58 protein-coding genes, 1 tRNA gene and 1 pseudogene (1 of these 60 cut by a window edge) are annotated in these 54,823 nt (G+C 65.9%); 9 read left to right on the top strand and 51 right to left on the bottom strand.

Features of this window, described 5'->3' with window-relative positions; translation table 11 throughout:
* The 3 genes and pseudogenes from NU688_RS30845 to NU688_RS30855 all read right to left on the bottom strand — a co-directional run.
* Positions 1-193: pseudogene (locus tag NU688_RS30845) on the bottom strand (ABC transporter permease); the annotation flags it as partial.
* Positions 193-1,449 (bottom strand): lactonase family protein, encoded by a 1,257-nt coding sequence (locus NU688_RS30850; protein WP_257864682.1) that lies wholly within the window; start codon positions 1,447-1,449, stop codon positions 193-195. The pseudogene NU688_RS30845 and the gene NU688_RS30850, both read right to left, overlap by 1 nt.
* A 19-nt stretch (positions 1,450-1,468) precedes the next feature.
* Positions 1,469-3,061 carry an ABC transporter substrate-binding protein gene (locus tag NU688_RS30855; RefSeq protein ID WP_257864683.1) on the bottom strand — a complete coding sequence of 531 codons (1,593 nt, stop codon included), beginning with the start codon at positions 3,059-3,061 and terminating at the stop codon, positions 1,469-1,471.
* 193 nt (positions 3,062-3,254) lie between these two features.
* Between NU688_RS30855 and NU688_RS30860 the strand changes: the two genes are divergently transcribed.
* A complete protein-coding gene (locus tag NU688_RS30860; RefSeq protein WP_257864684.1) occupies positions 3,255-3,644 on the top strand; it encodes a RidA family protein in 390 nt (129 codons plus the stop codon).
* Here NU688_RS30860 and NU688_RS30865 read toward each other — a convergent pair whose 3' ends face one another.
* Positions 3,645-4,010, bottom strand: coding sequence for an ankyrin repeat domain-containing protein (locus NU688_RS30865; RefSeq protein ID WP_257864685.1), 366 nt, complete (start codon positions 4,008-4,010; stop codon positions 3,645-3,647).
* 142 nt (positions 4,011-4,152) lie between these two features.
* Here NU688_RS30865 and NU688_RS30870 point away from each other — a divergent pair, with 142 nt between their 5' ends.
* Positions 4,153-5,988, top strand: coding sequence for an amidase (locus tag NU688_RS30870; protein WP_257864686.1), 1,836 nt, complete (start codon positions 4,153-4,155; stop codon positions 5,986-5,988).
* Positions 5,989-6,000: 12 nt separating this feature from the next.
* Here NU688_RS30870 and NU688_RS30875 read toward each other — a convergent pair whose 3' ends face one another.
* Positions 6,001-6,594 carry an ATP-dependent Clp protease proteolytic subunit gene (locus tag NU688_RS30875; RefSeq protein WP_257864828.1) on the bottom strand — a complete coding sequence of 198 codons (594 nt, stop codon included), beginning with the start codon at positions 6,592-6,594 and terminating at the stop codon, positions 6,001-6,003.
* Positions 6,595-6,648: 54 nt separating this feature from the next.
* Here NU688_RS30875 and NU688_RS30880 point away from each other — a divergent pair, with 54 nt between their 5' ends.
* A complete protein-coding gene (locus NU688_RS30880; protein ID WP_257864687.1) occupies positions 6,649-7,455 on the top strand; it encodes a sigma-70 family RNA polymerase sigma factor in 807 nt (268 codons plus the stop codon).
* Positions 7,456-7,579: 124 nt separating this feature from the next.
* Here NU688_RS30880 and lolD read toward each other — a convergent pair whose 3' ends face one another.
* Together lolD and NU688_RS30890 are read right to left on the bottom strand one after the other, a co-directional pair.
* Positions 7,580-8,257 (bottom strand): lipoprotein-releasing ABC transporter ATP-binding protein LolD, encoded by a 678-nt coding sequence (gene lolD, locus NU688_RS30885; protein ID WP_257864688.1) that lies wholly within the window; start codon positions 8,255-8,257, stop codon positions 7,580-7,582.
* Positions 8,250-9,506 carry a lipoprotein-releasing ABC transporter permease subunit gene (locus NU688_RS30890; protein ID WP_257864690.1) on the bottom strand — a complete coding sequence of 419 codons (1,257 nt, stop codon included), beginning with the start codon at positions 9,504-9,506 and terminating at the stop codon, positions 8,250-8,252. Before NU688_RS30890 ends, lolD begins: the two co-directional genes overlap by 8 nt.
* 169 nt (positions 9,507-9,675) lie before the next feature.
* On the opposite strand from NU688_RS30890, the gene NU688_RS30895 reads away from it, so the two are divergent.
* Positions 9,676-10,617 carry a hypothetical protein gene (locus NU688_RS30895; protein ID WP_374684712.1) on the top strand — a complete coding sequence of 314 codons (942 nt, stop codon included), beginning with the start codon at positions 9,676-9,678 and terminating at the stop codon, positions 10,615-10,617.
* Positions 10,614-12,335, top strand: coding sequence for a single-stranded-DNA-specific exonuclease RecJ (gene recJ / locus NU688_RS30900; protein WP_257864693.1), 1,722 nt, complete (start codon positions 10,614-10,616; stop codon positions 12,333-12,335). The genes NU688_RS30895 and recJ overlap by 4 nt, the downstream gene beginning before the upstream one ends.
* An 811-nt stretch (positions 12,336-13,146) precedes the next feature.
* Here the strand turns inward: recJ and NU688_RS30905 are convergent.
* The 10 genes from NU688_RS30905 to NU688_RS30950 form a co-directional block, all read right to left on the bottom strand.
* On the bottom strand, positions 13,147-14,598 hold the full coding sequence (locus NU688_RS30905) for a sensor histidine kinase KdpD (RefSeq protein WP_257864694.1): 1,452 nt from the start codon (positions 14,596-14,598) through the stop codon (positions 13,147-13,149).
* On the bottom strand, positions 14,585-15,229 hold the full coding sequence (locus NU688_RS30910) for a response regulator transcription factor (protein WP_257864696.1): 645 nt from the start codon (positions 15,227-15,229) through the stop codon (positions 14,585-14,587). The genes NU688_RS30905 and NU688_RS30910 overlap by 14 nt, the downstream gene beginning before the upstream one ends.
* Complete coding sequence (locus tag NU688_RS30915; RefSeq protein ID WP_257864697.1) at positions 15,226-15,396, bottom strand: hypothetical protein; 171 nt, start codon at positions 15,394-15,396, stop codon at positions 15,226-15,228. Before NU688_RS30915 ends, NU688_RS30910 begins: the two co-directional genes overlap by 4 nt.
* Positions 15,397-15,610: 214 nt before the next feature.
* Positions 15,611-15,686 (bottom strand) — tRNA-Thr (locus NU688_RS30920).
* Between the two features lie 45 nt (positions 15,687-15,731).
* Complete coding sequence (locus NU688_RS30925; RefSeq protein WP_257864698.1) at positions 15,732-16,295, bottom strand: ClpXP protease specificity-enhancing factor; 564 nt, start codon at positions 16,293-16,295, stop codon at positions 15,732-15,734.
* A 31-nt stretch (positions 16,296-16,326) separates the two neighbouring features.
* Positions 16,327-16,938, bottom strand: coding sequence for a glutathione S-transferase N-terminal domain-containing protein (locus NU688_RS30930; RefSeq protein ID WP_042579119.1), 612 nt, complete (start codon positions 16,936-16,938; stop codon positions 16,327-16,329).
* A 97-nt stretch (positions 16,939-17,035) separates the two neighbouring features.
* Complete coding sequence (locus NU688_RS30935; protein WP_257864699.1) at positions 17,036-17,821, bottom strand: cytochrome c1; 786 nt, start codon at positions 17,819-17,821, stop codon at positions 17,036-17,038.
* Positions 17,822-17,860: 39 nt separating this feature from the next.
* On the bottom strand, positions 17,861-19,297 hold the full coding sequence (locus NU688_RS30940) for a cytochrome bc complex cytochrome b subunit (protein ID WP_257864700.1): 1,437 nt from the start codon (positions 19,295-19,297) through the stop codon (positions 17,861-17,863).
* A 14-nt stretch (positions 19,298-19,311) separates the two neighbouring features.
* Positions 19,312-19,929 (bottom strand): ubiquinol-cytochrome c reductase iron-sulfur subunit, encoded by a 618-nt coding sequence (gene petA / locus NU688_RS30945; protein WP_257864701.1) that lies wholly within the window; start codon positions 19,927-19,929, stop codon positions 19,312-19,314.
* Positions 19,930-20,107: 178 nt separating this feature from the next.
* Positions 20,108-20,827, bottom strand: a complete 720-nt coding sequence (locus tag NU688_RS30950) for a response regulator transcription factor (RefSeq protein ID WP_374684715.1) — start codon at positions 20,825-20,827, stop codon at positions 20,108-20,110.
* A gap of 693 nt (positions 20,828-21,520) precedes the next feature.
* Between NU688_RS30950 and mscL the strand changes: the two genes are divergently transcribed.
* Positions 21,521-21,952: a large conductance mechanosensitive channel protein MscL gene (mscL, locus tag NU688_RS30955; RefSeq protein WP_257864703.1), complete on the top strand. Its 432-nt coding sequence runs from the start codon at positions 21,521-21,523 to the stop codon at positions 21,950-21,952.
* Positions 21,953-21,957: 5 nt separating this feature from the next.
* On the opposite strand, the gene pdxA is transcribed toward mscL, so the two are convergent.
* The 3 genes from pdxA to NU688_RS30970 all read right to left on the bottom strand — a co-directional run bounded on the left by pdxA (position 21,958) and on the right by NU688_RS30970 (position 25,182).
* Positions 21,958-22,998: a 4-hydroxythreonine-4-phosphate dehydrogenase PdxA gene (pdxA, locus tag NU688_RS30960; RefSeq protein ID WP_257864704.1), complete on the bottom strand. Its 1,041-nt coding sequence runs from the start codon at positions 22,996-22,998 to the stop codon at positions 21,958-21,960.
* Between the two features lie 61 nt (positions 22,999-23,059).
* Positions 23,060-23,833 (bottom strand): Nif3-like dinuclear metal center hexameric protein, encoded by a 774-nt coding sequence (locus NU688_RS30965; RefSeq protein ID WP_257864705.1) that lies wholly within the window; start codon positions 23,831-23,833, stop codon positions 23,060-23,062.
* Positions 23,830-25,182 (bottom strand): MFS transporter, encoded by a 1,353-nt coding sequence (locus NU688_RS30970; protein WP_257864706.1) that lies wholly within the window; start codon positions 25,180-25,182, stop codon positions 23,830-23,832. Before NU688_RS30970 ends, NU688_RS30965 begins: the two co-directional genes overlap by 4 nt.
* 294 nt (positions 25,183-25,476) lie before the next feature.
* Between NU688_RS30970 and NU688_RS30975 the strand changes: the two genes are divergently transcribed.
* Complete coding sequence (locus NU688_RS30975) at positions 25,477-26,637, top strand: S1C family serine protease (RefSeq protein ID WP_176660413.1); 1,161 nt, start codon at positions 25,477-25,479, stop codon at positions 26,635-26,637.
* A 116-nt stretch (positions 26,638-26,753) separates the two neighbouring features.
* On the opposite strand, the gene tatC is transcribed toward NU688_RS30975, so the two are convergent.
* The 9 genes from tatC to NU688_RS31020 all read right to left on the bottom strand — a co-directional run bounded on the left by tatC (position 26,754) and on the right by NU688_RS31020 (position 31,626).
* Positions 26,754-27,557: a twin-arginine translocase subunit TatC gene (gene tatC, locus NU688_RS30980; RefSeq protein WP_257864707.1), complete on the bottom strand. Its 804-nt coding sequence runs from the start codon at positions 27,555-27,557 to the stop codon at positions 26,754-26,756.
* A gap of 76 nt (positions 27,558-27,633) precedes the next feature.
* The gene (tatB, locus tag NU688_RS30985) at positions 27,634-28,092 is read right to left on the bottom strand and encodes a Sec-independent protein translocase protein TatB (RefSeq protein ID WP_257864708.1); all 459 of its coding nucleotides are present in this window, start codon (positions 28,090-28,092) and stop codon (positions 27,634-27,636) included.
* 13 nt (positions 28,093-28,105) lie between these two features.
* Entirely contained in the window at positions 28,106-28,357 is a 252-nt protein-coding gene (tatA, locus tag NU688_RS30990) for a Sec-independent protein translocase subunit TatA (RefSeq protein ID WP_042579106.1), read from the bottom strand.
* Positions 28,358-28,422: 65 nt separating this feature from the next.
* Positions 28,423-28,782, bottom strand: a complete 360-nt coding sequence (locus NU688_RS30995) for a histidine triad nucleotide-binding protein (protein ID WP_013539728.1) — start codon at positions 28,780-28,782, stop codon at positions 28,423-28,425.
* Positions 28,772-29,161, bottom strand: coding sequence for a hypothetical protein (locus NU688_RS31000; RefSeq protein WP_176660408.1), 390 nt, complete (start codon positions 29,159-29,161; stop codon positions 28,772-28,774). The genes NU688_RS30995 and NU688_RS31000 overlap by 11 nt, the downstream gene beginning before the upstream one ends.
* Before the next feature lie 11 nt (positions 29,162-29,172).
* The gene (locus NU688_RS31005) at positions 29,173-29,553 is read right to left on the bottom strand and encodes a phosphoribosyl-ATP diphosphatase (protein WP_257864830.1); all 381 of its coding nucleotides are present in this window, start codon (positions 29,551-29,553) and stop codon (positions 29,173-29,175) included.
* A gap of 8 nt (positions 29,554-29,561) precedes the next feature.
* Positions 29,562-29,951, bottom strand: coding sequence for a phosphoribosyl-AMP cyclohydrolase (gene hisI / locus NU688_RS31010; RefSeq protein ID WP_013539725.1), 390 nt, complete (start codon positions 29,949-29,951; stop codon positions 29,562-29,564).
* Between the two features lie 32 nt (positions 29,952-29,983).
* Entirely contained in the window at positions 29,984-30,769 is a 786-nt protein-coding gene (gene hisF / locus NU688_RS31015) for an imidazole glycerol phosphate synthase subunit HisF (protein WP_257864711.1), read from the bottom strand.
* Between the two features lie 20 nt (positions 30,770-30,789).
* On the bottom strand, positions 30,790-31,626 hold the full coding sequence (locus NU688_RS31020) for a D-hexose-6-phosphate mutarotase (RefSeq protein ID WP_257864712.1): 837 nt from the start codon (positions 31,624-31,626) through the stop codon (positions 30,790-30,792).
* A 129-nt stretch (positions 31,627-31,755) separates the two neighbouring features.
* On the opposite strand from NU688_RS31020, the gene NU688_RS31025 reads away from it, so the two are divergent.
* Together NU688_RS31025 and NU688_RS31030 are read left to right on the top strand one after the other, a co-directional pair.
* Positions 31,756-33,063, top strand: a complete 1,308-nt coding sequence (locus tag NU688_RS31025; protein WP_257864713.1) for a dicarboxylate/amino acid:cation symporter — start codon at positions 31,756-31,758, stop codon at positions 33,061-33,063.
* An 8-nt stretch (positions 33,064-33,071) separates the two neighbouring features.
* On the top strand, positions 33,072-33,977 hold the full coding sequence (locus NU688_RS31030) for an amino acid ABC transporter substrate-binding protein (RefSeq protein WP_257864714.1): 906 nt from the start codon (positions 33,072-33,074) through the stop codon (positions 33,975-33,977).
* Between the two features lie 13 nt (positions 33,978-33,990).
* Here the strand turns inward: NU688_RS31030 and NU688_RS31035 are convergent, their stop codons facing one another.
* The 22 genes from NU688_RS31035 to NU688_RS31140 form a co-directional block, all read right to left on the bottom strand.
* Entirely contained in the window at positions 33,991-35,163 is a 1,173-nt protein-coding gene (locus tag NU688_RS31035; RefSeq protein WP_257864715.1) for an AAA family ATPase, read from the bottom strand.
* Positions 35,164-35,182: 19 nt separating this feature from the next.
* Positions 35,183-35,926 (bottom strand): 1-(5-phosphoribosyl)-5-[(5-phosphoribosylamino)methylideneamino]imidazole-4-carboxamide isomerase, encoded by a 744-nt coding sequence (gene hisA, locus NU688_RS31040; protein WP_257864716.1) that lies wholly within the window; start codon positions 35,924-35,926, stop codon positions 35,183-35,185.
* A gap of 63 nt (positions 35,927-35,989) precedes the next feature.
* Complete coding sequence (gene hisH, locus NU688_RS31045; protein WP_198788819.1) at positions 35,990-36,649, bottom strand: imidazole glycerol phosphate synthase subunit HisH; 660 nt, start codon at positions 36,647-36,649, stop codon at positions 35,990-35,992.
* Between the two features lie 19 nt (positions 36,650-36,668).
* Positions 36,669-37,277 (bottom strand): imidazoleglycerol-phosphate dehydratase HisB, encoded by a 609-nt coding sequence (hisB, locus tag NU688_RS31050; protein WP_257864717.1) that lies wholly within the window; start codon positions 37,275-37,277, stop codon positions 36,669-36,671.
* Positions 37,274-38,356: a histidinol-phosphate transaminase gene (hisC, locus tag NU688_RS31055; protein ID WP_257864718.1), complete on the bottom strand. Its 1,083-nt coding sequence runs from the start codon at positions 38,354-38,356 to the stop codon at positions 37,274-37,276. Before hisC ends, hisB begins: the two co-directional genes overlap by 4 nt.
* Entirely contained in the window at positions 38,349-39,014 is a 666-nt protein-coding gene (locus NU688_RS31060; protein ID WP_257864719.1) for a suppressor of fused domain protein, read from the bottom strand. The genes hisC and NU688_RS31060 overlap by 8 nt, the downstream gene beginning before the upstream one ends.
* A gap of 7 nt (positions 39,015-39,021) precedes the next feature.
* On the bottom strand, positions 39,022-39,393 hold the full coding sequence (locus tag NU688_RS31065; protein ID WP_257864720.1) for a hypothetical protein: 372 nt from the start codon (positions 39,391-39,393) through the stop codon (positions 39,022-39,024).
* Positions 39,394-39,398: 5 nt separating this feature from the next.
* A complete protein-coding gene (locus tag NU688_RS31070; protein ID WP_257864721.1) occupies positions 39,399-40,229 on the bottom strand; it encodes a hypothetical protein in 831 nt (276 codons plus the stop codon).
* A 38-nt stretch (positions 40,230-40,267) separates the two neighbouring features.
* Positions 40,268-41,590: a histidinol dehydrogenase gene (gene hisD / locus NU688_RS31075; protein WP_257864722.1), complete on the bottom strand. Its 1,323-nt coding sequence runs from the start codon at positions 41,588-41,590 to the stop codon at positions 40,268-40,270.
* A complete protein-coding gene (hisG, locus tag NU688_RS31080; protein ID WP_257864723.1) occupies positions 41,587-42,231 on the bottom strand; it encodes an ATP phosphoribosyltransferase in 645 nt (214 codons plus the stop codon). The genes hisD and hisG overlap by 4 nt, the downstream gene beginning before the upstream one ends.
* Entirely contained in the window at positions 42,228-43,517 is a 1,290-nt protein-coding gene (gene murA, locus NU688_RS31085; RefSeq protein WP_257864724.1) for a UDP-N-acetylglucosamine 1-carboxyvinyltransferase, read from the bottom strand. The genes hisG and murA overlap by 4 nt, the downstream gene beginning before the upstream one ends.
* A 39-nt stretch (positions 43,518-43,556) precedes the next feature.
* Positions 43,557-43,799: a BolA family protein gene (locus NU688_RS31090; RefSeq protein WP_257864725.1), complete on the bottom strand. Its 243-nt coding sequence runs from the start codon at positions 43,797-43,799 to the stop codon at positions 43,557-43,559.
* A 21-nt stretch (positions 43,800-43,820) separates the two neighbouring features.
* Positions 43,821-44,585 carry an ABC transporter permease gene (locus tag NU688_RS31095; protein WP_257864726.1) on the bottom strand — a complete coding sequence of 255 codons (765 nt, stop codon included), beginning with the start codon at positions 44,583-44,585 and terminating at the stop codon, positions 43,821-43,823.
* The gene (locus tag NU688_RS31100; RefSeq protein WP_257864727.1) at positions 44,582-45,529 is read right to left on the bottom strand and encodes an ABC transporter ATP-binding protein; all 948 of its coding nucleotides are present in this window, start codon (positions 45,527-45,529) and stop codon (positions 44,582-44,584) included. Before NU688_RS31100 ends, NU688_RS31095 begins: the two co-directional genes overlap by 4 nt.
* Before the next feature lie 33 nt (positions 45,530-45,562).
* Positions 45,563-45,838, bottom strand: a complete 276-nt coding sequence (locus tag NU688_RS31105; protein WP_206177511.1) for a lipid asymmetry maintenance protein MlaB — start codon at positions 45,836-45,838, stop codon at positions 45,563-45,565.
* 15 nt (positions 45,839-45,853) lie between these two features.
* A complete protein-coding gene (locus NU688_RS31110) occupies positions 45,854-46,513 on the bottom strand; it encodes a phospholipid-binding protein MlaC (RefSeq protein ID WP_257864728.1) in 660 nt (219 codons plus the stop codon).
* Positions 46,514-46,694: 181 nt separating this feature from the next.
* Positions 46,695-47,438 carry a VacJ family lipoprotein gene (locus NU688_RS31115; protein ID WP_257864729.1) on the bottom strand — a complete coding sequence of 248 codons (744 nt, stop codon included), beginning with the start codon at positions 47,436-47,438 and terminating at the stop codon, positions 46,695-46,697.
* A 26-nt stretch (positions 47,439-47,464) separates the two neighbouring features.
* Positions 47,465-47,959 carry an outer membrane lipid asymmetry maintenance protein MlaD gene (mlaD, locus tag NU688_RS31120; RefSeq protein WP_257864730.1) on the bottom strand — a complete coding sequence of 165 codons (495 nt, stop codon included), beginning with the start codon at positions 47,957-47,959 and terminating at the stop codon, positions 47,465-47,467.
* Between the two features lie 37 nt (positions 47,960-47,996).
* Positions 47,997-48,779: a lipid asymmetry maintenance ABC transporter permease subunit MlaE gene (gene mlaE, locus NU688_RS31125; RefSeq protein ID WP_257864731.1), complete on the bottom strand. Its 783-nt coding sequence runs from the start codon at positions 48,777-48,779 to the stop codon at positions 47,997-47,999.
* Positions 48,776-49,603: an ABC transporter ATP-binding protein gene (locus NU688_RS31130; protein ID WP_374684713.1), complete on the bottom strand. Its 828-nt coding sequence runs from the start codon at positions 49,601-49,603 to the stop codon at positions 48,776-48,778. Before NU688_RS31130 ends, mlaE begins: the two co-directional genes overlap by 4 nt.
* Before the next feature lie 99 nt (positions 49,604-49,702).
* Positions 49,703-51,181, bottom strand: coding sequence for a glutamate synthase subunit beta (locus tag NU688_RS31135; protein WP_257864734.1), 1,479 nt, complete (start codon positions 51,179-51,181; stop codon positions 49,703-49,705).
* A gap of 35 nt (positions 51,182-51,216) precedes the next feature.
* Positions 51,217-54,823, bottom strand: partial view of a glutamate synthase-related protein gene (locus NU688_RS31140; protein WP_257864735.1) — the 3' portion only. It continues 1,142 nt past the right edge of the window; the window shows 3,607 of its 4,749 coding nt (coding positions 1,143-4,749); the start codon falls outside the window, past its right edge — the gene reads right to left on this strand; its stop codon occupies positions 51,217-51,219.

Consider the following 54,823-nt stretch of genomic DNA (forward strand, 5'->3'; position numbering starts at 1 on the left):
TGTCGAGGCCGTAGTCCTTCTGCACGCGCGCGATGTCGGCGGCCGTGGCCTGGTCGCCCAGCAGCACCGAGACCGGGTCGCCCGATGCGGCGCGTGTGAGCACGAAGACCAGCACCGCCACGATGGCGAGCACGATGAGCATGCCGCCTGCGCGGGAGGCGATGTAGCGAAGCGAAGCGCTTTTTATCTTCATCACGACGAGAACTCGATGGCGGCGGCACTGCCGACGGCCACGTACTGGCCGGTGAACTGGATGTCGCCCTTCTTCACGCGGAAGACCGTGACGTTGTCGCCTTGCTTGTTGTGGCACACATAAAGAAAGCGCCCGCTCGGATCGAGCGTGCAGCTGCGCGGGTAGTTGCCGCGCGTCCATTCTTCGCGCACGAGCGTGGGGGCGCCGGTGCGGGCATCGATCTTGAACAGCGAGATCGAATCGTGCAGGCGGTTGAGCGACACGAAGTGCTGGCCGTCCGGCAGCATGCGGATGCCCGAGGCGTAGCTGGTGCCCTTGAAGCCCTGCGGCAGTGCCGAGGTTTCGCTCACCAGCGTGAGCGCGCCGGTGGCACTGTCGTAGCGCATGAAGGCGATGGTCGAAGCCTCTTCGTTCACGAGGTAGAGCCACTTGCCGTTCGGATGAAAGACGAAGTGGCGCGCGCCCGAGCTTTCGGACACGGCGACGGTGCTCGGCTGGCTCAACGCGCCGCTCTTGCGGTCGAAGCGGTACGAGATCACGCGGTCCAGGCCGAGGTCCGCGACCAGCACGAAGTTGCCGGTCGGGTCGCTGTGCACCATGTGCGCGTGCGGGCCGTCGTGGTCGCTGGTGGCAAAACCTTCGTGCGAACGGGCCGCGGCCGGCACCACGTCAGCGCCGGGCTTGCAGGGCGTGGCGCCGCAGGCGGCCGCGTCCTTGTAGACAACGGCGGCAACGTCCGAATCGAAGCCGCCATCGGCGCGCAGCGCGATCACGCTGACATCCCCGCTCGCGTAGTTCGCGGTGAACAGAAAGCGGCCATCGGGATGCACGCTGACATACGCCGGGTCCTTGCCGCCGCAGGCCATCTCGGCCACGAACGACAGCGCGCCATTGGCGCCGATGCGGAAGGCAGAGACCGAGCCGGCCTCGAACTCGTTGGCCGCATAGAGCATCGGCAGCTTCGGATGCCGAGCGAGCGATGCGGGGTTGCGCAGCTTGGCATCGCTGCCCGTGCTGGCCACGGCCGGCGGCGCGCCGGGGATGGGCTTGAGCGCGCCGGTCGCGCCGTCCACCACGAACTGGTGGACGCCGAGGCCGCGCCCGCCGCGCCACGGCTTGCCGCCGTCGCTGTAGGTGCCGACATAGGCGTAGACGGGGCCGGAGGTCGCGGCCTGAACGGTAGAGGCCGTGAGGCCCAGGGCTCCGAGACCGGAGGCCAATGCGCTGGCTTGCAGAAGTTGGCGACGCGATGGCATGGCGGTTTTCCTTCTGGCCTTACTTGATCTTCGCGTTCCAGAAGAACGGCCAGGTCGCGGGCGTGTAGTTGTCCAGCGCCGGGCTCTTGGCCGAGAGGCCGTTGAACTTGCCGACGTTGATGTACGGCACCTCGTCGTAGACGACCTGCTGCACCTTGCCCCACAGCGCGCCGCGCTTGGCGGGATCGCTCTCGACGTTGAAGGCCTGCAGTGCCGACTTCTTGGCGGGCGTGTCCCACCAGCCGGGTGCGCCGTCGCCCAGTTGCGGCGGCGAGAGCATCGGCTCGGGGAACTGGCCCGAGTGGGTCACGTAGATGTCCCAGAGCTTCGAATCGTTGCGGCGCTGCACCAGCGTGGCCCAGTCGACCACGTTCAGGTCGACCTTGAAGCCGGCGCGCTTGAGCTGCTCGGCCATCAGCAGCGACATGTTGTAGTGAAAGTCGTACTGGCGGCTCGTGAGCACGCGGATCGGCTCACCCTTGTAGCCGGCCTTGGCGGCGGCTTCCTTGGCCTTGGGTGCGTTGCGCTCGTTGTAGAGCGTGACGCCGGCCGTCGAGTAGAACGGCGAGCCCTTGGGGAAGTGGTTGCCTTCGGCCACGAAGAAGCGCGTGTCGCCGAAACCGGCTGCGAGCATTTCGCCTTCGCCGAGCGCGGACTGGATCGCCTGGCGCACGGCCTGGTTGGAAGCCACGCCTTCCTTCGTATTGAGCACGAGGTACGGGAAGCCGAACGACGGCGTCATGATCGGCACGGTCTTGCCGCCCGACTTCTCCAGGCGCGGCAGCGCTTCCACCGGCAGCAGGTCGGCAAAGTCGTACTGGCCTGCGAGCGCGCCTTCGACGCGCGTGCTGGCGTTGGGCACCGGCACGAAGCGCAGCTCCTCGATCACCGCCTCGCGCTTGCCGCCGTAGCCGCTCGCGGGTTCCTTGCGCGCCGCGTACTTGTCGAAGCGGGTGAGCAGCACGAACTGGTCGGGGCGGCGCTCCTTGAACTTGTAGGGGCCGGTGCCCACGAAGTCCTTCAGCGGCGAGGCGATGGAATCCTTGGCCATGATCGCGGCCATGCCGCTCGGGAGCGCGAGCTGCGAGAGCAGCGGTGCATACGGCGCCTTGAGCACGATCTCCACGCTCAGCGGGCCCTTGGCCTTGAGCGTCTCGATTTCCTTGCCCACGGCCTTGCCGCGCGGCGACTGGTCCATCCAGCGCTGCAGGCTCGCCACCACATCGTCGGCGTTGAGTTCGCGGCCGTTGTGCAGCATCACGCCCTTGCGCAGGGTGATGGCGTAGGTCTTGCCGTCCGCCGAGATCTTCGGCATCGTCTCGGCCAGCATCGGCACCACGTTCCACTTGGCATCGAAGGTGTAGAGCGTCTCGTACACGTGCTGCATGATGGTTCCGACCAGGTCGGCGGTCGATGCCATCGGGTCGAGCGTCTGCGGCTCGGCCACCATCGCGAGCGTGGCGAAGTTGCGCGGCCCCTGGGCATGCGCCTGTTGATGCGGCAGCGCAGCGCACAGCATCGCGAGCAGAGACGCACCCAGCAGGCTGCGCTTCGACAGCTTGGGCAGGCGCTGGACAAGACCGGCGTGGGCGGCATGGGCGGCGTTGGGCATGGGGAGAACTCCTTCGTGGGGTCGGGCAGGGTTTGTGAAAGAAATTTTCTTTTCGGCCCGAACTTTGAAGCAGTATTCATGCCAAATCATCCGTGTAATCCCTCGATCGAGGGTTATTCTGAAATAGATTTTCAGATTGGATCGATACTTGCGATCCCATTTCCTTTCACTTCCCTCATTTCAGGAGTTCTCCATGCCCCTCGAATACCTCGGCGCCCCGCCCGTCGCCTCGGACCGCCAGGCCCGCCCCTTCTCCCCGGCCGTGCGCGCAGGCGACTTCATCTATGTGTCGGGCCAGGTGCCTGCCAATGCCGACGGCGAGATCGTGGCGGGCGGCATCGAGGCGCAGACGCGCCAGGTGATGGAGAACCTGAAGAAAGTGCTCGCGCTGGCCGGCGCCACGCTCGACGACGTGTGCAAGAGCACCGTCTGGCTGCACGACGCGCGCGACTTTGGTGCCTTCAACCGCATCTACATGAGCTACTTCGGCGAGAACAAGCCGGCACGCTCGACCACCGAGGCGCGGCTGATGGTCGACGCGAAGGTCGAGATCGACGTGGTGGCCTACAAGCCCAAGGCCTGATCAGGATGCGTCGCGCAGCAGCGCGATGACATCGCCCTGTTTTTTCTCGAACGCGAGGTCGAAGGCGGTGCGTCCGCTGCTGTCTTTCAGGGCCTTGTCGGCGCCATGGATGACCAGCGTGCGCACCGTGTCGTAGTGGCCGCGGACCGCGGCCTCCATCAATGCAGTGCGGCCGTTGGTCTGGCGCGCATCGGGGTCGGCGCCTTTTTCAAGCAACACCGTCACGGCCTGCGCCTGGCCCAGGCTCGCGGCCTGCACGATGTTCGGCACAGCCTGCGGTTGTGCTTGCGCCGCGGCCCACGGCGCGGCAGCGCAACCCAGCAGTGCCGCAAAGGCGTGGATCAGCAGGGTCTTGAGCGGGGTCATGGCGCGTCCTTGAAATCGATGGCACAGACGAGGTCTGCGCAGCAGCGAGTTCGAGCAAAGGACGTGCCACTGCCGAGAGCCACGCGGCATATTGGCATGGATGCTGCGTTGCCGGGGTGTCAACCCACTCCGACATTCCACGATGACTCCACAGCCAGTGCGCCGCACGTTCGCAGCCTTCGCTTCTTCCTCATCTTCATCCCGCGCCACCCGCCTCGCCTGCGCCGTTGTCTTCAGTGCCGTGCTGGCCGCATGCGGTGGCGGCAACAGCGGCTCCTCTTTCATTCCTTCCGTCGGCACGGGCACCGTGCCGGCCGCGCCCGCGGCGGAGCCCGGCGATGCCGTGGTGCTGCAGCCCGATCGCCAACCGTTCCCCCTGGTCGAAGCCACCGTCGACGGCTTTCACGCGGCCATGCGCAAGGGCGAAGTCTCTTGCCGCGATGTCGTGCAGGGCTACCTCGATCGCATCGCGGCCTTCGACGCCGATGCATCGGCCGCGTACCCCGACAGCCCCGGCCTGCACAGCGTGATCGCCGTCAATCCGGCCGCGCTCACGCGGGCCGACGAGCTCGACCGGCAGTTCTTCAAGACCGGCCGGATGATCGGCCCGATGCATTGCGTGACGGTGCTCGCCAAGGACAACATCGACACCTACGACATGAAGACCACGGCCGGCTCGCTCGTGCTGGCGAACAACCAGCCGCCCGATGACGCCTACATCCTGCGCAAGATCCGCGAGGCCGGCGGCATCGTCATCGGCAAGGCCAACCTCGACGAATTCGCCTTTGGCTTCACGGGCAGTTCGTCGGTCGGCGGCAAGACCAGGAACGCCTACATCCCGGCCAACAGCGCGGGCGGTTCGTCGTCCGGCACCGGCACCTCCATCGCCGCGAGCCTGGCGATGCTGGGGCTGGGCACCGACACCGGCGGCTCGGTGCGCGTGCCGTCGGCCGTCGAAGGCCTGTACGGCCTGCGTCCGACCTTGCGGCTCGTGAGCCAGGACGGCATCGTGCCGCTGGCCCATGGACAGGACACCGCCGGCCCGCTGTGCCGCCAGGTGCAGGACTGCGCACTCGTGCTCGACGCCATGGCCGGTTTCGACGCCCTGCCCGGCAGCGGCCAGCGCACCGCCAAGGCCTGGGATGCCCCGCTGGTGGCCAGCGCTGCCGCCTATGCATCGATGACGCTGCAGCCCGCCACCTACGCCGCTTCGCTGAAAGCCGATGGCCTGAAGGGTGCACGCATCGGCGTCGTGCGCGCCATGTTCCCGACCGCGACCGTGGCCAACCAGCGCTTCCTCGACACGCTGAACGCCGCGCTCGACAAGATGAAGGCCGCGGGCGCGGTGGTCGAGGATGTGCAGATCCCCGACCGGGCGACGATCCTGACCGGCTATGCGAGCCTGTCGTCCTACGAGTTCCGCGACAACCTCACCGAATACCTCGGCGGATGGACCTCGACGGCGGATGGCCATCCGCGCACGACCGAGGACGTGGCGATTGCCATGGACACGCTGGAACCCACGCGCGTGGCCAACTTCCGCTCGTACATCGCCTCGGGCACCAACAAGGAATCCAACCCGACGTACCAGAACAACCTGAAGCCGCGTGACGACTATGTGATTCCCCGCGTGACGGCGGCGCTCGACAACGTCGACTTCGTCACCAGCGCGAGCCTGGGAACGCCGTACGACGTGCTGGTCTATCCGGTGTTGCAGGGCTTCAACAGCACCAGCGTCAACTCGGGCTCCAACAACCGCCTGAGCCCCTTCACCGGCTTTCCGGCCCTGGCGTTCCCGGCCGGCTTCGCGAAGGCCACCGATGCGTCGAGCTCGGTCGAACCGGTGACCTTCGAGATGATCGGCCGCGCATTCGCCGAGCCCACGCTGTTCCGGCTGGCCTACGGCTGGCAGAACACGACCACGGCGCGAATCCCCAGCCCGTTGGCACCGGAGTTGAAGCAGCCGCCCGGCGTTTGAGCGGCAGGAGGCTCAGGTCCGCAACTCGGTCTTGCGCTGGATGATCCGCGAGACCAGCCCGTACTCCACCGCCTCCTCGGCCGAGAGCCAGCGGTCGCGCTCGATGTCGGCCAGCACCACGTCGATGTGCTTGCCGGTTTCGCGCGCGATCTCGTGCGCGATGCGCTGGCGGGCCTTGATGATTTCCTGCGCCTGGATGGCGATGTCGGTCGCCTGCCCGCCCGCGCCGCCGCTGGGCTGGTGGATCAAAAAGCGCGTGTTCGGCAGGCACACGCGCCGCTCGCGCGGGGCCGCCAGGAACAGGTGCGTGGCGGCGCTGCCGACCCAGCCGGTGCCGATCATGTTCACCGGCGCGCCGATGAAGCGCACGATGTCGTGGATCGCATCGCCCGACTCCAGGTGCCCACCGGGCGAGCTCACGAGGATGTCGATGGGTTGCTGGTTGTCCGCGTCGAGCGCGATGAGCCGGCGCGTGACGTCGGCCGCCACCGCATCGGTGATGCTGCCGAAGATCAGCAGCGTGCGCGATTTGAACGCCTTCTCCTCCAGGTAGGAGTTGCGCGGCTCGGCCGTGGCCGCGGGCTTGGTGTCGTCGTCGGTTTCCATGATCAAGAAAAACTCCTGTGGTTGAACTGTCTTGACGAACAAGCCCACAGTTTCGTGACATTGCAGGGGCTGTGGCAAGCTGCGCCGATGCTCGATGAACGCTATCTGTCGCAGTTTCCGGCGCATCGCGGCCGGCTCGTCCGTGCCGCGGCACGACTCTTGGGCAACACGGCCGAGGCCGAGGACGTGGTGCAGGACACGTACCTGCGTGCTCTCGAGGAAGGCGGGGAAGGCGACAGGCCCGCGCTCGACGCCGCCCAGGCTTGGCTGACCACCGTCATGCAGCACCTGGCCATCGACCGGCTGCGGCGGCGCAACTGGATGCAGCGCTGGCTTCAGGATTCACAGGTGCTCGCGCCCGCGCCCGAGACCTCTTCCACCGAGGCGCACGCTGCGCTGGCTCAGGAGGTCGAACAGGCCTTGCGGCTGCTGGCCACGCGGCTGAGTCCCGCCGATGGCGCCGCGGTGCTGCTGCGCGAGGTGTTCGAAGCCAGCTTCAAGGAGATCGCGGAGGCGAGCGGCAAGACCGAGGCGGCGTGCCGGCAGCAGCTGCATCGCGCGCTGCTGCGGCTGCGGCAGGACAACAAGGACCGGGAAGAAGCGGGCCCGGAAACGATCTTCCATGTGTACCGGCAGGCGCTGCATGACTGCGATGCGCGAACGCTGTTCGCGATGCTGCGGCAGCCACCGGCGCGTGCGCTCGCCATGTCGGCGGCGACGGCGCTCAGGTCCGATGCACCGCGTGTGGTGTGCCAGGTGATGCAGATCGGTGGACAGCTCGGCCTCGTGCTGACCCTGGGCGGCAAGGTGCTGTGCGCGCGGCCGCTGGAGGGGCGGCAGCCCGATGTGGCATGGAATTAGCGCCTCCCCCCGGGGGGGGATGTTGGGGCGGGGGCCCCGCGCGGCCTTCGAGGCTGCATGGCACTGAACGCCGCTGTGCCCCCACCCCTGCCCTCCCCCAGAGGGGGAGGGAGAAAGACAAGGGTCAGCCCGCGAGGCGACCCGCCACCAGCTGCAGCACCCGGTCGCAGCGCTTGGCCAATTCCTGGTCGTGCGTGACCATCACGAAGGCCGTGCCATGGCGATGCGCCAGGTCGAGCATCAGATCGAACACCGTGTCGGCCGTGCTGCGGTCCAGGTTGCCCGTGGGCTCGTCGGCCAGCACGCACGCAGGCTGCGTGACCAGCGCACGCGCGATCGCCACACGCTGGCGCTCGCCGCCCGAGAGCTCGGCCGGGCGATGCTGCACACGCTCGCCCAGACCCACGCTCGTGAGAATCTTGCGCGCCGACTCCGCAGCCTGCGACGATTCGACGCGGCGGATCTTCAGCGGCATCGCCACGTTGTCCAGCGCGCTGAACTCCGGCAGCAAATGATGGAACTGGTAGACAAAACCCAGGTGCTGGTTGCGCAACCTCCCCTGCTCCGCCGCATCGGCATGCGCGATGTCCTTGCCGAGCAGCTCGACCTTGCCCGAGGTCGGCGCATCGAGCCCGCCCATCAGATGCAACAGCGTGCTCTTGCCCGAGCCCGAGGCGCCGACGATGGCCAGCGTTTCGCCGGCGTGCACGTCGAGGTCCACGCCGTGCAGCACCGTCAGGTCGATGCGTCCTTCGTGAAACCGCTTCGTGAGGCCGCGTGCCTTGAGAACGACTTCACTCATAGCGCAGCGCCTCCGCAGGGTTGACGCGACTGGCGCGCCAGCTCGGGTACAGCGTTGCAAGGAAAGCCAGGACGAGGGAGATGATCGCGATGGGCATGATGTCGCTCTGCTGCGGGTCGCTCGGCATCTTGCTGATCAGGTAGATGTCCTTGGGCAGGAAGCTCGCGTGAAAGAGCTGTTCGAGGAAGGGCACGATCACGTCGATGTTGTAGGCGATGCCCAGGCCCAACAGCAGGCCGGCCACGGTGCCGATCACACCCACCATCGCGCCCTGCACCACGAAGATGCCCATGATGCTGCGCGGCGAACTGCCCAGCGTGCGCAGGATGGCGATGTCGGCGCGCTTGTCGGTCACCGTCATCACGAGCGTGGAGACCAGGTTGAACGCGGCCACCGCCACGATCAGCGTGAGGATGATGAACATCATGCGTTTCTCGACCTGCACGGCCGCGAACCATGTCTTGTTCTGGCGCGTCCAGTCGCGGATCAAAAATTCGCCTGGCAGGCTCACGGCGAGTTGATCGGCCACGTCGCGGGCCTCGTTCAGGTCCTTGAGCTTGAGGCGGATGCCGGTCGGGCCTTCGAGGCGGAACACCTTGGCCGCATCCTGCTCGTGCACCATCGCCAACGCCGAGTCGTACTCGTAGTGGCCCGAATCGAAGGTGCCCACCACGGTGAACTGCTTCAGGCGCGGCACCACGCCAGCCGGCGTGACCTGGCCGCCCGGCGCCACCAGCGTGACCTTGTCTCCCGGCTGCACGAACATCGAGCGCGCGAGCTCGATGCCCAGCACGATGCCGAATTCGCCCGGCACCAGCTTGTCGAAGGTGCCCTTGCTCGCGATGCCGCCGGTGTCGGTGACCTCGGGTTCGAGCTTGGGGTCGATGCCGCGGACGATCGCGCCCTTCATGTCCTCGCCGCGCGCGATCAGCGCCTGCGTGTTGATGAAGGGGGCCGCGCCGATGACCTCGGGGTTCTTGCGCGCGGCGGCCATGATTTCGTCCAGGCTCTGCAGCGCCTGGCCGTCGCGCGAGAAGATCTCGATGTGCGACACCACGCCGAGCATGCGGTCGCGCACCTCTTTCTGGAAGCCGTTCATCACACTGAGCACAATGATCAGCGCCGCCACGCCCAGCGCGATGCCAAGCATCGAGACACCGGAGATGAAGGAGATGAAGCCGTTGCGCCGCGTCGCCCGGCCTGCGCGCGTGTAGCGCCAGCCGAGCTGCAGTTCATAAGGGAGTCGCATCAAATTTCCTGCCGAGCCGCCTCAAAGGAAATTTGCCCGCCCTTGGGGGGCAGCGAATACACGAAGTGAGGAGCGAGGGGGTAGGTCATATACGGCGGAATTGTGGCATCACGGATAACCTGGGGGCTTCCGGGACAATAGGGGGATGGCCGAACACCCCCCACGTCACTTGTTGATCCCCTTCGCCGGCCGCGGTTCCCCTGCCTGCCGCGCGGCATTGCCGACGCTCAAGCTCCCGAATCTCGAATCCCTGCTCTCCCGCCTTTCCCTCGCAGACACCGACACCCAGGACGAAAGCACGCGCTCGCCTCCGCACGAGCGGGCGCTCGCCAAGGCGCTGGGCATCTCCGCCGCCGACGGCTGCATTCCGTGGGCTGCGCTGGAGGCCCTGCAAACCTGCCTGGCCGCATCCGGCGACACCGAAGCCTGGGCGCATGTGACGCTGTGCAACTGGCAGGTCGGCATCGACGACGTGGCGCTGGGCGATCCGTCCGCCATCGAGATCGATGTCGCCGAATCGGCCGCCCTGCTGGCCGTTGCAGAGCCGTTCTTCGAAGAAGACGGCATCGTGCTGTACCTCTCCGACACGCCGGGCCGCTGGCTCGCACGCGCGCCCATCTTCGAAGGGCTGGCCACTGCCTCCATCGACCGCGCGGTGGGCCACCCGATCTCGCAGTGGTCGCCGCTGGGCGATTCGGGGCGGTCTCTGCGCCGCCTGCAGAACGAGATGCAGATGCTGCTCTATACACAGCGCGTGAACGACGACCGCGCCGCGCGCGGCGTGCCGCCGATCAACTCGTTCTGGCTCAGCGGCACGGGTGCGCTGCGGAAAGATGCCAAACGACCTGCCACGACGCCCGACGTCGACGACGCCCTCCGCATCGCCGCGCTGCGCGACGATGGCGCGGCCTGGGCCGAGGCCTGGCAAGCGCTGGATGCCGGCGCCATCGCCTCGCTGCTGGCCGACTACACGCGCGGCGCCGATGTGGCACTCACGCTCTGCGGCGACCGCGGCGCGCAGCGCTACACCGTGCAGCAGCGCGGCCTCGCGCGATGGGCGAAGAGCCTGTTCGACCGCACGCGCGCCATCACCGTGCTGGAGTCGCTGTGAAGATCATTGCCAGGGAAATTCCCCCCCGCACCGTCTGGGCCCTCGAGCAGGCCGGCGTGCACCCGCTGCTCGCGCGCCTCTTCGCCGCGCGCGGCGTGATGGCCAAGGACGAGCTCGACGACGGCCTCGCCCGCCTGCTGCTTCCCGACACGTTGCGCGGCACGCGCGAAGCCGCCGTGCTTCTGGCCGACGCGATGGCGCAGGACAAGCGCCTCTGCATCGTCGCCGACTACGACTGCGACGGCGCCACCGCCTGCGCGGTCGGCGTCCGCGGCCTGCGCCTTTTGGGCGCCAAGCACGTGAGCTACCTCGTGCCTGATCGCGTGGTCGACGGCTACGGCCTCACGCCGCCGATTGCCGAGCGCGTGGCCGACAGCGGCGCCGACATGCTGATCACCGTCGACAACGGCATCGCCAGCGTCGAGGGCGTCGCGGCTGCGAAGGCGCGCGGCCTGCAGGTGCTGGTGACCGATCACCATTTGCCCGGCCCCGAGCTGCCCGTCGCCGATGTGCTGGTGAATCCGAACCAGCCCGGCTGCGACTTCGAGAGCAAGAGCATCGCGGGCGTCGGCGTCATGTTCTACGTGCTGCTCGCGCTGCGCTCCGAACTGCGCACGCGCGGCGTGTTCGACGTGGCGACGCAGCCCAAGCTCGACGCACTCTTGCCGCTGGTCGCGCTCGGCACCGTCGCCGACGTGGTGAAGCTCGATGCCAACAACCGCCGCCTCGTCGCGCAGGGCCTGCGCCGCATCCGCGCGGGCGCGATGCCCGCGGGCGTGGCCGCGCTCTTCAAGGCCGCGGGCCGCACGGCTTCGGCCGCCACCACCTTCGACTTCGGCTTCGCCCTCGGCCCGCGCATCAATGCGGCCGGCCGGCTGGCCGACATGACGCTGGGCATCGAATGCCTGCTGACCGACGACGCGGGCCGCGCCGACGAACTCGCGCGCATGCTCGACGGCATCAACCGCGAGCGGCGCGACATCGAGGGCGGCATGCGCGACCAGGCGCTGCTGCTGGCCGAATCGCTCTTCGCCACCGACGGAGAAGGCGTCGAGGCCCCGCCGGCCGCCATCAGCGTGTTCGATGCGAACTTCCACGAAGGCGTGGTCGGCATCGTGGCCTCGCGCATCAAGGACCGCTTCCATCGCCCGACCTTCGTGTTCGCCGCGAGCGGCGCGCCGGGCAAGGAGCAGGAGCTCAAGGGCTCGGGCCGGTCGATTCCGGGCTTTCATTTGCGCGATGCGCTGGACCTCGTGGCCAAGCGCCATCCGGGCGTGCTGCTGCGCTTCGGCGGCCATGCGATGGCGGCCGGCTGCACGGTGGCGCGCGAGCACTTCAAGACCTTCGAGCAGGCGCTTGCGCAGGTGGCCGGCGAATGGCTGGCGGCATCGGCGCTCACGCGCCAGATCGAGACCGACGGGCCGATCGCGCGCGAGTACATGCGCATCGACCTCGTGGACACGCTGCACCGCGAGGTGTGGGGGCAAGGTTTCGCGCCGCCGACCTTCAGCGAAGAAGTGGAAGTGGTGTCGCAGCGGCTTGTGGGCGAGAAGCACCTGGCGCTCAAGCTCAGGCACCAGGGCCAGCCGATCGATGCGATCTGGTTCAGCCATACCGAACCGTTGCCGCCGAAAGTGAAGCTCGCGTTCCGCCTCGATGCGGACGAGTGGCAGGGCGTGCGGCGCCTGCGCTTCCTGGTCGAGGGGGCGGAGTTCTAGAAGAAAAAGAAACCAGGATCCCCTGGATTACCTGGTTGGAGGGGGGAAGCTGCGTTTCGCCGCGCCGATTGCCTTGCTACAGGCACGCGCAAGCCGGCAGATGCAACCGGTCGAATGCTCGTCCGAGCACCGTTCGACGGGTTGCACCCGCGCTCCCCCGGAGTCATCGCACGTACAAAGACACCGACACGACTAACGCCCAGCTGTAGACGACGACCACGCACAACCCCATCAGGAAGCCCTCCGCCCTGCGGCTGGCCTCCGTCGCGCGGGAATGAGCGAGCAGCGTCTCCGAATTCCGAAGCAGCAACCCGTCGATGTCCACAACGTCCACCCCCCTCCTCACAGCACCTCCCTGATTCGCAAGCCGGCCCCATCGAAGCAAACGCTCCTCCATCCGTGGACAGAAAAAGTCATCACGCTCCCTCCCAGGATCTGCGGTCGATGCAGCCTGCATTGCGTTCCCTCCTGCGCCATTCGATGAAGCGCACGCCGTGGACTTTAGAGAAAACCAGATTTCAAACAACTAATGACTAATACCAGTCACGCCGCAATCGGTGCAATTGCACCGCGGTGGAAGGTTCGATTTTTCATTTGACGTAACACTTCTGTGTACGCGCCATTGCGCAACACCAGTGAATTCTGCGTATTCCCTCTGGGTCGGCCGTGGTGTCGCAATGACGAACGATCAGGCGTCGCTGGTGCCCACTTGCTTCGAAGAAGCTGCCACGAAGCCAAGGCGGTGAACAGCCAGCAGATTGCCGAAGTGCGCAATTAATTGCACCGGCAAGCTCCCGATCAAATCGAAGCGTCAGGAATTTGCGGTCGTATTCGCACCGATCACGAATTCCCTGGGAATGAGAATTCTGAAAAGCGTGCCGCGACCCATCACGGATTTGACCTCGATGCGGTAATTGAGGCGCGTGGCAAATCGCTTGACAATGGCCAGGCCCAGTCCCACGCCCTTGGTGCGCTCTTTATCGCCGGGCTCTTCCTGGTGAAAGGCATCGAAAATCCGCTGCCGTGCTTCGGGCTTGATCCCGGGGCCCTGGTCCCAGATTTCGATGGATGCGCCCCTGGCCGTTTTTCGAGCACACACCAACACACCGCTCCTGGTGTATTTGAGCGCATTGGAAACAAGATTTTCGAGCATGCGCAACAGCATGGACGCATCGGTGCCCACGGTGATCCGCGCAATGCGAAACCGCAATTGCACACCATGGCGCTCGGCGATTTTCTCGAAATGCAGATCGAGTTTCTGGAACAGGGATTGAATTTCGGTGGCCCGAATTTTCACTCCGGCATCAAGCGCTTCGATTCGCGCGAATTCGAGAATATTGTTGATATAGATCTGAAGCGCATCGACTTCCTGCCCCAGGCGATCCAGCGTCGCTTCCGCGGATTGATTCGTCTTGGTGGCGGCCATGGCGGACAGCACCCACAATTTCGCGGCATGCAGCCGCTGCTGGAAATCGTGGCTCGCACCCGCGAAGAATTCCGAGCGGGTATCGAGTGTCTTGTACGCGGTGTCTTTCAATCTTTCGAGTTTGTCATTGGCTATTTCGAGTTGATTCACCAATTGACTGGCTTCATGGGTACGTGCGAGCACATCGTTGAGCTGACGAATGGCAATGAAGATATTGAGCCACAGCACGGCCAGCACACCCACGTCGAGCGCCACGATGACCGGAAGGGTCGCCACGCCGTTCGAATACAGGTTGGCGGAAAAAGCGCCCCACAGCAGAGCGTTGTAAAGGACCACTGCAATGGGCGTCACCGGCCACATGCCGGTCATCGACACGCTGATGCTGAGCAGGCCGATGCACATGATCAGGACGCGCACCGTGAGCACCGGCCCGACGAACAAATGGATGGTCCACATCCAGTACAGGCAGGCAATGATGATGATGACGAGCGGGATCAGCTTCAGCCCGAGGGATTTCTTGACGACCGCCGGCGGCAATTGCGTGAGCGGCCAGAAAAGCCCGATGCGGATCAGCCAGGTCACCACCGAGACCGCGAGCCAGGTCCACATGGCGGTCGAACTCAGAATGGGTGCGCTCGCTTCCGCAACCAGCAGCCCGAGGATCGTGATCCAGTAAGCGACCTGCTGGACAAAGAATTGGCGTTCCGCCAGATGCCGGTGCGCCAACGTTGCATGGATCAGGGAGCGGGAAAACTTTCCCTGCCTTTCCATGAGCGATTCATCGAGCGGCTCGTTCTTGTTGGTAAAGCCCTGTCGAAGCTCCTCAAGCATTCCCATCGCTGCTCCTCGTGGCGAAACCTGCCAGGAGCCCGAGTTGCAATGCCTTCTGGACAGCGTGCGCGCGCGATTTGACGCCCAGCGCTTCCATGGCGGAATCGATGTGGTAATTGACCGTTCCCGGATGCAACGACAGCAATCGCGCAATTTCCTTGGTGGAGCGCCCCGCGCCTACGAATTCCAGGCATTGGCATTGGCGGTTGGTCAGGCGGATTGCACTCGGATCCGCACCCAGATCGGGCAATTGCGGAAAAACCTTTTCACCCGCAATGGCCTTGTCCAGGCTCGCCTCGAGTTCCTTGATTTCGATGGCCTTCAGGATGTAGCCCTGGAATCCGCTGGCCTTGGCCTGGGCGATGTAGTCCGCCCGGTGGGTACCGGTCAGGATGCAGGTGATTCCTTCCTTGCCCAGCTTCTTGATTTCCATGGCCAGTGAAAGGCCGACCGCGCCGGGCACGTCGAGGTCGAGCAGGATCAATCCCCATCGGTCGGGCGTTGCCTTCAATGCGAGCAGCGCCTTTTCGGCGCTGTTGCAGACTTCGATGTTGGCGACGAGCGGACTTCGCGCGATCTTTTCCGCCGTCGCCTCCGACACCAGAGGTTGGTCTTCTATGAACAAGACGTTGATCATTGATATTTTTCGCCGGGATATTTTTTTGTTCTGCCGAACTGGGGATCAACTGTTCCAGTTCCTGTCGCCTGGCCCGATGTCCAGCAACGTGACCAGCGCGGCGGGCCACCTTCATCGTCAACAAGGCCGCGCAGCGCTGCTCGACGTGCTTCGGTCAGTTCATCCATTTCTCTACTTTACTAAAGATTACAAAGTCAACTGGGAGAAATAACTGATGACCTCTGGCTGAGGGCGATGAAATTTTGCAAACCAATTTACTACTTTTTATTTAAGAATCAACGGCATTCGGCGTTTGCAACCAAGGCAGTACCGTCTTGCCGACATCGACGGTTCAAAGAAAAACCCTCCGGGCGGTGAACCACCGGGAGGGTTTATCGGGTTTGGTGCCGCTTGTCGGAATCGAACTGACGACCTTCCGCTTACAAGGCGGGTGCTCTACCAATTGAGCTAAAGCGGCTGAATTTCTTCGGAGTGCGTGATTCTAGTGGGCCGTTGCGAGCGCCTACTTGATGCGCTTGAGCGACGGCCGAGAACCGCCACCGGCCGGCGGGCGCGGTGGCTCGTCGACAGGGTCGGTGGCTGCATCAGCAGGGCCTGCATCGACCATCTCGCCGCCCTCTTCACCCGTCACCAGGTGGACGATCTTGCCGGCATCGCCTTCGGTGCCGCGCGAGGCATCACGCAAAGGCATGCGCGCAGGACCTGTGGGCGAAGCCGGCGCATCGCCGTTGTCGACCGCGGGTGCCGGCGCGGGAAACGCCATGCCCTGTCCGTTCTCGCGCGCATAGATCGCGATCACGCGCCCCACCGGCACGCTGATTTCGCGCGCACTGCCCGCAAAGCGGGCCTTGAACTCGATGAAATCGTTGCCCAGCTTGAGCGAGCTGGTCGCATCGAAGCTGATGTTGAGCACGATCTCGCCGTTCTTCACGTACTCTCGCGGAACCTGGACGGTGTCATCGACCTGCACCGCGACATAGGGCGTGAACCCGTTGTCGGTGCACCATTCGTACAGTGCCCGGATGAGGTACGGGCGGGTGGAGGACGACTCGAGCGCGTTGATCATGAAAAGCTGCGGAGAACGGTTTGCGCAGCTTTTACTTGCGCATGACCTTTTCGGATGGGGTCAGCGCCTCGATGTAAGCCGGGCGCGAGAAGATGCGCTCAGCGTACTTCAGCAGCGGTGCCGCGTTCTTGCTGAGGTCAATGCCGTAGTAGTCCAGGCGCCAGAGCAGCGGCGCGATGGCCACGTCGAGCATCGAGAAGTTGTCGCCCAGCATGTACTTGTTCTTGAGGAACACGGGCGCCAGCTGCGTCAGGCGGTCGCGGATGTGCGAGCGGGCCTTTTCGATGGCCTTCTCGTTGCCCTTGGTGGTGCGGTTCTCCAGCGTCGAGACGTGCACGAAGAGTTCCTTCTCGAAGTTGAGCAGGAACAGGCGCACGCGGGCGCGGTCGACCGGGTCGCCGGGCATCAGCTGCGGATGCGGGAAGCGCTCGTCGATGTACTCGTTGATGATGTTCGACTCGTACAGGATCAGGTCGCGCTCGACCAGGATCGGCACCTGGCCGTACGGGTTCATCACGCTGATGTCTTCGGGCTTGTTGTAGAGATCGACGTCGCGGATCTCGAAGTCCATGCCCTTTTCGAACAGAACGAAGCGGCAGCGGTGGGAAAAGGGGCAGGTCGTTCCTGAATACAAGACCATCATGGCGAGAGACTCCTAAAAATCAAAAAGAGTGGGTCGCGTTGGCAACCCACTCTGTGGGACCGGATGCACGAGGCATGACCGGTCGGCGTGGACGGAACTACTTGACGTCTTTCCAGTACGAGGCGTTCAGTCGCCACACAAAAACCACCGACATGCCCAGGAACAGCAGGACCCAGACGCCGATGCGGATACGGGTGTTCTGCGCGGGCTCGGCCATCCACTGAAGGTAGCTCACCAGGTCGCCGACCGCATTGTCGTACTGCACCGACGTCAGGGTGCCGGGGGTGACCTGCTCCCACTTGCCAGTGAAGACGTCGGTCGCGTGGCCGTGCTGCTCGACCTTGCTGTAGACCGGTCGGCGGTCGCCCTGCAGTTCCCACAGGGGGTTGGGCATGGCGACGCTCGGGAACACGAGGTTGTTCCAGCCGGTGGCCTTGGTGTCGTCGCGGTAGAAGGTGCGAAGGAAGGTATAGAGGTAGTCGGCGCCCGTGCCGCCGTGGCCGGCACGCGAGCGTGCGACCAGCGTGAGGTCGGGCGGCGTGGTGCCGAACCAGTCCTTGGCCTGGCGGGCGTCGATGTTGGCCTTCATGGTCTCGCCGACCTTGTCGGTCGGGAACAGAAGGTTGTCCTTGATCTGCTGCTCGGTGATGCCGATGTCCTGCAGGCGGTTGTAGCGCATGAAGGCGGCCGAGTGGCAGTTCAGGCAGTAGTTGACGAACAGCTTGGCGCCGTTCTGCAGGGCCTGGACGTCGTTCGTCTTGTTGGGTGCCTTGTCCCAGGCCAGGCCACCGGACTCGGCCGATGATGTGGCGGAGAAGGTCAGCCCCAGCGCCAGACTCAAGGTAGCTACGACCGCGAGCCAGCCGGAAATTCTTTTCTTCATCGTGTTTCTCTCAAGCTCTTGCACTTCTCGTGTCTCGTCTCAATGCGCGGCGAAGACCACGCGCTCGGGCACGGGCTTGAATTCGCCCTTGCGGCTCCACCACGGCATCAGGAGGAAGAAGCCGAAGTAGAAGAGCGTGCCGATCTGCGAGATGGTCTGGGCAATGTCGAGGGCGAAGGAGCCGATGACCAGATTGCCCCAGACGCCGGGCGGCTGGATGCCCAGGTAGCCCAGGATCAGGAACAGGAAGACGAACACGCCGTACACATACTTGTGCCAGCTCGGACGGTAGCGGATCGACTTCACTTCGCTGTGGTCCAGCCACGGCAGGAAGAACAGGATGATGACCGAGCCGCCCATCACGACCACGCCCCAGAACTTGGCGTCGAAGGCCTTGAGCAGGAAGATGGCCACGGCCGCCACGACGACGATCGCGATCTTCAGTGCCGTGCCCGACTTGCCCTTGACGAAGTTCAGGATGGCGGCGAGGCCGATGATGATGGCGAACACGTTGACCATGTCGTCGGTGGTCGCGCGCAGCATCGAATAGAACGGCGTGAAGTACCAGACCGGGGCGATGTGGTTGGGCGTCTTCAGCGAATCGGCCGGGATGAAGTTGTTGTACTCGAGGAAGTACCCACCGGCTTCGGGCGCGAAGAAGATCACCGCCGAGAAGATCGTGAGGAACACCACCACGCCGAAGATGTCGTGCACCGTGTAGTACGGATGCGACGGAATGCCGTCGAGCGGGTGACCATCGGGGCCGCGGTTGGCCTTGATCTCGATGCCGTCGGGGTTGTTGGAGCCCACTTCGTGCAGCGCGATCAGGTGGGCCACCACGAGACCCAGCAGCACCAGCGGCACCGCGATGACGTGGAAGCTGAAGAAGCGGTTCAGCGTGGCGTCGCTCACCACGTAGTCGCCGCGGATCAGCAGGGCCAGGTCAGGACCGATGAACGGGATCGCGGCGAACAGGTTCACGATCACCTGGGCGCCCCAGTAGGACATCTGGCCCCAGGGCAGCAGGTAGCCCATGAAGGCTTCGGCCATGAGGCACAGGAAGATCGCACAGCCGAACACCCAGATCAGCTCGCGGGGCTTGCGGTAGCTGCCGTACATGAGGCCGCGGAACATGTGCAGGTACACCACGATGAAGAACGCCGAGGCGCCCGTCGAGTGGATGTAGCGGATGAGCCAGCCCCAAGGCACGTCGCGCATGATGTACTCGACCGATGCGAACGCCTGGTTCGCGTCGGGCTTGTAGTGCATCACGAGGAAGATGCCGGTGACGATCTGGATCACGAGGACCAGCATCGCCAGCGAGCCGAAGATGTACCAGAAGTTGAAATTCTTCGGCGCGTAGTACTTGCCCCACTGGTCGTTCCAGAGCTTGGTCAGCGGGAAGCGGTTGTCGACCCAGTTGAGCAGCTTCGCGCCGGCGGGCGCATTGGGGGAAATTTCGTGGAATTCAGCCATGTTCTTCTTCTGCCTCAGGCCTTCTTAGAGTCTTCACCGATCAGGAGCTTGGTGTCCGACAGGTACATGTGCGGGGGCACAGGCAGGTTGTCGGGCGCGGGCTTGTTCTTGAAGACGCGGCCGGCCAGGTCGAACGTGGAACCGTGGCAAGGGCAGAGGAAGCCGCCTTCCCAGTCGGCCGGCAGCGAGGGCTGCGGTCCGGACTGAAGGCGGTCCACCGGCGAGCAACCCAGGTGGGTGCAGATGCCCACCACGACCAGCACGTCGGGCTTGATCGAGCGGTGCTCGTTCTGCGCGTACTTGGGAGTGAATTCGTCGGGGTGACGCTTGGAGAGCGGGTCGGCCAACTGGCCGTCGAGCTTGGGGAGTTCGGCGATCTGCTCCGGGGTGCGCTTGAGGATCCAGACCGGCTTGCCGCGCCATTCGACGGTCATTTTCTCGCCGACCTTCAGGGCCGAGATGTCCACTTCGACAGCGGCACCGGCGGCCTTGGCCTTCTCGGAAGGCTGGAAAGTGCTCACAAAGGGAATTGCGGTGGCCACGCCGCCCGCTACGCCGGCACAGCTGGATGCGATCAACCACGTCCGCTTGCTTGTGTCGATCCGGGGCGAGCCGGAGGTCATGTCACTCATGGGGATCCTCTTGTCTTCTTCGCTGGAGCAGGGGTCAACCCGCGATTGTAGCGGGGCGCTGAAGGGATATTCAATGGCTGCCATGCGCGTGGCCGGCTGCCGATGACCGGCGCGATGCGCCGCGGGAGCGCGCGCCATGCAGCGGCGAGGGCTGCGGGAGCGTCGCTGCCGGCCGGCTTCAGTTCAGAAGGCCGTGCTGCATCGCCTCGTGAACCGCCTGGGTCCGCGACTTGACCGCCAGCTTGCGGTAGATGCTCTTGGCGTGGAATTCGATCGTGTTGACCGACAGGTAGACCGCCTCCGCGATCTGCCGGTTGCTCCATCCCTGCGCGATCAACCGCAGCACCTTGAGTTCGCGCGGTGACAGCAGCGCCGGCGCGGACGAGGACGACGGTTCGGCGCGGGGCTCGGTCCGGATGGACTCGATCGTCCGCGTCTTCGCCGATGCGGCGATCAGCCCGAGGATGCGCCGCGCGACCCGCGAGTCCATCGGCGCGCCGCCGCGCTCGATCGAGCGCAAGAGGAAAGAGAGTTCGGCGTCGTCCGCTTCCGTCAGCAGGTAGCCGACGGCGCCCGCGGAGATCGCGGCATTCACCAACTCGTGGTCGTCGGTGGGCGACATGGCGACGGTCTCGATGTGCCGGTAGGTCTCGCGCACATGGCGGATCAGCGAGACGCCGTCGCTGCGCGGCAGGCGCATGCCGACCAGCACGAGGTCGTAGGGCAGCGAGGCCAGCAGGTTGCACGCCTCGGCGCGCGTGGACGCCACCACGACGCGGCGGCCGGGCGCGAGCTTGCCCAGGATGCGGCGCATGCGGTCGGCCACGGCGGGGTCGTCCTCGACGATCAGCGCGCCGTGGAAGGTGCTCAGGTACGACAGTTGCGGCACCGACGACATCGGCGCCGTTCTCAAAGGTTGGCAGGAAAGATTGATGGCCACGCGACGTCCCTCTTGGCTACCCCAAGGCAGCCTCCAAATGTTGACTTTCGTTTCAGATACCGCAGGAACGATGCCCGCGAGAAAGCCCGGCGGCCGGAACGGGGGCGTCACGGCGGGCAGCACCTTGATTTCATTGGGAAATTCGTCAGAAACAGGGCCTGCGGCACCCTCTGGACATGGCCGGCTCAAGGGCTTCTTTTGCGCCGTTGTTACGTGCTTGTGACTGCACGTGTTACGTAGCACCGGGCCACCTGGGACGCATCGAAAGCGGCGTCTCGACACTGCATCCCATATTCAAGCGATGCCTGAAAAGGCGCATGGGCATTGGCTTTGCGACCATCGAGCGATTCATTGGGAGCGCATCGATCAAGCTGCATTTTTCCGGGCTACGGATGCCGGTGACGGTCGCCGGAGGCCCTCGATTCGAGGGATCGGTTGCATCAGGTAACCCGATGAAACTCGATCCTGCGAGAAGGCCCACATCGCCGACCGAAGAGGCATGTCCGAACTGCACGAGAAGATCGCCGCGCGCAGTCGTGAAAGGCTGCCGCCGGAGCACATCGGCGTCGCGCTGCGGCCTCTGGAGAAGTGAGCAATCGCGGGCATACTCGGCACTCCTTCAACAGCAGAGCTCCAGCAGCCTTTTGAATCATGAGCATCCTCAGTGAATTCAAGGAATTCGCCGTCAAGGGCAATGTCGTCGACCTCGCAGTCGGTGTGATCATCGGCGCCGCGTTCGGCAAGATCGTCGACTCGCTCGTGGCCGACATCATCATGCCGGTGATCGGCCTGGTGTTCGGCAAGCTCGATTTCTCGAACCTCTACGTGGTGTTGGGTACGGCTCCCGCCGGCGTGGCGAACACGCTGGCCGACCTGAAGAAAGCCGGCGTGCCGGTGCTGGCCTACGGCAACTTCATCACCGTGGCCGTCAACTTCGTGATCCTGGCGTTCATCATCTTCATGATGGTCAAGCAGATCAACAAGCTGCGGAAGAGCGAAGAGGCAGCGCCCGCCGCACCGGCCGCGACGCCCGAAGACATCACGCTGCTGCGCGAGATCCGCGACAGCCTCAAGCGCCCCTGAGCTTCTCAGGCGCTCCCTAGCGCCCTCGCCATGCGCAGCGCCTCGACGAGGCTCGACGCATCGGCGAGCCCCGTGCCCGCGATATCGAACGCGGTGCCGTGATCGGGGCTGGTCCGCACCAGCGGCAGCCCCAGTGTCACATTCACCCCCTTCTCCACCCCGAGGTACTTGACCGGGATCAAGCCCTGGTCGTGGTACATCGCGATCACCACATCGAACTCGCCGCTGTCCGGTACGCCGTGCCGGGCGCGAGCGCGCATGAACACGGTGTCGGGCGCGTGCGGTCCGTTGGCGTCGATGCCCTCGGCGCGCGCGGCGGCGATGGCCGGTGCGATGGTCTCGCGCTCTTCCGAGCCGAACAGGCCGCCCTCGCCCGCATGCGGATTGAGGCCCGCGACGCCGATGCGCGGCGCGCGGCCCAATGCATGGGACAGCGCGCGGTGCGTGATGCGCAGCGTCTGCAGCACGCCCTCGAAATGCACCGCCTCGATGGCATCGCGCAGCGACATGTGGATGCTCACGAGCACGGTGCGCAGCTCGTCGTTGGCCAGCATCATGCGCACCGGCACGTCGGCGACGCTGCGACCCAGGTGCGCGGCCGCCTCGGCCTGCAGCAGTTCGGTGTGGCCGGGGTACGGGAAGCCGGCCGCGGACAGCGCCTCCTTGTGCAGCGGCGCGGTCACGATGGCGGCGATTTCGCCGCGCAGCGCCGCCCGCGCAGCCCAGACCACGCAATCGCCTGCAGCGCGACCTGCTTCGGCGCTGATCTTGCCGAGCAAGATGTCCTTCGGCGGCGCGATGACCTGCAGCACAGGGATGCAGCCGGGTGGAACGCTGGCGACTTCAGCCACGTTCTCGATCTCCGCCACGGGCCATGCCGGTTGGCCCGGCCCGGCCAGCGCCTGCGAGGCGCGCCGCAGCGTGGCCACGTCACCGGCCACAAAGGCACCGCGGGTCGCATCGGGTGCGCTGCGAAAGGCCTTGGCGATGATCTCGGGGCCGATCCCTGCGGGATCACCCAACGTAATGGCGATAGCGCCGCTCATTCGAAAACCTCCGCGCTCCGCGCTGCGGCGCGCGCTTGCTTGGGGCGGCCCGGCGCTGCGCTCATGCCGGGTTGTCGATGTCGATGAACTCGTGCTTCAGCCCGAGCTGCGCCGCCACATGCGCGGCCACGGCCTGCGCGCCGTAGCGCTCGGTTGCGTGGTGCCCGCAGGCCAAGAAGGCCACGCCCATCTCGCGCGCGTAGTGAGCTTGGGGCTCCGATATCTCGCCGGTAATAAAGGCGTCGGCGCCCGCCGCGATGGCCGCCTCGAAGTGGCCCTGCGCGCCGCCGGTGCACCAGGCAATGTTCTTGATGGGGCGATGCGCCGTATCGAGCAGCGTGACCGGGCGCTTGAGCACCTTTTCGACATGCGCGGCCAGCGCCTTGGCACTGGCGAAGTTCTCGCCGTTCTCGCGTGCGCCGAGAAAGCCGAGTTCCTGCTCTCCGAAACGACCGCTCGATCCCGCATGCGCCGCGAGCCCCAATTGCAGCCCGAGCTGCGCGTTGTTGCCCAGTTCCGGATGCGCATCGAGCGGCAGGTGGTAGGCGAAGAGGTTGACGTCGTCGCCGAGCAGGAGGCCCAGCCGCTGCTTCATCCAGCCGGTGACGCAGCCGTCCTGGCCGCGCCAGAACAGGCCGTGGTGGACGAAGATGGCATCGGCCTCGGCGTGGATCGCGGCCTCGATCAGCGCGCGGCTGGCGGTCACGCCCGAGACGATCTTGCGGACCACGGTGCGCCCTTCGACCTGCAGGCCGTTGGGTCCGTAGTCCTTGAAGCGCCCGGGGGCCAGCAACAGGTCGAATGCGTGGAGCAGTTCGTGGCGTGTGGTGCTCATCGCGACATTGTCGCGCTGCCCGGGGCCTCGACGCCATCGCGCATGGCATGGCCGCGCGCGGCCAGTGGCAACAGGGCGAGCAGGAAGCCCAGCGCCGCCAGCGCGGCGACGTAGTGCGCCGGCGCCATCGTGTCGTGCTGCAGCCAGAGCGTGAGGATCACCGGCGTGAGTCCACCGAAGACCGCGTACGACATGTTGTAGGCGAACGAAAGACCGGTGAAGCGCACCGGCGCCGGGAAGGCGCGCACACCCGCGATCGGCACCGTGGCGATGGTGCCCACGAAGAGGCCCACCAGCCCGTAGTGCCAGAACAGCGTAGCTGGCGTGCCGGGCAGCCCCGTGTAGAACAGGTAGGCCGTGGCGAACAGGCCGCCCCAGCCGACGAGCATCACCGCGCGTGTGCCGATGCGGTCGCTCAACCAGCCGACCAGCACGCAGCCGATGGTCAGGGTCAGCGTGGCGAGCGCGTTGGCCTCCAGCGCCAGCGCGGCCGGAATGTGGTGAACCTTCTGCAGGTAGGTGGGCGTGTACAGCACCACCACGACGATCGCGGCCGACAGCACCCAGGTCTGCAGCGCGACGTACACGCACGCCAGCCGGTGCTCGCGCAGCACGGTGCGCAGCGGCAGCTCGCGGGCGACCGACTTCAGGCCGGCCAGCTCCTTGAAGACCGGCGTTTCATGAAGGAAGCGGCGCAGGTACACCGACACCAGCCCGAACACGCCACCCAGGATGAAGGGAATGCGCCAGGCGAAATCGCTCACCTGCTCGGGCGAGTAATGGCGGTTGATGGCCACCGCGACCAGCGAACCCAGCAGGATGCCGCCGGTGATGCCCGAGGTCAGCGTGCCGATGCCGAAACCATAGCGCTTCGCCGGCACATGCTCGCCAACGAACACCCAGGCGCCGGGCATCTCGCCGCCGATGGCCGCGCCCTGCAGCACGCGCATCGCCAGCAGCAGCAGCGGCGCCGCCACGCCGATGCTCGCGTAGGTGGGCAGGAGGCCAATGACCAGCGTGGGCGCGGCCATCAGGAAGATCGAGAGCGTGAACATGCGCTTGCGGCCCAGCAGGTCGCCGAAATGCGCGATGACGATGCCACCGACGGGGCGAGCCAGGTAGCCGGCCGCGAAGATGCCGAAGGTCTGCAACTGCCGCAGCCAGTCGGGCATGTCGGTGGGGAAGAACAGCCCGCCCAGCACCGTGGCGAAGAAGACGTAGATGACGAAGTCGTAGAACTCCAGCGTTCCGCCGAGCGCCGAGAGGGCGAGAGTCTTGTAGTCGCGCGCATCGAGCGTGCGGGTCGGCGCCAGCGGGGCGCCGTCCGAGGGGGTTGCTTCTGAAGTCATGGCTGGCAGGGAAATCGTGACTGCGCGCACCGGCCGGGAAACCGGATGGGAAAGCGGGACATGGCGCGCTGAGGAAACGCCTGGCCGCATCCGCCGGGTGGGCAGCGCGGGAGGCCTGAAAAGGTGGGAACCGGGTGGGATCGCTGCGCGATGCTAGGGGTTATCCCGTATTCACGCAGTCGGGCCTTGCCAATCTCGACCGTGCGGCGCGGTCTATCGTCAACCCCATTGAGGGACAATCGCACGCAGCGACGCCGCAGACGGCGTCTTCAACCGTCTTTTCATCAAGTTTTCATGAAACGCACCTGGCTGCTCTTTGCCCAAGCCGTGACCGTCCTGCTGGCGGCCTATTTCGTCGTCGCGACGCTCAAGCCCGAGTGGATCAACAAGCGCTCGACCTCGCTCGGCGGCGTGGTGTCGATCGTCGAGGCGCCGGCCGGCGCCCCGAGCGTGCCCGCTGTCGGCAGCCTGAGCGCTGCGGCCAAGAAGGCGTCGCCGGCGGTGGTGAGCATCAACACCAGCAAGGCCGCGCAGCGCCATCCGCGCAGCAACGATCCCTGGTTCCGCTTCTTCTTCGGCGACCAGGCCGACCAGCCCCAGGTGGGCCTGGGCAGCGGCGTGATCGTGAGCACCGACGGCTACATCCTCACCAACAACCATGTGGTCGAGGGCGCCGATGAAATCGAAGTGACCCTGAACGACAGCCGCCACGCGCGCGGCAAGGTGATCGGCACCGACCCCGACACCGACCTGGCGGTGCTGAAGATCGAGCTCGACAAGCTCCCGGTGATCGTCCTGGGCAACTCCGACGAGCTCCTGGTGGGCGACCAGGTGCTGGCCATCGGCAACCCCTTCGGCGTGGGCCAGACCGTGACCAGCGGCATCGTCTCGGCGCTCGGGCGCAACCAACTGGGCATCAACAATTTCGAGAACTTCATCCAGACCGATGCGGCCATCAACCCCGGCAACTCGGGCGGTGCGCTGATCGACGTCAGCGGCAACCTGCAGGGCATCAACACCGCGATCTACTCGCGCTCGGGCGGCAGCATGGGCATCGGCTTCGCCATTCCGGTGTCGATGGCCAAGATCGTGCTCGAGGGCATCGTGAAGGAAGGCCAGGTGCGCCGCGGCTGGATCGGCGTCGAGCCGAACGACCTCTCGCCCGAACTGGCCGAGACCTTCGGCGTGAAGGCCGATGCGGGCGTGATCATCACCGGCGTGCTGCAGAACGGCCCCGCCGCCAAGGCCGGCATCCGGCCGGGCGACGTGATCACCTCGGTGGGCGAGAAGAAGACCGACAACGTGCAGGCCCTGCTGACCGCCGTGGCTGGCCTTAAGCCCGGTGACACGGCGCGCTTTGCACTGCAGCGCGGCAGCGACAAGATGGAGCTGGATGTGACGCCAGGGCTCAGGCCAAAGAGCCCGGTCCGGCAGGTCCCGAACCAACAGGAGTAAGCACAGGGATTCGCTCAGGAACACCGCGGAACCGGCTTCGCCGGGCCGCAGGTGTTGCCCCCGGTAGGGGGTTGGCGGAGCGACACGAAGTGCGCGCAGCCTGGGGGCGAGCCCTGTTATGCCGAGGAATCGGCGTTTTCTTCTTCCTCTGGCTTCTTGCCCTGCGCAAAGTAGCGCGCGCCGATGATGCCCACCTCGTACAGCAGGCACATCGGCACCGCCAGCGCCAGCTGTGACACCACGTCGGGCGGCGTGAGCACCGCGGCCACCACGAAGGCCACGACGATGAAGTAGCCGCGGAAGGACTTCAGCTTCTCGATGGTCACCATCTCGAAGCGCACCAGCAGCATCACCACGATCGGCACCTGGAAGGCGACGCCGAACGCGATATAGAGCGAGAGGATGGCCTCCACGTACGACGAGATATCGGGCGTGGCCGCCACCGCGGCAGGCGTGAACTTCTGGATGAAGCTGAACATCTTGTCCAGCACGAAGAACTGCACGAAGGCGATGCCCGCATAGGCCAGCAGGCTGCCGAAGAAGATCAGCGGCAGGGCAAAGCGCTTCTCGTGGCTGTAGAGCCCCGGCGCAATGAACATCCAGGCCTGGTACATGAGCCACGGGAGCGCCAGCAGCACGGCCGTCATCATCAGCACCTTGAGCGGCACGAAGAACGGCGAGAACACGCCGATGGCGATCAGCTTGGCGTCCGGCGGCATGTGCGCGCGAATCGGCATCGCGATCAGGTCGATGAGACCGCCCGGGCCGGGCCAGATGGACAGCAGGATGCCCGCGATCACCAGGCCATAGACGCAGTAGAGCAGGCGGTCGCGAAGCTCGACCAGGTGCTGCACGAACGGCTGCTCGGTGCCCGCCAGCTCGTCTTCTTTGTCTTTGTTCTTGTCGTCGGAATCGGCCATTGGGAAAGGAAAGAGCGTGGCTTCGGCCGGCGTGCGGCAAGCGAGAGACGCGGGGGTGTGCGGGGGTGTTGAAGCGCTAGTTGATCTTGTGGGGGCGGAAGCGCGCGACGCGTGCCGCACCCGACAACGCCTTGGTCCGCACGCCATTGCGCGCCTTGTACCAATTCGGCGTGGCGCCCTGCTTCAGGCGCCAGTTCTTGCGGGGATGCTTGTACTCGGGCACCGGGGCTTCGGGCTCGGCCAGCGCCGAGAGCGTTTCGCCGGAGCCGGAAAACTGCTTTTCGAACTCGCTCGCGCCGGTGTGGATGTTCTGCTCGACATCGCGTGCCGCATCCTCCACGGTGGTCTTCATCTTGCGGAGCTCATCCAGCTCCATCGAGCGGTTGACTTCGGCCTTGACGTCGTTCACGTAGCGCTGCGCCTTGCCGAGCAGGGTGCCCACCGTGCGGGCCACGCGCGGCAGCTTCTCCGGCCCGATGACGATCAGCGCCACGACGCCGATCAGCGCCAGCTTCTCAATGCCGAGGTCGAGCACGTGCGGTCCGCGCTCAGGACTTCTGACGCGCTTCGACGTCGATCGTCTTGTCGCTGTTGGCCGGCTGGCCGGTCACTTGCGCCGCGGGGGCCGAAGCAGCGGATGCGTCGGTGGTGGGATTGCCGTTGGCATCCTTCATGCCGTCCTTGAAGCCCTTGACGGCGCCACCAAGGTCCGAACCCATGTTCCGCAGCTTCTTGGTGCCGAAGATCATGACCACGACGAGCAGCACGATCAGCCAGTGCCAGATAGAAAAAGAACCCATGGAAGACTCCTAAGAATGTGTCCGATTTTAGTCGGGGTGAATGTGACAGTTTGGCTTAATGAAGTTCAGCCGCGAAGCCACGGCCGGGGACCGCCCATGACGTGCACATGGAGATGGTGAACCTCCTGCCCGCCCTCGGTGCCGGTGTTGACGACGACGCGATAGCCGCCGTCCGGATAGGGCCTGCAGCCCTGCTCCAGCGCCAGCTTGGGCGCCAGGGTCATGATCTTGCCCATGAGCGCGGCGTCGTCGGGCGTGAGCTGCGCCATCGAGGCGATGTGCTTCTTGGGCACCAGCATGAAATGCACTGGCGCCCAGGGCGCGATGTCGTGGAAGCCGAACAGGTCCTCGTCTTCGTAGACCTTGCGCGAAGGGATCTTGCCCTCGACGATTTTGCAGAAAACGCAGTTCGGATCAGATGACATCTTTGGGTTCCATCGGGCGGTTGTCGTTCATGCGGATCATGCCTTTCACGATCCGGTACAGGAACCACAGCGAAATCAGGCTCCAGGCGATCCAGCCCGGAACGAAGAACAGCAGCCAGAGCCACGAAGTGACGATGTACAGCAGGCCGGCCCAGAGCACCGAGCGGATGCGCCAGCTGAAGTGCGAGGCCTGCCAGGTGCCGGCCGCGTCGTCGCGCTTCACGAAGTCGATCACCAGGGCCACCAGCAGGATGACGATGGAGGCCTGCGCCCCCGGAAGGACCGCGCCGATGGCCACGATCAGGTGCAGGATGTAGCTCACCCAGCCCCAGGTCTTGAGCGATTCGTCGGGTTCCACGTTCACGATGTCGTTGGCCATGGGATGTCCTTTCAATCGTTGGATGCCTCGCGGGCCTGCACCTTGCGCAGCGCCTTTTCCTCGATGCCGCTGGTGCCCTCGCGGCGCTCGAGCTCCGCGACGACATCGGCCGGCGAGAAACCGTAGTGCGCGAGCGCCACCATGGTGTGGAACCACAGGTCGGCCACTTCGTTCACTATTTTCGAGCGGTCGCCGCCGTGGTCGGCGTCCTTGGCGGCCATCACGACCTCGGTGGCTTCCTCGCCGACCTTCTTCAGGAAGGCGTCGGGGCCCTTGTGCAGGAGGCGCGCGACGTAGCTCTTCTCGGGGTCGCCGCCGTTCGCGGGCAGGCGGGTCTCGATGACCGCGGCCAGGCGTGCGAGGCCATCGGAAGTGTTGGAGGTGTTGTTCACGGTGCCGCTCATTTGTAGATCGACTCCGGGTCTTTCAAGACCGGCTCGACCACGGTCCACTGGCCCTTTTCGTACTTGCTGAAGAAGCAGCTGTGGCGGCCGGTGTGGCAGGCGATGCCGGGCTCGTGGCCGAGCTGGGTAACCTTGAGCAGCACCACGTCGTTGTCGCAATCCAGGCGGATCTCGTGCACGGTCTGCACGTGGCCTGACTCTTCGCCCTTGAACCACAGCTTGTTGCGCGAGCGGCTGAAATACACCGCGCGGCCCAGCTCGGCGGTCTTCTCGAGCGCCTCGCGGTTCATCCAGGCGAACATCAGCACGTCGTTGCTGCCTTGTTCCTGCGCGATCACGGGCACCAGGCCGTTCGCGTCCCACTTCACTTCATCGAGCCAGTTCATCGGGGTATTGTCGGGGATGGGGTAAAGACCCCTCAGCGGTCGATTCGCACGGGGATGCCCCGCGCGGCCATGCGGGCTTTCGCCTCGCCCACGGTGTGCTCTCCGTAGTGAAAGATGCTGGCCGCCAGCACCGCATCGGCGCCGCCGGTCTGGATGCCGTCGGCCAGGTCGTCGAGGTTGCCGACGCCGCCCGAGGCGATCACCGGCACGCTGACCGCATCGCTCACCGCGCGGGTCAGTGCGAGGTCGAAGCCGCTCTTGGTGCCGTCGCGGTCCATGCTCGTGAGCAAGATTTCGCCCGCGCCGCGGCGCGCCATTTCGGTGGCCCATTGCACGGCGTCCATACCGGTGTTCTTGCGGCCGCCGTGGCTGTACACATCCCAGCCCGGGCCGCGCGTGGCCGCCTCTTCGGGCGTGCGGCGCTTGGCATCGATGGCCACCACGATGCACTGCGAGCCGTACTTCTGCGACGCATCGTTGATCACCTGCGGATCGGCGATGGCGGCCGAGTTGAAGCTGGTCTTGTCCGCCCCTGCATTGAGAAGCCGGCGCACGTCGGCCACCGTGCGCACGCCGCCGCCCACCGTGAGCGGAATGAAGACCTGCGAGGCCACCGCCTCGATGATCGGCAGGATCAGGTCGCGCCCGTCGCTGGTGGCGGTGATGTCGAGAAAGGTGAGCTCGTCGGCGCCCTGCGCGTTGTAGCGCGCCGCGATCTCGACCGGATCGCCGGCATCGCGCAGTTCGAGGAAGTTGACACCCTTGACGACACGGCCGCCGGTGACGTCGAGGCAGGGAATGATGCGTTTGGCAAGCATGGGATGAGGCCGTGAAGAGATCAGAGAACGTCGAGTTGTTGCCAGCACTGCCACTGCGCGCCGGGTGCCAACAGCACCTGTTCGTCGATACGCGCGGCTTCGACGCAGAGCATGTGGCGATAGCCGTCGGCCGGCATGTCGGGCAACGTGGCGCAGAGCTCGGCGCCGGGGTTCCAGACCACGGTCTCGGTGCAGCTCGCGCTTTGCGATATCTGGAGTGTGCCGCTCGGCTGCACGAGGCGCAGCGGTTCGGCGGGGGCGGTATAGACGCTGTCGAATTCGGCATCGAAGCGCAATGCGGGCGCGGTTTCCACATGGCGGTCGTCGCGCAGCGAATCCCACCGGCTGGCGCCCTGCAGGCCTTCGAGGCGCACGTCGGCAATGTCGTCGACGCGCAGGTAGGAGTGCAGCGCGGCGGCAAAGGCCCAGGGCGCGCTGTCGATGTTGGTCAGCGCGAGCGCGATGCGCAGTTGGTCCGCTGCCAGCGTCGCCTCCAGGCGCGCCTCGAAAGCGTGCGGCCAGAGGGCCCGGCTGGCATCGCTGTCGTGCAAGCGGAACGCCAGGGTGTCGGGCGTGGTCACCGAGAGGTCCCGCTCCCAAGGCAGATTTCGCATGAATCCATGCTTGGGCAACATGCCGCGCTTGTTGAATTGGGGCCAGCAGATGGGCACGCCGGCCCGGATCGCAGTCTTGCCGTCGAACACCGCGCGTGGGCTGATGTAGAACCTCTCCGCTCTGTCGGCCGTGGTCCAGGAGAGCACCTGCGCCCCGTGCAGGGCAACGGTCAGGGTGCTGCCGTCGGCGTGGACGGCATGGACGGCGGGCTGGCCGCGAAAGTCGATAGCGGTGATTTCCATGTGAGGAATTGTAGGCAGCCCCTGTGTCATGGCACGGAATTGGCATCAAGGGGCCCATTGCGCGCCGGGGGCCTTCTTGGATACCCTGTGCCCCTCTCAAAAACACTCACACATCCAAAGGGGAATCTCATGAAGAAAAAGCTGCCGATGGCCGCCTGGATCCTGATCGCCATGGTGCTCGGCATCGTCGTCGGCTACATGATCTTCTCCAGCTTCCCGGACAAGAAGGCCGCCAAGGAAATCGCGGACTACGTCTCCATCGTCTCGGACGTGTTCCTGCGCCTGATCAAGATGCTGATCGGCCCGCTGGTGTTCTCCACGCTGGTGGTGGGCATCGCGCACATGGGCGATGCCAAGTCGGTGGGCCGCGTGTTCGGCAAGGCCATCGGCTGGTTCCTCACCGCCTCGCTGATCTCGCTGGTCATCGGCCTGGTCATGGCCAATCTTCTCAAGCCCGGCGAGAACCTGGGTCTGCCGCTGCCCGACATCGGCGCCTCGGCCAACCTGGCCACCTCCAAGTTCACGCTCAAGGACTTCGTGAGCCACACGGTGCCCAAGTCGTTCGTCGAGGCCATGGCCAACAACGAGATCCTGCAGATCGTGGTGTTCTCGATGTTCTTCGGCGTGGCGCTCGCCTCGCTCGGCGACAAGGCCAAGACGCTGGTGGCCGCCATCGAGGAGCTTTCGCATGCCATGCTCAAGATCACCGGCTACGTGATGAAGCTCGCGCCCCTCGCGGTGCTCGCCGCCATGGCCGCCACGGTGGCGGTGAACGGCCTGGGCATCCTCTTGAAGTTCGCCGTCTTCATGGGCGACTTCTACCTCGGCCTCTTCGTGCTGTGGAGCGTGCTGATCCTCGCGGGCTTCCTGTTCCTCGGGCCGCGCGTGTTCAAGCTGCTGGTGCTCATCAAGGAAGCCTTCCTGCTCTCGTTCGCCACGGCGAGTTCCGAGGCGGCGTACCCCAAGATCCTGCAGGCGCTCGACCGTTTCGGCGTGAAGCGCAAGATCTCCAGCTTCGTGATGCCGATGGGCTACTCGTTCAACCTCGACGGCTCGATGATGTACTGCACCTTCGCCGTGCTCTTCATCGCGCAGGCCTACGACATCCACATGCCGATCAGCACGCAGGTCACGATGCTGCTGATCCTGATGCTCACCTCCAAGGGCATGGCCGGCGTGCCGCGCGCCTCGCTGGTGGTGATTGCCGCCACGCTGAACCACTTCGACATTCCCGAGGCCGGCCTGCTGCTGATCCTGGGCGTGGACACCTTCCTGGACATGGGCCGCTCGGCCACCAATGCGGTGGGCAATTCCATCGCCACCGCGGTGGTCGCCAAGTGGGAGGGCGAATTGCTTTCCGAAAGCGATGCCGAGGTCAACGCCAAGGCGCTCGACGAGGAAGCCAACGCCACCCTCGCCCACCCGGCCCACGCGTGAGGCGCGCCATGAACCTCAAGGCCACGCTGTCGGTTCTGCTCACCGGACTGCTGGCGGCTGCCGCGCTCGCCGTCGCACCGGCGCAGGCCCAGGAGCAGCTCACCGGCACGCTCGCCAAGGCGCGCGAGTCGGGCGCCATCACCATCGGCTACCGCGAGTCGTCGGTGCCGTTCTCGTACCTCAATGCGCGCAAGGAGCCGATCGGTTATTCGATTGAACTGTGCCGCGCGCTGGTCACGGCCATCGAGGACACCGTCAACAAGAGCCTCACGATCAAGTGGGTGCCCGTCACTTCCGACTCGCGCATCGACGCGGTCGCCAGCGGCAAGGTCGACCTGGAGTGCGGCTCCACCACCAACAACCTGGAGCGCCAGAAGCGGGTGAGCTTCTCGCCGACGATGTTCGTCTCGGGCACCAAGGTGCTGGTGAAGAAGGGCGCGCCGATCAAGTCGTTCCGCGACCTGGCCGGCAAGAAGGTGGCGGTGACCGCCGGTACCACCAACGAGAAGACGCTGCGCGACCTGTCGGAGAAGTTCAAGCTCGGCATCAACCTGCAGGTGGCGCGCGACCATGCGGAATCGTTCGGGCTCGTGAAGAGCGGCCAGGCCGATGCCTTCGCCACCGACGACGTGCTGCTCTACGGCCTCATCGCACAGGACGCCGCCAAGGCCGACTACGAGGTGGTCGGCGACTTCCTCTCCTACGACCCCTACGGGATCATGTACCGCAAGGGCGACGCGCAACTGGCCAAGGTGGTCAACGACACCTTCCAGGTGCTGGCCGAAGACGGCGAGATCCATCGGCAGTACAAGCGCTGGTTCCTGCGCAAGCTCCCTTCGGGGGAGAGCATCAACCTGCCGATGAGCGCGCAGCTGGAGACGATCATCCAGACGATGTCGGTGAAGGCCGAGTAGGCTTGGCGCCTTCTTACCGTGCTGGCCACTCCCAGCGCGGGATTTCGCTCATGTCGAGGTTCGCGATGCGGGTCTCGCCGAACTGCTTTTCGAGCACCACGGGCTGCAGGCCTTCGCTGTCGTCCAGCGCGGCGATCAGGCGCGCCGCGTGCGACACCACGATCACCTGCGATTGCCGCGCCGCCTGCGCGATGAGGCGGCCAAGCGCCGGCAACAGGTCTGGATGCAGGCTGGTCTCGGGCTCGTTGAGCACCAGCAGCGCGGGCGGCCGGGGCGTCAGCAGCGCCGCGATCCACAACAGGTAGCGCAGGGTGCCGTCGGACAATTCGGCGGCTGTCAGGGGCCGCAAAAGGCCGTGCTGGTGCATCAGCGTCTGGAAGCGGTCGCCCTCGGCCTCGACTTCGACGCGGGCACCCGGAAAGGCATCGTCCACGGCGCGGTCGAGCGCCTCGCCGTCACCGATCTCGCGGATGGTCTGCAGGGCCGCCGCCAGGTCGGCGCCGTCGTTGGCGAGCACCGGTGTGTAGGTGCCCAGTTGCGGCAGGCGGGCCGGGGCGTCGGCGTCGGAGCGGAAGTGGTCGTAGAAGCGCCAGGAGCGCATCTGCTCGCGCAGCGTGAGCATCTCGGGCGCGTCGCGCGGGTCGGCGTGCTCGGTCATCATGCTGGCGAAGGCGGGGATCGGCCGGCCCACGGCCTGCCAGCCCTTGCCTTCGCGCAGGCGCAGCGCGCCACCCTTGCGGTCGACCAGTTGCGTCGAGGGCCGCAGCAGCGGGCCGCTCCAGATGGCTTCGTGCTTGATCTGCGGGTCGCGCGAGAAGGCGGTCGACGGAATCGGCGGCGGCAGGCCGATGTCGATGGCGTAGCCGAAATCCTCCGACTCGGCGCCGGCGAAACCCAGCTTCAGCGCGACAGGCTCGTTGCGCCTCGTGCCCTGCACCGGCATCTCGCCCCGCAGCATCGCGGCAGAAAAACTCTCTGGCCCGGCCCACAGCGTGGAAGACAGCCCGCCCTCTCGCACCAGTGAGCGGATCACGCCGCCGTTGGCGATGTCGGCCAGGAGCCGCATCGCGCGGTACACGCTCGACTTGCCGCTGCCGTTGGCGCCCGTCACCACCGTGAGGCGGCCGAGCGGCACCGTCAGCTGACGCAGCGACCGGTAGTTGGCAATGGCGAGCGCGGAGAGCACGCGCTGCGCAAGGAAGGCGTCAGGCGCCGGCCAGCTCGTCCGCGCGGGCTTGCGCGGCGGCGAAGTCGAGGTCGCCCGAGTAGATGGCGCGTCCGCAGATCACGCCCTCGACGCCTTCGAACTCGACCGCGCAGAGCTGGTCGATGTCGGCCATGTTCGAGAGGCCGCCCGAGGCGATCACCGGAATGGTCAGCGCCTGCGCCAGCTTGACGGTGGCTTCGATGTTGATGCCCGAGAGCATGCCGTCGCGGCCGATGTCGGTGTAGATGATCGATTCGACGCCGTAGTCCTCGAACTTCTTGCCGAGGTCGGCCACCTCGTGGCCCGTGAGCTTGCTCCAGCCGTCGGTGGCGACCTTGCCGTCCTTGGCATCCAGGCCCACGATGATGTGGCCGCCGAAGGCGCTGCAGGCGTCCTTCAGGAAGCCCGGGTTCTTGACCGCGGCGGTGCCGATGATCACGTAGCGCAGGCCGTCGTCGATGTAGCGCTCGATGGTGTCCAGGTCGCGGATGCCGCCGCCCAGTTGCACCGGGATGTCGTCGCCGACTTCCTGCAGGATGGCCTTGATTGCCGCGTGGTTCTGCGGCTTGCCGGCGAAGGCGCCATTCAGATCGACCAGATGCAGCCGCCGCGCGCCGGCGGTGACCCACTTGCGGGCCATGGCGGCGGGGTCTTCGCTGAAGATGGTGGACTGGTCCATGTCGCCCTGTTTGAGGCGAACGCAGTGGCCGTCTTTGAGATCAATGGCGGGAATGAGGAGCATGGAAGTGACGCGAGTGTGCGAAAGCCGGGCTGTGGAAGGTTCGGCCCGGTCGGAAAAAATGGTTCAGGGGTTCCAGTGGAGGAAGTTGCGATAGAGCTGCAGCCCATGGTCCGCACTCTTCTCCGGGTGGAACTGGGTGGCAAAAATGTTATCGCGTGCGATGGCTGCGGTAAAGCTCGCGCCGTAATCGGCCTCACCCACGCTGTGCCGGGCGTCGGCCGGCCGCGCGTAGAAGCTGTGCACGAAGTAGAAGTAGCTCTGGTCGGGAATGCCCGCCCACACCGCGTGCGGCTGGGCCTGGCGCACCTGGTTCCAGCCCATCTGCGGCACCTTGAAACGGCTGCCGTCGGCCTGCAGGCGGCCGGCCAGTTCGAACTTGATGACCTCACCCGGTATGAGGCCAAGGCCGTCGGTCGGGCCTTCGTCGCTGCGCGACAGCAGCATCTGCATGCCGACGCACACGCCGAAAAGCGGCTTGCTCGCCGCCGCTTCGAGCACCGATTCCTGAAGACCGGAATCGCGCAACTCGCGCATGCAGTCGGGCATCGCGCCCTGCCCCGGCAGCACCACGCGGGTGGCCTTGCGCACCACGTCCGGATCGGAGGTGACGAACACCTCCACGCCCACCTGGTCGGCCGCATGGCGCACGGCCTGCGACACGGAGTGCAGGTTGCCCATGCCGTAGTCGACAACGGCGACGGAATTCGTTGCTACAGATTTCATAGCTGTTCGCCGATGGATTTCAGAGCGAACCTTTGGTCGAGGGAATGACGCCCACGGAGCGCGGATCCAGCTCCAGCGCGCCGCGCATGGCACGGGCGAAGGCCTTGAAGACGGTCTCGCACTGGTGGTGCGCGTTCACGCCCTTGAGGTTGTCGATGTGCAGCGTGACGAAGGCGTGGTTCGCAAAGCCCTGGAAGAACTCGTAGGTGAGCTGGCTGTCGAAGGTGCCGATCATTCCGCTGGTGAAAGGCACGTGCATCACGAGGCCCGGGCGGCCCGAGAAATCGATGACCACGCGGCTGAGTGCTTCGTCCAGCGGCACGTAGGCATGGCCGTAGCGCCGGATGCCCTTCTTGTCGCCGATGGCCTGGGCCACGGCCTGCCCGAACGTGATGCCCACGTCCTCCACCGTGTGGTGGCCGTCGATGTGCAGGTCGCCCTGGCAGTCGATATCGAGGTCGATCAGCCCGTGGCGGGCGATCTGGTCGAGCATGTGGTCGAAGAAGCCGATGCCGGTGGCGAGCTTCGCCTTGCCGGTGCCGTCGAGGTTCACGCTGACGGTAATCTTCGTCTCGGCGGTGTTGCGGGTGACCGACGCGGTGCGGTCGGTGCTCTGTGGGGTGGTCATAGTGAGGCTTCGAGTGCCGCCAGCATCCGCGCATTCTCGTCGGCCGTTCCGACGGTCAGGCGCAGGCAATTTGCCAGCAGTTCGTGCATTTTAGAAACGTTCTTCACCAGGACCCCCTGAGCCTTCATGCCCTCGAAGGTCTTGGTGGCATCGGGCACACGCAAAAGGATCATGTTCGCGTCGCTCGGCCAGGTCTTCACGCCCGGCAGCCGGCCCAGGCCCGTCATCAGGCGCTCGCGCTCCTCGCGAATCTGCCTGGCCTGCGCCTCGAACACCTCGGTGTGCTCCAGCGCGAACAGCGCGCACTCGCAGTTGAGCACGCTGATGTTGTAGGGCGGGCGCACCTTGTCGACCTCGGCGACCAGCGCAGCCGGCCCCATGAGGTAGCCCAGGCGAATGCCGGCCAGGCCGAACTTGCTGAGCGTGCGCATCAGCAGCACATGGCCGTGCCTGGCGATGCGGTCGATGTAGCTGCGGGCGGCAAAAGGTTGGTAGGCCTCGTCGATCACCACCAGGCCGCCCTGCGCGCCCTGGGCTTCGACGATCTTCTCGATGACGGCGTCGTCCCAGAGGTTGGCGGTCGGGTTGTTCGGGTAGGCGAGGTAGACGATGGCGGGCTTCTCGCGCGCGATGGCGGCCAGCATGACGGCCTCGTCGAGCTCGAAGTCGGCCGTGAGCGGCACGCCGACAAAGCGCAGGCCCTGCAGCTGGGCGCTCATCGCGTACATCACGAAGCCGGGCACGGGCGCGAGCACGGTGGCGCCGGGCTGGTCGCAGGCGATGGCCAGCAGCGAGATCAGCTCGTCCGAACCGTTGCCCAGCATCAGCGCGAAGCCTTCGGGCATCTGCGCGTGGGCCGCCAGCGCACGCTGCAGGTCGGCACCGCGGTCACCCGGATAGCGGTTGAGCGCCAGCGCGCCGAGCCGTGCGCCGAGCTCGGCCTGCAGCGCGGGCGGCAGGCCGAAGGGGTTTTCCATCGCGTCGAGCTTGATGAAGCCGCGCGCGTCCTGCACGGCATAGGCATGCATGGCGCGCACGTCGGCGCGGATGCGCTGGAGCGCGGGGAGAGAGTCAGACATAAGAGGATCGCTGGGGGTCGAAGACCATCGGGTGGTCGTTGGCGTCGAACAGGTCGAGCAGTTCGCCGAAGCCGCCCTCGCGCTTGACCAGCGCGTATTCGGCTTCGGAGATGAGGTTGACAGTCAGCGTGGCGATGGCCTCGCCTTCATCGACCGTGACGCCGGAGAGCATTCGCGCGTCGGGGCCATAGATCGGAGACAGGAAGAAGAAGGTCTGGAACCCGCAGAACGACAGCGGCGGCTCGGGCATCGGCACCCGGTGACCGAAGCCCAGGAAGAAGCGGTCGAAGGCCGGCAGCTTGGCGAGCCAGCGCAGGTTCGAGATGTATTCGGGGTTCAGGTCGCGCACGTACCAGATCAGCTCGACCGCGCGCGAGGCGTCCTCGGGCAGGCCGCCGGACGGCATGGGCATGAGCCGGTCGCTCATGCCGTTGGTGACGAGCACGTAGCCTTCGTCGTTGGCCGATTGGCTGCCCTCGACGAAATTGCGGCCGAAGGCATGGATGTCGACGCGGTGCTCTGCATCGGCGCTGTCGAGGAAGGTCTGCTCGGGCTCGCTCGCCAGAGCGTCGAGCATGGCCTGCAGGCGCAACTGCGCCCGGGTGGGCGTCGTGCCTGCGGTGCCGCCCCCGAAGGCCTTCTTCAGTCGGTTGAACATGATGGGATCAGGACGAGCACCGGAAGCTGTTCTGCAAGGCGTTCGACAGCACCAGCTGCACCGGCATGTCGGCCTCGTAGACCTCGGCATTGCGCTTGAGCTCGGCCTCGAAGAACGAACGCGCCATCGACGGTTCGAGCCGGCGGCCATCGACGCAGAACAGCGGCTTCTGGCCCGTGCGCCGCGCCGTGTCGCTGGCTTCGCGCAGGCCTTCGAGCACGCCCACGAGGTAGTAGCTCGCGTAGGCCTTGCCCTCTTTCTTTTCCTTGACCTCGAGCGTGTGGAACTCGCGGATGCTCATGGCCTGCGCACCGGCGCCGGCCGCGAGGGCCAGCACGAACCCCAGCATCGACAGACGGGCGGTGCGCTTGTTCTTCATGGCATTTACTTGCGATAGCGCGGCGGCGGCGCGTAGGCGCCATCGGCCGGGAAGGCGCTGGGCTGCGGCGGCGTGGCATCGCGGCGCGGACGGCGCGGGGCCTGGGGCTGCTCGAGCTCGAACAGCGCGGCACCGATCACGCCGATGTTGCGCACGTCGCCGGCCTCGGTGTTCGCCGCATAGGCGCGGCCCGGCGTGGCGAAGCGGAAGGCCGCGACCTCGCTCTGGCTCTTGCGGAAGCCCTCGATGTTCAGCGTCTCCTGCGGGCGCAGCACGTAGCCGCCGTTGCGCAGGCTGCCTGGCTTGCCGTTGAGCACATCGAGGCCGTCGACGGTGGCGATCACCTCGTAGCTGCGGTCGCTCAAGTTGCGAAAGCGCAGCGTATAGCGCGCGCCTTCGACGCCGGCGAGGCGAAACATGTCGTTGCTGTTGCTTCGGCGAGCGCGCTGCAGCGGCAGAGGGCGGTCGTTCTCGTCGAGCACCGACCATTCGACATCGCCCTGGGCCAGTTGCAGGTTGAGGCGGCGCTCGGGGTTGTTGCCGACGTCGCGGCGCACGGCGGACGCTTCGTTGTAGCCCACAGAAGCCACTTCGTCCGGCTGGTCGGACAGCCGCTTGGTCACAATGGTACGGGTCTTCGACTCGATGCCCTCGCCCCATTGCGTGCCGAGCTGTGCGGGTGCCGGCGCCGGGGTTGCGGCGCTGGGCGTTGCGGACATCGCGGCCGACTCGGCGCGGTTCTGCGGCATCTGGGTGCAGGCGGCCAGCAGGGCGGCGCCTGCAACGAGGCCGGCGGCGAACCGGAAAAACCGAGAACCATGGAGACGTTGAATCATCTGGCGTGCTCCTCCCTGAAGCGGGGTTTGTTGGAGCCTCAGATCTTACGCAGGCGCATGCGGGCGGCTTCGGCGTGCGCCTGCAGGCCCTCGCCCTCCGCCAGCGTGACGGCGATGGGGCCGAGCACCTGAGCGCCGGCTTCGCTGACCTCGATCAGGCTCGACCGCTTCTGGAAGTCGTAGACGCCCAGCGGGCTCGAGAAGCGCGCCGTGCCGCTGGTGGGCAGCACGTGGTTCGGGCCGGCGCAGTAGTCGCCAAGGCTCTCGCTGGTGAAGGCACCGAGAAAGATCGCACCGGCGTGGCGCAGCAGCGGCTCCCAGCGGTTCGGCTCGCTGCTGCTGACTTCCAGGTGCTCGGGCGCGATGCGGTTGCTGATCTCGCAGGCCTCTTCCATGCTCTTCGTGTGGATCAGCGCGCCGCGGCCATTGAGCGAGGCGGCGATGATTTCCGCGCGCGGCATGGCGGGCAGCAGGCGATCGATTTCGGCCTGCACGCGGTCGATGTAGGCGGCGTCGGGGCACAGCAGGATGCTCTGCGCCAACTCGTCGTGCTCGGCCTGGCTGAACAGGTCCATCGCCACCCACTCGGGTGGCGTGGTGCCGTCGGCCAGCACGAGGATCTCGCTCGGGCCCGCGATCATGTCGATGCCCACGGTGCCGAACACGCGGCGCTTGGCGGCGGCCACGTAGGCGTTGCCGGGGCCGGTGATCTTGTCGACCGCGGGGATGGTGGCGGTGCCGTAGGCGAGCGCGGCGACGGCCTGCGCGCCGCCGATGGTGAAGCCGCGCGTCACGCCGGCCACATAGGCGGCGGCCAGGACGAGCTGGTTCTTCTCGCCCCTCGGCGTGGGCACGACCATGATGATTTCACCCACCCCCGCGACGTGCGCGGGAATCGCGTTCATCAGCACGCTCGACGGATACGCGGCCTTGCCGCCCGGCACGTAGATGCCGACGCGATCGAGTGGCGTGACCTTCTGGCCGAGCAGCGTGCCGTCGGCATCGCGGTAGCTCCAGCTCTCGCCGCTCGCCTTCTTCTGGGCCTCGTGGTAGCTGCGCACGCGGCGCGCGGCGGCTTCGAGCGCATCCCGTTGTGCGGTAGGCAATGCTTCGAAGGCCGCCTTCAGTTCGGCCTGCGTGAGTTCCAGTTCGGGCAGCGTCTTCGCGTCGAGCTTGTCGAAGCGGTTGGTGTACTCGAGCACGGCATCGTCGCCGCGCTTTTGCACATCAGCCAGGATGTCGGCCACCACCTTCTCGATCGCAGCATCCGCGTCCGCGGACCAATGCAGCCGCGCCTTGAATTCAGCATCGAAGCTGGCTGAAGTCGTGGAGAGTCGGGCGGGGGCTGCTTTCAGAGTCATTTGGCGGGAGGAATGGCTGACGCGAAGGCGTCGATGATGCGGCGGATGGGTTCGCGCTTGAGCTTGAGCGCGGCCTGGTTCACCACGAGGCGTGCGCTGATGTCCATGATGCGTTCCACCTCGACGAGGTGGTTGGCCTTGAGCGTGTTGCCGGTCGAGACCAGGTCGACGATGGCGTCGGCCAGGCCCGTGAGCGGCGCAAGCTCCATGCTGCCGTAGAGCTTGATCAAGTCGACGTGCACGCCCTTGCTCGCGAAGAAGTCGCGCGCCAGACCCACGTACTTGGTCGCCACGCGCAGGCGCGAGCCCTGGCGCACGGCCGAGGCGTAGTCGTAGTCGGCGCGCACGGCCACGCTCAGGCGGCAGGCTGCGATGCGCAGGTCCAGCGGCTGGTACAGGCCTTGGTTGCCGTGCTCGAGCAGCACGTCGGAGCCGGTCACACCGAGGTCGGCGCCGCCGTACTGCACGTAGGTGGGCACGTCGGAGGCGCGCACCAGCACCACGCGCACGTCGGGGCGGGTGGTCTCCAGGATCAGCTTGCGCGACTTCTCGGGGTCTTCGGTGACCTCGATGCCGGCAGCGGCCAGGAGAGGCATCGTCTCTTCGAAGATGCGGCCTTTGGAGAGGGCCAGCGTGATCATGCGGCGGCTCCGGTCACGCGTTCGATGTCGGCGCCCAGGCCGCGCAGCTTGGCTTCCATGCGGTCGTAGCCGCGGTCCAGGTGGTAGATGCGGTCGATCAGCGTCTCGCCCTCGGCCACGAGGCCGGCGATCACGAGGCTGGCCGAGGCGCGCAGGTCGGTGGCCATCACGGTGGCGCCCGACAGTTGCTGCACGCCCTCGACCATCGCCACCTTGCCTTCGACGTGGATCGTCGCGCCCAGGCGCACCATCTCGTTCACGTGCATGAAGCGGTTCTCGAAGATAGTCTCGGTGACCATCGAGGCGCCGCGCGCAATCACGTTCAGGGCCATGAACTGGGCCTGCATGTCGGTCGGAAAGCCCGGGTATTCGGTGGTGCTGAAGCTTTGCGCCTTCAGGTGCTCGCTGGCCGGGGCCTTGGAGCTGATGCGCACGCCGCCCTCTTCCCGCTCGACCTTGCAACCGGCGTCGCGCAGCTTGTCGATCACCGCGTCCATGTGGTCGGCACGGGCGTGACGCAGGAACACCTCGCCGCCCGTGGCCGCGACGGCGCACAGGAAGGTGCCGGCCTCGATGCGGTCGGCCACCACGGCGTGCTCGCAGCCGTGCAGCTTCTCGACGCCCTGGATGCGGATGTGGCTGGTGCCGTGGCCCTGGATCTTTGCGCCCATGCGGATCAGCATTTCGGCCAGGTCGACGATCTCGGGCTCCTGCGCGGCGTTTTCGAGCAGCGTCTCGCCCTCGGCCAGCGCAGCGGCCATGAGGAAGTTCTCGGTGCCGGTGACGGTGACCATGTCGGTCAGGATGCGCGCGCCCTTCAGGCGGGTGCGGCCCGCGGGCAGGCTGGCGATCATGTAGCCGTGCTCGACCACGATCTCGGCGCCCATGGCCTGCAGGCCCTTGATGTGCTGGTCGACCGGACGCGAGCCGATGGCGCAGCCACCGGGCAGCGAGACCTTGGCATGGCCGAAGCGAGCGAGCAGCGGGCCCAGGGCCAGCACGGAGGCGCGCATGGTCTTCACGAGCTCGTAGGGGGCCTCGGGGTTGCTGAGGTCGCCGGCGTTGAGCTGCACGGTGCCGTTGTCATCGCGCTCGGCCACCACGCCCATGTTGCGCACCAGCTTGAGCATCGTCGACACGTCCTGCAGGCGGGGCACGTTGTGCAGCGTCACGGGCTGGTCGGTCAAGAGCGCCGCGCACAGCTCGGGCAGCGCAGCGTTCTTGGCGCCGGAAATGAGTACCTCGCCGCGAAGCTGGCGCCCGCCGCGAATCAGAAGTTTGTCCATCGAGGATCCAGCGAAATGGGGTGGCCCGGGGGCCGGAATTTACTTTTTCACCGCCGCCCATTCGGCCGGCGTGTAGGTTTTCATCGAGAGCGCATGCACTTCGTCGGTGTGCATTTTCGCACCGAGGGTGGCGTAGACCCGCTGGTGGCGCTGGATGGCGCGCTTGCCCTCGAATTCGGCCGAGACGATCACGGCCTCCCAATGCCGGCCATCGCCCTTCAGCGCGATGTGCTCGCAGGGCAGGTGGGCAACGATGATGGCTTGGAGTTCTTCAGCGGTCATGGGGTCTGGAAGGAGGCTTTTTCAGCCTCGGATTTTGTAGCCGATACGCAGCAGATGGACAGCGATGGCGCTCACCACCAACCAGGCGGTGCCGACGATGCCCAGGCTCAGCCAGGGCGAGGCGTCGCTCACGCCGAAGAAGCCGTAGCGGAAGCCATCGATCATGTAGAAAAACGGGTTCAGGTGGCTCACGCTCTGCCAAAACGGCGGCAGCGAGCCGATCGAATAGAACACGCCCGAGAGAAACGTCATGGGCATGATCAGGAAATTCTGGAAGACGGCCATCTGGTCGAACTTTTCGGCCCAGAGACCGGCGATGAGGCCCAACGTGCCGAGCATCGCAGCGCCCAGCAGCGCGAAAACGATGATCCAGACCGGCGCCACGAAATTCGGCATCGCAAAAAACACGGTCACCACGAACACGCCGAGCCCCACGGCCAGGCCGCGGATGATCGACGAGCCCACGTAGGCGAAGAACCAGCCCCAGTGCGACAGCGGCGTGAGCAGCACGAACACCAGGTTGCCCATGATCTTGCTCTGGATGATCGAGGACGAGCTGTTCGCGAAGGCGTTCTGCAGCACGCTCATCATCACGAGGCCGGGCACCAGGAAGGCCGTGTAGCCGACCGAGCCGTAGACCTTCACATGGTCTTCGAGCACGTGGCCGAACACCATCAAATAGAGCAGCGCGGTGAGAACCGGCGCGCCGACCGTCTGGAAACCGACCTTCCAGAAGCGCAGCGTTTCCTTGTAGAGCAGCGCGCGCCAACCAGTAACCGCCATCATCGAGCGACCTCCAGCGGCGTCTGCTCGCCCGCCATCAGGTCGATGAACACGTCTTCCAGATCGGCCTTGCGCATTTCCACGTCTTCCACCGCCACGCCGGCTTCGCGGATCGCGGCCAACAGTTGTTCGACTTCATGGGCGTTCTGCGCCGGCAGCTGCACGATGCGCCCGGTGATGCGCGCATGCTGGGCAATGGCCCAGGGCAGCATCGCATCGGTCTTGAAGCGCAGCACGTTGCTCGCGGCCGATTTCAAGAGTTCGCTGGTGCGGTCGAGAGCGATCACGCGGCCCAGCTTGAGCATCGCGATGCGGCTGCACAGCGCCTCGGCCTCTTCGAGGTAATGGGTGGTGAGCAGCACGGTGCTGCCCTGCTTGTTGAGCCGGGCGACGAATTGCCAGAGGGTCTGGCGCAGCTCGACGTCGACACCGGCGGTGGGCTCGTCCAGCACGATGACGGGCGGCTTGTGCACCAGCGCCTGCGCCACCAGCACGCGGCGCTTCATGCCGCCCGACAGCTGCCGCATGTTGGCCGTGGCCTTGTCGGCGAGGCCGAGGCTGTGCAGCAGCTCGTCGATCCAGTCGTCGTTGTTCTTGATGCCGAAGTAGCCTGACTGGATGCGCAGCGATTCGCGCACGTTGAAGAAGGGGTCGAACACCAGCTCCTGCGGCACGATGCCCAGCTGGCGGCGCGCCTCGGCGTAGTCGCGCTGCACGTCGAAGCCATGCACGCTGATGGCGCCGGACGTGGGCCGCGAGAGGCCCGCGAGCATGCTGATCAGGGTGGTCTTGCCCGCGCCGTTGGGGCCGAGCAGGCCGAAGAACTCGCCCGGCTCGATCTGGAAGGAAACCTCGTCGACCGCGCGCAAGCCTTGTTTGCCTTGGGCTTTCTGCTGTCTGGAGGGGGGATAGGTCTTGGAGACCGACTGGAATGAGATCGCGGGCATGGGAGCCCGCGATTTTAAGGGGCCGTTACTTTTTCAGGGCGCGGCCGGCAAAAGGCCCGCGACGCCGTACAGCGCCGCCAACTCGCGCAGGCGCGGCGAGAGGCCCTTGACCGAGAAGCCGCGGCCCAGCGCACTGGACTCGCGACGGCACTCGAGCAGCACCGCCAGCGCCGACGAATCGAACTGGGCCAGCGCGGTGGCATCGACCACGGTGGACGACGAATCCGTCTGGCCCTTCAACCCCTGCTGCAGCATGCGCATGCAGGCGGGGGCCTCGTCGTGGGTGAGCTTGGTGGGCAGGACCAGCATGGTGTTGTCGGCCGGTCAGCCCTTGGTGTTGCTCTTGTTGCGGCTGGCCAGCGCGGTGATCAGGCCGTCGATGCCGCTCTTGTTGATTTCCTGCGCGAACTGCGTGCGGTAGGTATCGACCAGCCAGACGCCCAGCACATTGAGGTTGTAGACCTTCCAGCCCGCGCCCTGGCCTGGCGTCTTCTCGAGGCGGTAGTCCAACTGCACAGGGTCGCCGCGGCCCTGGATCTCGGTGCGGACCAGCACTTCCTTGTCGTCGGCCGAACCGCGGAACGGACGGACGGTGACGGTCTGGTCGACCACCTGGTCGAGTGCACCGGCGTAGGTGCGAACCAACAGGGCCTTGAATTCTTCCTGCAGGCGCTTTTGCTGCTCGGGCGTGGCCTGGCGCCAGGCTGGGCCAACGGCGGAGGCCGTCATGCGCTGGAAGTTGACGTTCGGCATGATCTTGCTGTCGACCAGCAGCATGATCTTGTTGACGTCGCCGGCCTTGATCGACGTGTCAGCCTTGATCGTCTCCAGCACGTCGGTCGACAGGCGCTTGACCAGCGCGTCGGGCGCCTCGTCGGCGGCATAGGCCGGGCGGACGAAGGCGGCGGCAGCGCCCAGCAGCAGGGCACCGGCCAGGACCAGTCGGCCCACATCGCGTCGTTGCAGCAAGATCTTGTTGTTCATGGAGAGTCCCTCAAATTTTGAAAAATCGACGAAGCACCGGGATCGCACAAAGCAGTCGGGTGCTACGACAAGAACGGATTCGACAGGCCCGGGGCCTACCGGGTTCCTGAAGCGCAGGTGAAGCCTTGCAACCGGATGCAAGCGGCTTCATCGCCCGCTCTCGCGCTTTTTACTTACTTATCTACTTTCCGGCGCCGTCGTCGGCCGGGCTGTTGCCGGCACCGTCGTCCGGCGGATTGCCGTCGTAGACCTGGCTGCGGCGGCGCTGCAGGAACGCATCGCGCGTGAACGAGTACTTGTCGAGCGCCGCTTCGCCGAGCAGGCGGGTGGCACGCAGGTACTGCGAGCGCGTATCGACAATGTGCAGCACCGTGAGCGAATTGCGCCAGGCCACGTCGTTCATCTGTGAAACCGGGTCGCCCAGGCGGTCCACCGGCAATGCCACCGTGTCGCGCAGGGTCGAGGGGCCGAGCACCGGCAGCACCACATAGGGACCGGCGCCCACGCCCCAGTAACCCAGCGTCTGCCCGAAGTCTTCTTCGTGGCGGGGGATGCCCGCCTCGGTGGCCACGTCGAGCAGCCCGCCGAGCCCGAAGAAGGTGTTGACGTTGAGCCGCATGAAGGTCTCGGCGCTGCCTTGCAACTTGAGCTGCACGACGTTGTTGGCAAGGTTCCAGACGTCGCCCACGTTGTCGAAGAAATTGGTCACGCCCGCGCGCACCATCGAGGGCAAGACGCGCTGGTAGGCGGTGGCCACCGGCACGAGGACGGCGTCGTCGACCGTGTCGTTGAAGCGCGTCACGCCGCGATTGAAAGGCTCGAACGGATCGGCCGGATTGGCGTTGGGCCCGGTGGCGCACCCAGCAACGATCGCCAGAGCGGCGGCGGCAATTGCCCAACGGGCACTATTCGCTATGTTTTTCATAGCATGCGATGCAAAGAATCGTGATGTCATTTTTTGTTGGCTGTTCCCGGCGCCGTGTTCGAGCCCCCTTCGGCCGCCTTGCTGTAGAGGAACTGGCTGATCAGGTTTTCCAGCACCACGGCCGACTGGGTCGCGGTGATGGTGTCGCCGGCTTGCAAGTTCTTCTCCTCGGCGCCCGCTTCGATGCCGATGTACTGCTCGCCGAGCAGGCCACTGGTCAGAATCTTGAGCGAGCTGTCCTTGGGAAAACTGTAACGGTTTTGAAGTGCCAGCGTCACGTCGGCCTGAAAGGCCTTGTCGTTGAACGCGATGGATTCCACACGGCCGACCACCACGCCGGCACTCTTGACCGCGGTTTGCGGCTTCAAACCACCAATGTTGTCGAAGCGCGCGGTGACCGTGTAGGTCTTCTGGAAATTCAGGCTCAGCAGGTTGGCCGACTGCAGCGCGAGGAACAGCAGTGCGGCCGCGCCGATGAGCACGAATAGGCCGACCCAGATGTCGTTGTTGGTACGTTGCATGGTTTGCACTCTCTAGAACGATGGGAGCGGTGCCCCTTTAGATACTGAACATCATGGCGGTGAGCAGGAAGTCCAGCCCCAGCACCGCGAGCGATGCCGTCACCACCGTGCGCGTGGTTGCGCGCGATACGCCTTCGGGCGTGGGCTGGGCCTCGTAGCCCTGCAGCAGCGCAATGAAAGTCACGGTGAAGCCGAAGACGATGCTCTTGATCACGCCGTTGCCGACGTCGCGCCACACATCGACGCCGCCCTGCATCTGGCCCCAGAACGCGCCCGGATCGACCCCCAGCATCAGCACGCCGACCACGTAGCCGCCCATGATGCCGACCGCGCTGAACACGGCCGCCAGCAGCGGCATGGTGATGACGCCGGCCCAGAAGCGCGGCGCAAGGATGCGCTGCACCGGGTCGACCGCCATCATTTCCATGGCGCTCAATTGCTCGTCGGCCTTCATGAGGCCGATCTCGGCAGTGAGCGATGTACCGGCCCGACCGGTGAAGAGCAGCGCCGCCACCACGGGCCCGAGCTCGCGCACCAGGCTCAGCGTGACCAGCAGGCCGAGCGCCTCGGACGAGCCGTAGCGCTGCAGCGCGTAATACATCTGCAACCCCAGCACGAAGCCGACGAACAGCCCCGACACGCCGATGATCGCGAGCGAGTAGTTGCCCAGGAAATGGATCTGGTCGCGCACGAGGCTGAAGCGACGCATGATCTGCGCGCCGGGACCGACGAGCCGCATGAAGAGCTTGGCGCCGTAGCCCAGATTCGCCAGATGGCTGCGTACGGCAAAGCCGATATCGGCGGGCTTCCACCAGCTCATGAACGCCCTCCTTCCACATTGCCGAAGTCGGCTTCGATGCTGACGCCCGGGTAGTGAAAGCGCACCGGCCCATCGGGCAGCGCATTCACGAACTGGTGCACCAGCGGGTCGGCGCTCTCTCGCACCTCGGCGGGCGCGCCCTGCGCGGCGATGCTGCCGTTGGCCAGGATGATCACGTGATCGGCGATGCGGAAGGTTTCTTCGAGGTCGTGCGACACGATGATGCTGGTCAGCCCGAGCGTGTCGTTGAGCTGGCGGATGAGCCGCGCCGCGGTGCCGAGCGAAATCGGGTCGAGGCCGGCGAAGGGTTCGTCGTACATCACGAGATCGGGGTCGAGTGCGATCGCGCGCGCCAGCGCCACGCGCCGCGCCATGCCGCCCGACACCTCGCTGGGCATCAGGTCGCGCGCACCGCGCAGGCCCACCGCGTCGAGCTTCATGAGCACCACGTCGCGCACCAGCGCCTCGGACAGTTGGGTGTGCTCGCGCAGCGGGAACGCCACGTTGTCGAACACGGTCATGTCGGTGAACAGGGCACCGGACTGGAACAGCATGCCCATGCGGCGCCGGGCCACGTAGAGCGCCGCGTTGTCGAACTTGCCGACGTCGTGGCCGTCGAAATGCACTTCGCCGCGCTGCGCCCGCTGCTGTCCGCCGATCAATCGCAACACCGTGGTCTTGCCGCCACCGGAGGCGCCCATCAGGGCCGTGACCTTGCCGCGGGGGACGGCGAACGAGACGCCGTCGAGGATCGCGCGCGCGCCGTAGCCGAACGTGACGTCGCGGAACTCTACGAAGGGTTGTGGCTGTGCGGCTGGGTCCATCTCAATAAAAAAGCCGGGGCGCCTCTTCAGGCATCCCGGCATGCGGTTTCCGCGAATGATAGCGGGGCCGCGAAGGGCCCCGCGAAATTGAAACAAAATTCAGCGCGGCAAATCACTGAATCCCATCAGGAACTCGTCCACCGAGCGTGCAGCCTGGCGCCCCTCGCGAATCGCCCATACGACCAGCGACTGGCCGCGGCGGATGTCGCCTGCTGCAAACACCTTCGGCACGTTGGTGGCATAGCCACCGATGAAGTCGACGGTGGCCTTGGCATTGCCGCGCGCATCCTTCTCCACGCCGAAAGTGTCGAGCACGGTGGCCACGGGGCTGATGAAGCCCATCGCCAGCAGCACGAGGTCGGCCTTGAGGATCTGCTCGCTGCCGGCCACTTCCTGCATCTTGCCGTCCTTCCACTCGACGCGAACGGTCTTCAGGCCCGCGACCTTGCCCTTTTCGCCGATGAACTCCTTGGTGGAGATGGCGAACTCGCGCTCGCAACCCTCTTCATGGCTGGAGCTGGTGCGCAGCTTGATCGGCCAGTAGGGCCAGGTCAGCGGGCGGTTTTCTTCCTCGGGCGGCTGGGGCATCAGCTCGAACTGCGTGACGCTCACGGCGCCATGGCGGTTGCTGGTGCCCACACAGTCGGAGCCGGTGTCGCCGCCGCCGATGACGATGACGTGCTTGCCGTCGGCGCGCAACTGACCCTTGACCTTGTCGCCAGCGTTGATGCGGTTCTGTTGCGGCAGGAACTCCATCGCGAAGTGGATGCCGTCGAGGTCGCGGCCGGGCACCGGCAGGTCGCGCGATTGCTCGGCGCCGCCGGTGAGCACCACGGCGTCGAAGTCCTTCTGCAATTGCTCGGGCGTGATGGTTTCCTTGGCGAGGTTGGTCACCTTGGAGCCCTTGCCGAGCGGGTCTTTGGCGGCGCCGATCATCACGCCCGTGCGGAAGGTCACGCCCTCGGCCTTCATCTGCTCGACACGGCGGTCGATGTGGGTCTTCTCCATCTTGAAGTCGGGGATGCCGTAGCGCAGCAGGCCGCCGATGCGGTCGTTCTTCTCGAACAGCGTCACGTCGTGGCCGGCGCGCGCCAGTTGCTGCGCAGCCGCCATGCCGGCCGGGCCTGCGCCCACCACGGCCACCTTCTTGCCGGTCTTGTGTTTGGCCACGCGCGGCGCGACCCAGCCTTCGTCCCAGGCGCGGTCGATGATCGCGTGCTCGATCGACTTGATGCCGATCGCGTCGTCGTTCACGTTGAGCACGCAGGCTGCCTCGCAAGGTGCGGGGCAGATGCGGCCGGTGAACTCGGGGAAGTTGTTGGTCGAGTCGAGCACCGCGAAGGCGTTCTGCCAGTCGTCGCGGTACACGAGGTCGTTGAAGTCCGGAATGATGTTGTTGACCGGGCAGCCGCTGTTGCAAAACGGCGTGCCGCAGTCCATGCAGCGCGCGCCCTGCACCTTGGCCTGCTCGGGCGTCAGGCCGACGACGAATTCCTTGTAATGCTTGACGCGCTCGTCGATGGGCTTGTAGCCCTCCTCGATGCGCTCATGCTCCATGAAGCCGGTGATCTTTCCCATCGTGCTGTCCTCTGTTCTTCGTGTGTCGTTGCCGCTCAGACCGCGGCGGTTGCAGCCGGTGCGACCAGCGCGTGCGGCTCGAGGCCGGCGTGCGCGTTGTTGCCGCTGCTCGCCAGCTCGACCTTGCGGTCGTGCAGTTCGCCGAGGGCGCGCTTGTATTCGTTCGGGAACACCTTCACGAACTTGGTGCGCGACACGGCCCAGCTGTCGAGCAGTTCGCGCGCGCGCTTGCTGCCGGTCCAGCGGTGGTGCTCTTCGAGCAGCTTCTTGAGCTGGGCTTCGTCGGTCTCGCCGCCGTGCCAGACCTTGCGGTGCACGCTGGCGGTCTGCTCGGCGGAGGTCAGCACCTTGTCGAGCGACACCATCGAGAGGTTGCAGCGCGTGGCGAACTGGCCGTCCTCGTCGTAGACGAAGGCGACGCCGCCGCTCATGCCGGCCGCGAAGTTGCGGCCCGTCTTGCCGAGCACCGCGACCGTGCCGCCGGTCATGTATTCGCAGCCGTGGTCGCCGGTGCCTTCGATGACCGCCGTGGCGCCCGACAGGCGCACCGCAAAACGCTCGCCGGCCACGCCGCAGAGATACGCCTCGCCGGTCGTCGCGCCATACAGCGCGGTGTTGCCGACGATGGTGTTGCGCACCGCTTCGCCGCGGAAGTCGAGGCTGGGTCGCACCACCACGCGGCCGCCCGAGAGGCCCTTGCCGGTGTAGTCGTTGGCGTCGCCGATCAGGTACAGCGTGATGCCGCGTGCCAGGAAGGCGCCGAACGACTGGCCGCCCGTGCCTTCGAGCTGGATGCGGATCGAGTCGTCAGGCAGCCCCTGCGGATGCACCTTGGTGAGAGCACCCGAGAGCATCGCACCCACCGAGCGGTTGACGTTGCGCGCCACCTCGATGAACTGCACCTTCTCGCCCTTGTCGATGGCGGGACGCGACTTCTCGATGAGCTTGACGTCGAGCGCGCGTTCGAGGCCATGGTCCTGGCTCTCGACATGGAAGCGCGGTACGTCGGCCGGCACGTTCGGCAGCGCGAACAGGCGGCTGAAATCGAGGCCGGCGGCCTTCCAGTGTTCGATGCCCTTGCGGGTGTCGAGCAGGTCGGCGCGGCCGATCAGGTCGTCGAACTTGCGGATGCCCAGCTGGGCCATGATCTGGCGCACTTCTTCCGCCACGAAGAAGAAGTAGTTGACGACATGCTCGGGCTTGCCCGAGAACTTCTTGCGCAGGATCGGGTCCTGCGTGGCCACGCCCACCGGGCAGGTGTTCAGGTGGCACTTGCGCATCATGATGCAGCCCTCGACCACCAGCGGCGCGGTGGCGAAGCCGAACTCATCGGCGCCGAGCAGCGCGCCGATGGCGACGTCGCGGCCGGTCTTCATCTGGCCGTCGGCCTGCACTCGGATACGGCTGCGCAGGCGATTGAGCACCAGCGTCTGCTGCGTTTCGGCCAGGCCGATTTCCCACGGGCTGCCCGCGTGCTTGATCGACGACCAGGGCGAGGCGCCCGTGCCGCCGTCGTGGCCGGCGATCACGACGTGGTCGCTCTTGCACTTTGCCACGCCCGCCGCGATGGTGCCGACGCCGATTTCGCTCACCAGCTTGACGCTGATGCTCGCGTGCGGCGCGGCGTTCTTCAGGTCGTGGATCAGCTGGGCCAGGTCTTCGATCGAGTAGATGTCGTGGTGCGGCGGGGGCGAAATGAGGCCCACGCCCGGCACCGCATAGCGCTGCTTGCCGATGTACTCGGTGACCTTGCCGCCGGGCAGCTGGCCGCCCTCGCCCGGCTTGGCGCCCTGCGCCATCTTGATCTGGATCTGGTCGGCTGAGTGCAGGTACTCGGCCGTGACGCCGAAGCGGCCCGAGGCCACCTGCTTGATGCGCGAACGCAGCGAGTCGCCGTCCTTGAGCGGCAGGTCGACCTCGACGTTAGCCGCGCCGATCACGCTCTTGAGCGTGTCGCCCTGCTTGATCGGGATGCCCTTGAGCTCGTTGCGGTAGCGTGCCGGATCTTCGCCGCCTTCGCCCGTGTTGCTTTTGCCGCCGATGCGGTTCATGGCAATCGCCAGCGTGGCATGTGCCTCGGTGCTGATCGAGCCGAGCGACATCGCGCCCGTGGCGAAGCGCTTGACGATGTCCGCGGCCGCTTCGACCTCGTCGACAGGAATCGCCTTGGCCGGATCGATCTTGAATTCGAACAGGCCGCGCAGCGTGAGGTGGCGACGGTTCTGGTCGTTGATGAGCTGCGCGTATTCCTTGTACGTGTTCCAGTTGTTGGAGCGCGTGCTGTGCTGCAGCTTGGCGATGGCGTCGGGCGTCCACATGTGCTCTTCGCCGCGCGTGCGCCAGGCGTATTCGCCGCCGGCGTCCAGCATGTTGGCGAGCACCGGGTCGTCGCTGAACGCGGCCTTGTGCATGCGGATGGCTTCCTCGGCGATCTCGAAGACGCCGATGCCTTCCACGCGGCTGGCCGTGCCGGTGAAGTACTTGTTCACCGTCTCGGTGTTGAGGCCGATGGCTTCGAACAGCTGCGCGCCGCAGTAGCTCATGTAGGTGCTGACACCCATCTTCGACATGATCTTCGACAGGCCCTTGCCGATGGCCTTGACGTAGTTGTAGACCGCCTTGTCGGCGCTCAGGTCGCCCGGCAGGTCGGCGTGCATGGCCGCCAGGGTTTCCATCGCGAGGTACGGGTGCACGGCTTCCGCGCCGTAGCCGGCGAGCACGCCGAAGTGATGCACTTCGCGGGCCGAACCGGTTTCAACGACGAGGCCGGCCGTGGTGCGCAGGCCTTCACGGACCAGGTACTGGTGGACGGCCGACAGCGCGAGCACCGCCGGAATCGCCACCTGCGTCGGGCTCACGCCGCGGTCGCTCACGATCAGGATGTTGTGGCCGCCCTTGATGGCATCGACCGCTTCGGCGCACAGCGAGGCCAGCTTGGCTTCGACGCCCTCGTCGCCCCAGGCGAGCGGGTAGGTGATGTCGAGCGCGTAGCTCTTGAACTTGCCCTGCGTGTACTTGCCGATGTCGCGCAGCTTGGCCATGTCGGCGAAGTCCAGGATCGGCTGGCTCACTTCGAGCCGCATCGGCGGGTTGACCTGGTTGATGTCCAGCAGGTTGGGCTTCGGGCCGATGAAGGACACCAGCGACATCACGATCGCTTCGCGGATCGGGTCGATCGGCGGGTTGGTCACTTGCGCGAACAACTGCTTGAAGTAGTTGTAGAGCGGCTTGTTCTTGTTGGAGAGCACGGCCAGCGGGCTGTCGTTGCCCATGGAGCCGATGCCTTCTTCGCCGGCCTGCGCCATCGGGCTCATCAGGAACTTGATGTCTTCCTGGGTGTAGCCGAAGGCCTGCTGGCGGTCGAGCAGCGCCACTTGCGACAGCGGTGCAGAGACCGGCTCGGCCTTGACGCTGTCGAGCTTGATGCGCAGATTCTCGATCCACTGCTTGTAGGGCTTGCTGTTGGCGAGGGTGGACTTGACCTCCTCGTCGTCAATCATGCGGCCCTGCTCCAGGTCGATCAGGAACATCTTGCCGGGCTGCAGGCGCCACTTGCGCACGATCTTCTGCTCGGGCACGGGCAGCACGCCCGACTCCGAAGCCATGATGACCAGGTCGTCGTCGGTCACGCAGTAGCGGGAA

It is taken from the genome of Variovorax sp. ZS18.2.2 (genome assembly GCF_024701975.1).
Taxonomy (GTDB): Bacteria; Pseudomonadota; Gammaproteobacteria; order Burkholderiales; family Burkholderiaceae_C; genus Variovorax.

Coding starts and splice junctions, on each gene's coding strand:
- NU688_RS30965 (WP_257864705.1), bottom strand. CDS start 23,833: ATGAGCACCACACGCCACGAACTGCTCCACGCATTCGACCTGTTGCTG.
- pdxA (WP_257864704.1), bottom strand. CDS start 22,998: ATGAGCGGCGCTATCGCCATTACGTTGGGTGATCCCGCAGGGATCGGC.
- NU688_RS30865 (WP_257864685.1), bottom strand. CDS start 4,010: ATGACCCCGCTCAAGACCCTGCTGATCCACGCCTTTGCGGCACTGCTG.
- mlaD (WP_257864730.1), bottom strand. CDS start 47,959: ATGCAACGTACCAACAACGACATCTGGGTCGGCCTATTCGTGCTCATC.
- mlaE (WP_257864731.1), bottom strand. CDS start 48,779: ATGAGCTGGTGGAAGCCCGCCGATATCGGCTTTGCCGTACGCAGCCAT.
- NU688_RS31070 (WP_257864721.1), bottom strand. CDS start 40,229: ATGATTCAACGTCTCCATGGTTCTCGGTTTTTCCGGTTCGCCGCCGGC.
- murA (WP_257864724.1), bottom strand. CDS start 43,517: ATGGACAAACTTCTGATTCGCGGCGGGCGCCAGCTTCGCGGCGAGGTA.
- tatC (WP_257864707.1), bottom strand. CDS start 27,557: ATGGCCGATTCCGACGACAAGAACAAAGACAAAGAAGACGAGCTGGCG.
- NU688_RS30890 (WP_257864690.1), bottom strand. CDS start 9,506: ATGCGACTCCCTTATGAACTGCAGCTCGGCTGGCGCTACACGCGCGCA.
- NU688_RS31030 (WP_257864714.1), top strand. CDS start 33,072: ATGAACCTCAAGGCCACGCTGTCGGTTCTGCTCACCGGACTGCTGGCG.
- NU688_RS31135 (WP_257864734.1), bottom strand. CDS start 51,181: ATGGGAAAGATCACCGGCTTCATGGAGCATGAGCGCATCGAGGAGGGC.
- NU688_RS31100 (WP_257864727.1), bottom strand. CDS start 45,529: ATGCCCGCGATCTCATTCCAGTCGGTCTCCAAGACCTATCCCCCCTCC.
- NU688_RS30925 (WP_257864698.1), bottom strand. CDS start 16,295: ATGATCAACGCGCTCGAGTCGTCCTCCACCCGCCCGTACCTCATCCGG.
- NU688_RS31115 (WP_257864729.1), bottom strand. CDS start 47,438: ATGAAAAACATAGCGAATAGTGCCCGTTGGGCAATTGCCGCCGCCGCT.
- NU688_RS30935 (WP_257864699.1), bottom strand. CDS start 17,821: ATGAAGAAAAGAATTTCCGGCTGGCTCGCGGTCGTAGCTACCTTGAGT.
- NU688_RS30930 (WP_042579119.1), bottom strand. CDS start 16,938: ATGATGGTCTTGTATTCAGGAACGACCTGCCCCTTTTCCCACCGCTGC.
- NU688_RS30940 (WP_257864700.1), bottom strand. CDS start 19,297: ATGGCTGAATTCCACGAAATTTCCCCCAATGCGCCCGCCGGCGCGAAG.
- NU688_RS30915 (WP_257864697.1), bottom strand. CDS start 15,396: ATGGATGAACTGACCGAAGCACGTCGAGCAGCGCTGCGCGGCCTTGTT.
- NU688_RS31090 (WP_257864725.1), bottom strand. CDS start 43,799: ATGACCGCTGAAGAACTCCAAGCCATCATCGTTGCCCACCTGCCCTGC.
- NU688_RS31095 (WP_257864726.1), bottom strand. CDS start 44,585: ATGATGGCGGTTACTGGTTGGCGCGCGCTGCTCTACAAGGAAACGCTG.
- NU688_RS31105 (WP_206177511.1), bottom strand. CDS start 45,838: ATGCTGGTCCTGCCCACCAAGCTCACCCACGACGAGGCCCCCGCCTGC.
- NU688_RS31025 (WP_257864713.1), top strand. CDS start 31,756: ATGAAGAAAAAGCTGCCGATGGCCGCCTGGATCCTGATCGCCATGGTG.
- NU688_RS31065 (WP_257864720.1), bottom strand. CDS start 39,393: ATGAAGAACAAGCGCACCGCCCGTCTGTCGATGCTGGGGTTCGTGCTG.
- hisG (WP_257864723.1), bottom strand. CDS start 42,231: ATGATCACGCTGGCCCTCTCCAAAGGCCGCATCTTCGAAGAGACGATG.
- hisF (WP_257864711.1), bottom strand. CDS start 30,769: ATGCTTGCCAAACGCATCATTCCCTGCCTCGACGTCACCGGCGGCCGT.
- NU688_RS30995 (WP_013539728.1), bottom strand. CDS start 28,782: ATGTCATCTGATCCGAACTGCGTTTTCTGCAAAATCGTCGAGGGCAAG.
- NU688_RS30975 (WP_176660413.1), top strand. CDS start 25,477: ATGAAACGCACCTGGCTGCTCTTTGCCCAAGCCGTGACCGTCCTGCTG.
- NU688_RS30850 (WP_257864682.1), bottom strand. CDS start 1,449: ATGCCATCGCGTCGCCAACTTCTGCAAGCCAGCGCATTGGCCTCCGGT.
- NU688_RS30950 (WP_374684715.1), bottom strand. CDS start 20,827: ATGTCGTCGGTGCCGCAACTGTCGTACCTGAGCACCTTCCACGGCGCG.
- hisH (WP_198788819.1), bottom strand. CDS start 36,649: ATGAAATCTGTAGCAACGAATTCCGTCGCCGTTGTCGACTACGGCATG.
- mscL (WP_257864703.1), top strand. CDS start 21,521: ATGAGCATCCTCAGTGAATTCAAGGAATTCGCCGTCAAGGGCAATGTC.
- NU688_RS31020 (WP_257864712.1), bottom strand. CDS start 31,626: ATGGAAATCACCGCTATCGACTTTCGCGGCCAGCCCGCCGTCCATGCC.
- tatA (WP_042579106.1), bottom strand. CDS start 28,357: ATGGGTTCTTTTTCTATCTGGCACTGGCTGATCGTGCTGCTCGTCGTG.
- NU688_RS30970 (WP_257864706.1), bottom strand. CDS start 25,182: ATGACTTCAGAAGCAACCCCCTCGGACGGCGCCCCGCTGGCGCCGACC.
- NU688_RS30870 (WP_257864686.1), top strand. CDS start 4,153: ATGACTCCACAGCCAGTGCGCCGCACGTTCGCAGCCTTCGCTTCTTCC.
- hisI (WP_013539725.1), bottom strand. CDS start 29,951: ATGAACTGGCTCGATGAAGTGAAGTGGGACGCGAACGGCCTGGTGCCC.
- hisB (WP_257864717.1), bottom strand. CDS start 37,277: ATGACCACCCCACAGAGCACCGACCGCACCGCGTCGGTCACCCGCAAC.
- NU688_RS30905 (WP_257864694.1), bottom strand. CDS start 14,598: ATGGGAATGCTTGAGGAGCTTCGACAGGGCTTTACCAACAAGAACGAG.
- hisD (WP_257864722.1), bottom strand. CDS start 41,590: ATGACTCTGAAAGCAGCCCCCGCCCGACTCTCCACGACTTCAGCCAGC.
- NU688_RS30860 (WP_257864684.1), top strand. CDS start 3,255: ATGCCCCTCGAATACCTCGGCGCCCCGCCCGTCGCCTCGGACCGCCAG.
- hisA (WP_257864716.1), bottom strand. CDS start 35,926: ATGCTCCTCATTCCCGCCATTGATCTCAAAGACGGCCACTGCGTTCGC.
- lolD (WP_257864688.1), bottom strand. CDS start 8,257: ATGAGTGAAGTCGTTCTCAAGGCACGCGGCCTCACGAAGCGGTTTCAC.
- NU688_RS30875 (WP_257864828.1), bottom strand. CDS start 6,594: ATGGAAACCGACGACGACACCAAGCCCGCGGCCACGGCCGAGCCGCGC.
- hisC (WP_257864718.1), bottom strand. CDS start 38,356: ATGTCTGACTCTCTCCCCGCGCTCCAGCGCATCCGCGCCGACGTGCGC.
- petA (WP_257864701.1), bottom strand. CDS start 19,929: ATGAGTGACATGACCTCCGGCTCGCCCCGGATCGACACAAGCAAGCGG.
- NU688_RS30910 (WP_257864696.1), bottom strand. CDS start 15,229: ATGATCAACGTCTTGTTCATAGAAGACCAACCTCTGGTGTCGGAGGCG.
- NU688_RS31110 (WP_257864728.1), bottom strand. CDS start 46,513: ATGAACAACAAGATCTTGCTGCAACGACGCGATGTGGGCCGACTGGTC.
- NU688_RS31130 (WP_374684713.1), bottom strand. CDS start 49,603: ATGGACCCAGCCGCACAGCCACAACCCTTCGTAGAGTTCCGCGACGTC.
- NU688_RS31060 (WP_257864719.1), bottom strand. CDS start 39,014: ATGTTCAACCGACTGAAGAAGGCCTTCGGGGGCGGCACCGCAGGCACG.
- NU688_RS30855 (WP_257864683.1), bottom strand. CDS start 3,061: ATGCCCAACGCCGCCCATGCCGCCCACGCCGGTCTTGTCCAGCGCCTG.
- NU688_RS31000 (WP_176660408.1), bottom strand. CDS start 29,161: ATGGCCAACGACATCGTGAACGTGGAACCCGACGAATCGCTCAAGACC.